Consider the following 57,027-nt stretch of genomic DNA (forward strand, 5'->3'; position numbering starts at 1 on the left):
GGGCGATCGGATCGTCGCACGCCGTGATGGTCGCCGTCATGGCACTGACCTCGGTCCACATGGAGGACCATGGCTCGGCCCTGTCGGTCATCGGCCTCACGATCAGCCTGCACATCGCCGGGATGTTCGCGCTGTCGCCCCTCATGGGCTGGCTCAGCGACAGCTGGGGCGCCGACCGGACGATCCTGCTCGGTCAGTCGATCCTGCTGGTCGCAGTCGCGATCGCCGGCACGTCAGGCCACTCGGACGTCCAGATCACGATCGGCCTCGTGCTGCTCGGCGTCGGCTGGTCCGCATCGGTCATCGCCGGCGCGGCCAAGCTCACGGCATCGCTCGCCGTCGAGCATCGCCCGGTCGTCCAGGGGTTCTCCGACCTGGTGATGAACCTGTCCGGAGCCCTCGGTGGACTGCTGGCGGGCATCGTGGTCGCGCTCAGCGGCTACGGCACGCTCAACGCGGCCGCGGCCGTCCTGACCCTGCCGGTCATCGCGCTGGTGCTCTCAGGGCGCAGAGTCGCCGCCACGACTGCCTAGTCGGCGCTGCTCGAGACCAGGCTCGGTTGCTTGGCTCGTCCCGGCAGCTTGTCGACCAGCGGGTCGGTGAGATCGAAGAACAGGTCGGCGACGGGTCGCAGCTTGTCGCGGATCCATCGGTCGAACAGGATGAACGTCGAGGTGCTCACGAAGATCGCATCGAAGGCGATCATCGACAGCGAGAACCACGGCAGTGCCATGAGGACCGCGATCGACAGGTGGAACATGATCGCGCAGAAGATCGCGACGCGTCGCGCGATCGGGTGCAACAGCGCGAAGCCGAACCCGATCTGCACGCACATGGCGACGTACGTCGACAGTCCGACCATCACGCCGACGTGGGTGAACGCGTCGGTGAGGAACGGGAATGGCTTGTACTCCTGCAGCTGCAGCGGGTAGTAGAGCGCCGTGCCGTGGTACCAGAGCGACCCCTGTGCCTTGAACCAGCCGGCCGAGAAGTAGATCATGATGAGCTGCCACCCCAGCGCGATGAGCACGACGTTGTGGAGACCGTTGGTGAACCACAGCGGAAGCACGCGGTGGCCGTTGTAGGCGTTCTTGACGGCAGCGACGAGACCGCCCGCTCCCCCGCCCATGGATTCGGGCTGGGTGCGCGCTCGTCTGCGAGCGTCGAGCGACCAGTGCTCACTGGTGTTCATGAACAGGATCAGGAAGATCCCGACGCGCAGGATGTTGTCGCCCTGGTCGCCGAGGACAGGGATCCGCTCGATGATCGAGACGTGCCCGATCAGCATGAGGATCCCGACGAGCCGGGTGTGCCAGCCGAGCACGAACAAGAACGCGACGAAGATGACCAACAGGTAGTAGAACAGGAACGTCGTGTTGCCCATGTGGCTGACGATGAGCCGCGGCGGCCAGTACATGTCGTTGCCGTCCTGCGTCGGCTTGCTCCACACCGAGCCCGGGCCGAACATCAGGTTGCGGACCCGGAAGTTGGTGATCAGGATGCCCATGACCGAGCAGCCCGCGAGGATACGCGCCAACGAGGCGCCGTAGATCGAGCGCTTGTCGGTCAGGAGCCACGACTCGAACTTGTCGTACCACTCATTGACGAGATCGAGGCCCCGCGAGGCGATGGACGGCTGTGACATGACTACTCACCGTCCTTCGAGGACTTCGAGGACTTGGTGGTCTTGGGCGCCTTGTGCACGTACCCGTCGAACGCAGCCTGCGCGTCGGAGTTGCCGGGCATCGCCTTGCGGATGCCGATGCGGTAGTACGTGAACGGCACGTCGAGGAAGCTCTCGGTGTTGCGCTTGGTGTAGTTGGGCACCGAGCGGTGGCCGACCTGGAACTCCACTGCCGTCACTCCGTGGCCCCAGCGGGCGTTGGCGTACATCGTCCCGTAACGGGTCAGCATGTCGTCGTTGTCGATGTACTGGTTGATGTTGGCGAGGCCCACGAGACCCTTGGTGTTGGCCTGCTTCAGCAGCTTGGCAAGCTTGCTGCGCGGCGATGTGATGAGGTTCCCGCCGACGAGCAGCCGCTGCTTCTCGTTGAACTGGCTCACGGTCGAGTTGACGTTGCCGCCGAGGCGCCGGGTCGCCGAGTGGAACCGTGAGGGGTTGACGAGGAACTTGATGCGCTTGTCCTCGTCGGCGGTGATGTCGAACCACTCGGTCACCCGGGTGCCCGACTCGCCCGGCGTGCCGTAGTAGGCACGGACCTTGACGTTCTCGCCGCCACGGCGAGGCGTCGGCGCGAAGACCGACCAGGACTGCTCGAACGGGAACACATCGTTGTTGATGTACGAGTACACGTTCTTCGGACCCACAGCATCACGGAACGGGTTGGGCGGCTGGATCCAGATCGTCACCAACGCGGTGTGCAGGGCGAACACCACGCCGATGACGACGATCACGGCGCGGCGTCCGAGCGAAGGGATGGGCGTCGCGTGACGCGATGGCTCCGGTGCTTCCACTATTACGTGTCCTTACGTGACAGACGCTGTCCACAACTACGCGGAAGCGTAGCCGTGGACAGCGTCTGATACAGAGTTGTCAGGCTCGTGTTGCTCGTCTAACTCAGGCCTGCTGGCGACGGCGTGCGCCGTAGATGACTGCGCCACCCGCAGCGACGAGGACTCCGCCGGCTGCAAGCAGACCGAGGTTCGAGCCACCGGTGTCCGGCAGTGCGTCGTCGTCGCAGTCGTCCGAGGCTGCCTTGAACTGCGTCGCGCTCAGCTGACCGGTGACGCTCGCGCCGGTGAGGCCCGTGGTGAGGAGTCCGTCGAGGGCTCCGGCCGTGGCCACCGCGTCGAGGTCGGTGTTGCCCGTGATCGCGTTGGTGCTGGCGACCGCGTCGAGGTCGAGGCTGGCAACCGCGCCGCCGTCGGTCTCGGTGCCCGTGGCCAGGAGACCGGCGACGCCGACCGAGTTGGGGCTGGCGACCGCGTCGATGTCCAGGTTGGACTCGATGAGCTCACCGTCGGTGGCCGAGGTGGTGGCACCCGCCGTGGAGGCGCCGCCTGTGACGGCTTCGAGTCCGGCGACACCCACAGAGTTGTTGGCGGCGAGCGCATCGATGTCGAGGCCTGCGGCAACTTCACCGTCAGTCTCGGTGCCGGTCGTGCTGGTCACGGCCTCGAGACCCGCGACGCCCACCGAGTTGACGGTGGCGACGGCGACACCGTCGAGGTCGGAGGTGACGAGCTCGCCCTGGGTCTGCGTGCCGGTGACGGCCTCGAGGCCGGTCGTGCCGTCGACGTCGGTGGCGATCGAGTTGGTCGCGGCGACGGCGTCGAGGTCGAGGCCGGCGGCGACTTCGCCGTCAGCGTCGGTGCCAGTGGTGCTGGTGGCGATGATGCCGTCCAGCGCGACGGAGTTGGTGGAGGCGACCGCGTCGATGTCGAGGTCGGTCTCGACGAGCTCGCCGTCGGTCTCGGTGCCGGTGGCGATCGTGCCGCTCTCGTTGGCGCCGACGTCGGTCGCGATCGAGTTGGTGGAGGCGACAGCGTCGATGTCGAGCGCGTCCGCGTCGGCGTCGTCACCGAGCACCAGACCACCCTGGGTGTTCTGGCTCGTTGCGAGGACACCGTCGGTGACCGTCGAGTTGGTGCTCGCCACGGCGTCGATGTCGAGGTTCTGGGTGACCAGGTTGCCGTCGGTCTCGGTGCCGGTCGTGAGCTGACCCGCGGTGGAGTTGATCGCGTTGGGGCTGGCGACCGCGACACCGTCGAGGTTGAGGACGAGGTTGCCGTCGACCTGCGTGTCGGCGTCGGTGTCCGTGTCGGTCGCCGTGGCGTCGACAGCATCGACGTCGGTCGAGTCGACGTCCGCGTTGGTGTCGGCGTCTACATCGGCGTCAGTGTCCGTGTCGGCGCTGGTGTCAGCGCTGTCGTCGACGCAGCTCGAGGCGGTCGCGAAGCTGGCCGGGGCAGCGCTCGCGCTGCCGGCGAAGCCGATCGACGTGCCGGAAGCCAGGACCAAGGTTCCGAGCGCCATGGTGGCTTTGCGGATCTTCATGCGATTCCTCGTCATTTCTGCGTGTTCACGGGAGTACAAAGGCTGCGTGCGTTGTCGTGCTTTGCGCCCTACGTCATTGGGCAACACGAGCGCTTGAAAATTACCACACCAAGCCCCCGTGCCGAGACATTTTGTCGCTTCGCGCCGACCGGAGTCGTCAAGAAGCTCGTCTCTCAAAGAACAACGATCGTCGCCGCACGGGGTTATTGGGTCGCGGAGACGATTTCGACCTGCTGGGCGACCTGCACCTGGATCCCCTTCTCGAGCGCGGCCAGGCGTTGGAAGAGCTCCACCGGACGGTCGCCGAGCTGGAAGAAGAATGCCTTCTGCTCGTCGATCTTCTTGGCGCCGTCCTTCGTCATCGAGATGATGTCGTTCGCGTAGGTCACGAGGTCGAGCTGCAGCAGCTCCGAGCCCTTGGGCGTGTCCAGTTTCTTCAGGCGCTTGCGCGCCTTCTCGTACGCCGGAAGCACACGCTCCCGCAACGGGTCTCCGGTGAGGACGGGATCGTCGCCCAGCAGGGTGCCGGGGCGTAGCCCGACGAGCTTCTTGCCGGCTGCGATGAACTTGGACGTGGGGATCGCCCTGCTCCGAAGGTAGGCCTCGAGGGTCGTGAGGGGCGCCAGCGCGGCCTCCCGGCGATCGTCTGCACCCTGGTAGTCGTCGCTGTGCTCCCGGCCGTACGAGGTGGTCCCGCCGGCCTGCAGCCGAGGCGCGTCGGCGATCCGGTCCTTCGCCAGCTTCAACAGCTGGGGGTAGCCGTCTTGATCCGCGTCGTGTTTGCTCTTGAGCTCCGCGGCTGCCTTCACGACGTACCGCTGGAGGGACGCATCGAAACGCTGAGCCACCCGGTCGGCCGCGTCGATCTCGTCGCGCTGCTCGGGCGACTTGGCGACGACGGCGCTCAGTCCGGTGAGGATGAGACCGATGACGAATGTCGCCAGCACGGCGAGTCGCAGACGAGACCTCATGACTCCAGTGTGCTGTGAGGCCGGGTCGCCGCGTCGCGGTGGTCCCGAACGCTGCACTCCACGTTCAGTGGGTGTCATCACACGTGACCGGTCCGGTTGGCTCCTCGTGGAACGCCAGGTAGCGGTCGACGACCCGGTCGATGCACGCGCTGCCAACGCCGTAGCCCGTGTGCCCGTCGCCCTTGCGGGTCACCAGGATCCCCGACGACAAGTCCTTGGCGAGCGTCTCCGCCCACCTGTAGGGCGTTGCGGGATCCCTCGTCGAGCCGATCACCACGATGGGGCCGGCTCCCTCGGCACGGACGGCGCGTTGGGGATGCTCCGACTTCGCCGGCCAGTTCTGGCACTCGGCCGCGGACCACGCCATGACGCCCCCGAACACGGGCGACACCTTGCGGTAGTCGGGCAGGAGCTTCGAGATCTGTCCGTCGCCGGGTGCCTTGGGAAAGTCCAGGCAGCGGATCGCGTAGAACGACTGCGCACCGTTGTCGCGATAGGTGCCGTCCTGGCGCCGTCCGTAGTACTGGTCACTCAACGTCAACAGAATGCTGCCGTCGCCGAACCCCGCCCTGACGAGTCCGGTCGTCAGGACCGTCCAGCTGTCGGGGTCGTACATGGCGTAGGCGATGCCGTAGATCGCCGCGCCCTCGGTCAGCTTGCGGTCGAACCGGGTCTTGATCGGCGTCTTCTCCAGGCTGGCGAGCAGCTCGACGATGTTGTCGTTCGCGTCCTTCTGGTCATCGCCGAGCGGGCAGTTGCCGTCCTCGAGGCATGACGCGATGTAGGCCTTCAGCTCACGCTGGAAGCTCTTGGCCTGGTCGAAGCCCTGGCGCTCCTTGCGACGCGAAGGATCGACAGCCCCGTCGAGGACCATCGCCCCGGCCCGCCGCGGGAACAGGTCGGCGTACGTCGCCCCGAGCTGCGTGCCGTACGAGGCGCCGTAGTAGTCGAGCTTCTTCTGCCCCATCAGGGCGCGCAGCACGTCGAGGTCCCGCGCCGCCTCGTCCGTGGAGACGTGTGACGCGAGGGCGCCGGAGTTCTTGACGCACGCCTTGCCGAGAGCGCGGAACCCGTTCCCGAGCTTGTCGACCAGCTTGAGCGTGTCGGGATCAGGATCCAGCGCGATGAGCTTGTCGAATGTCGCGTCCGACTCGCAGGTCACCGGGTCGCTCTGCCCGACGCCGCGCGGGTCGAAGCCGACGATGTCCCGGTCACGAAGCACCTCGTCGGAGGTCAGCGAGGCGAACGTGTTGACGAATCCGACCCCTGACCCGCCGGGGCCGCCCGGGTTGACGAAGATCCGTCCCTCGGCCTTGCCGGACGTCGCGGGACGCAGCTTGACCCGAAGGCGAATGGTCTCGCCGGCCGGCTTGTCGTAGTCGAGTGGCACCCGCACCCAGGTGCAGAGAGACCCGGCGCACGGCGTCCAGTCCAGCTTCTGGTCGTAGAAGCGTGTGAGCCCCGCTGGCGCCTTCTCGCCGGTGGCAACCGGGATGAGACTCGCGTCGTCCTCGCGACTGTTGACGTACGCCGCCACGATGAGCACCCCGACCATCATGGCGGCGATGCCGATGCTGATGCGGGCGAGCACGGGTGGCGGGACCTTCCTGGTACGACGTGGGGCGAGGACCAGCCTAGGGCGTGGGTGCACGCAACCGTTCGCGACGCTCGTGACGCCAGGCATTCAGAACGACGTAGGACCCGGAGCAAAGAGCACTCCGGGTCCTACGTCGTTTTGTGGAGCATAGGAGATTCGAACTCCTGACCTCTTCCATGCCATGGAAGCGCGCTACCAACTGCGCCAATGCCCCGCTGCAGCCCGTGTGTTGGGCCTCGCCAATGTTAGCCGCTGACCCCACGCATGCCCAAACCGGGTCACTCGTCGTCCGAGAGCACCGGCTCCGGCAGCGTCCCGGCGTTCCACTCCGTGAGGCGCCACTGGGACCAGTCCTTGTGGCTCGACTCCTCGAGCACCGACCACGCACAGTTGCCGAGGCCGCCGAACGTGCCCCAGTGCGCCTCGGGGATGTCGAGGAACGCGCATGCGCCCGTGCGCAGGACGGCTCCGTGCGCGACGACGACCATGACGCCTTCGGGCGGCACGTCGTCGAGCAGGTCGTGCAGGGCAGCGGCGAACCTGTCCCCCGCCTGCCGGTGCGTCTCGCTGCCGGGGATCTGGGTCTCGTCACCCTCGACCCACGCCTGCATGCCGTCGGGAAACTTCTTCCACGCCTCCCGCCACGTGAGCCCTTCGCGCTCGCCGAAGTTGAGCTCCCGCAGGCGTGGATCGAGCTCGACCTCGGTGCCGGTCAGGTCACCCAGCATCCGTGCCGTGTCGGCGGCGCGTACGAGATCCGAGCTGACGATGCGGTCCGGCCTGAGGGCGGCAAGCCGCGCTGCCGCAGCCCTGGCCTGCTCCTTGCCCACCTCGTCGAGCGGGATGTCGCTCTGGCCCTGGACGCGTCCCTCGACGTTCCACTGCGTGCGACCGTGGCGCCAGAGGATCACCTGGCGAGTCGTCATGACAGCGGAACCACCGGGCAGTCGCTCCACAGTCGCTCCAGCGCGTAGAACACCCGCTCGTCCTGGTGCTGGATGTGCACCACGATGTCGGCGAAGTCGAGCAGGACCCAGCGGCCCTCACGCTCGCCCTCACGGCGTACGGCCTTGGCGCCCAGCTCGATCATGCGCTCCTCGATGGCGTCCTGCACGGCCCTGACCTGGCGAGGGCTCGACGCGGAGCACAGCAGGAAGACGTCGGTGATGGCCAGGAGCTCGGACACGTCGAACGCGATGATGTCCTGGGCGAGCTTGTCCTCGGCAGCGGCAGCCGCTGCCTTCGTGAGCTCAACGGCACGTTCGGTCGCAGTCATGCCGAAGCCTTCCTGAAGAGCCAACGATACGACGGCGTCGGCATGACATTCTGATGGTTCCCTCGCTGGCGCTCGGTCATGCAGAGTCTTTCCGGTAGAGCTCGTGCTTGCCGATGTACTGCACGACGCCGTCGGGCACGAGGTACCACACCGGCTCACCGCGCTCGACGCGCTGACGGCAGTCCGTCGACGAGATGGTCAGGGCGGGGATCTCCACCAGGGTGATGCGGTCCTTCGGCAGGCCCTCGAGCGATGAATCGGTGAGCTCGTGGCCCGGCCGAGTACAGCCGACGAAGTGCGCCAGCTTGAACAGCTCCTCGTGGTCCTGCCACGTGAGGAGCGCCGCCATGGCGTCGGCGCCGGTGATGAAGTAGAGGTCGGCGTCAGGGTGCAACGCCGTGAGCTCACGCAGCGTGTCGATCGTGTAGGTCAGGCCGACGCGGTCGATGTCGACGCGGCTGACCTCGAAGCGCGGATTGGCGGCCGTCGCGATGACCGTCATGAGGTAGCGGTGCTCGGCCGGCGACACCTCGCGGTCGGCCTTCTGCCAAGGCTCGCCCGTCGGCACGAAGATGACCTCGTCGAGGTCGAACCACGACTGCACCTCACTCGCAGCGACGAGGTGGCCGTGGTGGATCGGGTCGAACGTGCCACCCATGATGCCGACGCGGCGGCGCTCCGTGCCCTCGCTGCGGGTCATGCCTTTCAGGAGTGCTCGCGACCCTTGCCGAACGACAGCAGACCCAGCACCAGGACGATCAGGATCGCGAGAGCGATGCCACCAACTGCCCAGGGGTCGATGCCGATGTCGCGAAGGGGCTCTTCGGCCGCCACGAGGTTCGAGAACATGCCGCCAATCTATCGCACGTGCCCGGAGCCGGTGACGACGTAGGTCGTCGTCGTCATCTCGGCCAGACCCATCGGACCCCGGGCGTGCAGCTTCTGGGTCGAGATGCCGATCTCGGCGCCGAAGCCGAACTCGCCGCCGTCGGTGAAGCGGGTCGACGCGTTGACCATCACGGCGGCGGAGTCGACACCGGTCGTGAACCGTGACGAGGCGGCCAGGGACGAGGTGACGATCGCCTCGGTGTGCCCCGAGGAGAACGTACGGATGTGCTCGATCGCGTCGTCGATCGAGTCGACGACCCGGGCCGAGATGTCGAGCGAGAGGTACTCGGCGGCGTAGTCGTCGTCGGTCGCCGGCACGATGTCGGCCTGGACGGCGCAGAACGACTCGTCGCCGTGGATCGTCACGCCCTCGGACTGCAATGCAGCGACGACTCGCGGCAGGAACGCATCGGCGACGGCCTTGTGCACCAGCAGCGACTCGGCCGCGTTGCAGACGCTCGTGCGATGGGTCTTGGAGTTGAGGACGATGTCCAGAGCCATGTCGAGGTCGGCGTCTGCATCGACGTACACGTGGCAGTTGCCCACGCCGGTCTCGATGACCGGGACGGTCGAGTCCTCCACGACAGCGCGGATCAGGCCGGCGCCACCGCGCGGGATGACGAGGTCGACGAGGCCGCGAGCCTGCATCAGGTACGTGGCCGAGGAGCGGTCGTCGGCGGGGATCATCTGGATCGCGTCCGCCGGCAGTCCCGCCTCGGCGAGAGCGCCTCGCATGATCTCGATGATCGCGGCGTTGGAGCGAGCCGCTGACGCCGAGCCGCGCAGCAGCACGGCGCTGCCGGCCTTGAGGCAGATCCCTGCGGCATCGGCAGTGACGTTGGGCCGGCCCTCGTAGATCATGCCGATGACACCCATCGGGACACGGATCTGCTGCATGCGCAGACCGTTGGGGAGGGTGGAGCCGCGTACGACCTCGCCGACCGGGTCCGGCAGCGCGGCGATGTCCCGGAGCCCGTCGGCGAACGCGGCGACGCGCGCCGGGTCGAGGCGCAGCCGGTCGATCACGTTCTCCTCCGTGCCGCCTGCACGAGCGGTCTCGACGTCGAGCTCGTTGGCCGCGACGATCGTGTCGGTGCCGGCGACGAGTGCCTCCGCCATCGCGCTGAGCGCGGAGTCCTTGCCCGATCTCGGCGTGAGTGCCAGCGTTGCGGCGGCGACACGGGCGCGGCGCGCTGCGGCGTGGACCTGCTCCTTCATGCGGCTCTCCTGCGGATTCATCGTCAGATCACCATCATGTCGTCCCGGTGGACGACCTCACGCTCGTACTCGGCCCCGAGCTCGGCGGCCAGTTCGTGCGTCGACCGCCCGAGCAGGCTGGGCAGCTCGGCGCTGTCGTAGTTGACGATGCCGCGTGCGATCACGACGTCGTCCGGTCCGATGAGGTCGACGGGGTCGCCGGCCACGAACGTGCCACTGACGCCCGTGATGCCGGCGGGCAGCAGCGAGGCCTTGCGGACCACCAGGGCCCGCACCGCTCCGGCGTCGAGGTGCACGCCGCCCTTGGTGTTGCTGGCGTGGGCGAGCCACAGGAGCCGGGTCGGCCGACGGCGTCCGGTGGGATGGAATGTCGTGCCGACCGACTGCCCCTCGAGTGCCGCGGCGGCTTGCGGCGCGGACGTCAGCACGACCGGTATGCCTGCCCCGGTCGCGATGCGGGCGGCCTCGATCTTGGTGACCATGCCACCGGTGCCGATCGCCGACGCGCTCGGACGGACGATGTCGAGCTCGGCGATGTCGGCCTCACCACGGACGTCCGTGACGATGCTGGCGCCGTCGCGCCGCGGATCACCGTCGTAGAGACCGTCGACGTCCGACAGCAGCACCAGCCGGTCGGCGTGGACGAGATGCGACACGAGCGCCGCGAGCCGGTCGTTGTCGCCGAACCGGATCTCGCTCGTCGCCACGGTGTCGTTCTCGTTGACGATCGGGACGACGCCGAGCTCCAGCAGCCGCGCGAACGTCTGGTAGGCGTTGCGGTAGTGGCTGCGGCGGGTGACGTCATCGGCCGTCAGCAGCACCTGGCCGACGACGAGCTCGTGCAGGGCGAACCGCTGGGCGTACCGGGCGATGAGAGCGCCCTGGCCGACGCTCGCCGCAGCCTGCTGGGTCGCCAGGTCGCGAGGGCGGCGCGGCAGCGACAGCGGCGCGAGACCCGCCGCGATCGCGCCCGAGCTGACCAGGACGATCTCGTCACCACGGGCCCGACCTGCTGCGAGCGCGTCGACCAACGCGTCGACGCGTTCCCCGTCGAGGCCGCCCTCAGCAGAGCTGAGCGAGGACGAGCCGACCTTGACGACGATCCGGCTCATCAGCGCGGATCCTCGTCGGCGAGCTCACCGTCCGGACCGTCTGCCAGGTCAGGATCGTCCTCGGGGAAGCTCCAGTCGGCGCCGCGACCCTCTTCACGCGCCTCACGCTTCTCCGCCTCGTACGCCCGACGGGCAGCGAGCTCCTCGCGCCTCTGCACGTTGGTGCGGCGATCGGACTGGTCGATGCGCAGGTCCTCGCCGCGGCGGCCGAGCACCTCGGCGCCAGCAGGAATCTGGGGATCGAAGTCGAACATGACGGCGTCGTTCTCGTCACCGATGATGACGTCGTCGCCGGCCTTGGCGCCGAGCTTGAGCAGCTCGTCCTCGACGCCCAGACGGTTGAGCCGGTCGGCGAGGAAGCCGACTGCCTCGTCGTTGCTGAAGTCGGTCTGGCGAACCCACCGCTTGGGCTTGTCGCCGCGGACGACCCACTGGCCGTCGCGCTGGGTGATCGTGAACTCGCGCCCGACGCCCGCCTCGGCCTTGGGCCGCAGCACGATCCGGGTGACCTCGGCGACCGGCGTCGCGGCGCGGCGGGACGCCACGATTTCGGCCATCGCAAAGGAGAGCTCGCGGAGCCCCGCGTGGCTTGCTGCCGACACGTCGAAGACGTCGAGCCCGCGTGCCTCGAGATCGGCGCGTACGAACTCGGCGATCTCCAGTGCGTCCGGGACGTCGGTCTTGTTGAGCGCGACGAGCCGGGGCCGGTCACTCAGGTCGCTGCCGGTCGTCTCGGCGTACTTGGTCAGCTCGGCCTCGATGACGTCGAGGTCGGTCAGCGGGTCGCGACCGGGGTCGACCGTCGCGCAGTCGATGACGTGCACAAGGGCCGCGCACCGCTCGACGTGGCGCAGGAAGTCGTGGCCTAGCCCCCGGCCCTCGCTGGCGCCTTCGATGAGGCCGGGCACGTCCGCGACGGTGAAGGTCGTGGAACCTGCCGTGACGACGCCGAGGTTGGGCACGAGCGTCGTGAACGGGTAGTCGGCGATCTTGGGCCGTGCGCGCGACAGGGCGGCGATGAGGCTGGACTTGCCGGCGCTCGGGAAGCCGACCAGGCCGATGTCGGCCACGACCTTGAGCTCGAGGGTGAACACGAGCTCGTCGCCGGGCTCGCCCTTGAGCGCGAAGCCGGGGGCCTTGCGCTTGGACGATGCCAGCGCGGCGTTGCCGAGCCCGCCGCGACCGCCGGCGGCGATGACGAGCTCCGTGCCGGGACCGACGAGGTCCGAGAGCACCTCGCCCTGCTCGTTGCGGACGACGGTGCCGTCGGGCACGCGGAGCACGAGGTCCTCGCCGTTGCTGCCGCTGCGGTTGCTGCCGGCCCCGGGTGCGCCGTTGGTCGCCTTGCGGTGGGGCTCGTGGTGATAGTCGACGAGGGTCGTCACATCGGCCGCGACGCGCAGGATGACGTCGCCGCCGTGCCCGCCGTTGCCGCCGTCGGGACCACCGAGCGGCTTGAACTTCTCGCGGTGGACCGAGGCCACACCGTCACCGCCGGACCCGGCCGTGACATGGAGCGTGACCTTGTCGACGAAGCTGGGGACAGCCACCGGCCGCTCCTTTCGTGTGGGCCCTGGGGGCCTGAAATGGGACGAAGGGGCAGCCCGCAGCTGCGGACTGCCCCTTCAAAGAGAGTGTTCGCTCGTGTTACTCCGCCGGGACGCCGGGGACGATGTTGACGACCTTGCGTCCACGACGACGGCCGAACTCGACCGAGCCTGCGGACAGCGCGAAGAGCGTGTCGTCGCCGCCACGGCCGACGTTGGTGCCGGGGTGGAAGTGCGTGCCACGCTGACGGACGATGATCTCGCCGGCGTTGACGAGCTGACCGCCGAAGCGCTTTACGCCGAGGCGCTGTGAGTTGGAATCGCGGCCGTTCTTGGTGGAGGCTGCGCCCTTTTTGTGTGCCATGTGCTCAGTCCCCTACTTCTTGATCCCGGTGATCTTCACCTGGGTGTACTTCTGACGGTGACCCTGACGCTTCTTGTAGCCGGTCTTGTTCTTGTACTTCTGGATCACGATCTTGGGACCCTTGGAAAGGCCCAGGACCTCGGCGGTCACCGTGATCTTGGCGAGCGAGTCCGCGTCGGCGGTGACGGTGTCGCCGTCGACGAACAGCACCGCGGGAAGGGACAGCGTCTCGCCCTCGGCCTGTGCGACCTTGTCGATCTGGATGACGTCGCCGACGGCTACCTTCTGCTGGTTGCCGCCACTGCGGACGATTGCGTACACCACGGGATTCCTCACTCGTTTCAACTCTGGGGGCACGACCGCTGGTGAGCGGGACGCGCGAGAACGGCACGCAGAGCGCACCGAAGGACTAGTTTACGGAGCCTGACCCTCGCTGGTCAAAACGGGGTCGTCCCCGCCCTGGCCAGAAGGCTCAGAAGTCGTGCTTTTGCCGGGCGCGGCAGCGTTCTCGACGGGCGGCGGAGGGCCGGCCGGCTTGGACGCGGAACCGCGCTTGCGCGGGGTCTTCTTGGCCGGGGCCTTGGCCTCGACGTCGGGCGTACGTTCGACCGTCGACGAGTCACCCGACGGGCTGGGGCTGTCGGCCGGCTTGTTGTCAGCCGGCTTGTCCTCGGACTTGACGTCGACTGGCTTGTCCTCGGACTTGCGGTCTGCCGGCTTGTTGTCGTCCGACTTGTCGGCCCGCTTGGGGTCGTGCGCGTGGTCGCCGCCGGACTCGTTGCGGCCCGAGTCGTTGCCGCCACGGCCCTGGTTGCCATTGCGGCCACCGCCGTTGCCGCCACCGCCGTTGCCGCCACCGCCGCCGTTTCCACCGCCGCGGCTGCCACGTCCGCCACGGCGCTGCTCGTCCTTCTTGGGCTCGACGGGCGCGTCCTGGATCATGACGCCACGACCGTTGCAGTGCTCGCACTCGTGGCTGAACGACTCGAGCAGGCCCGTGCCGATGCGCTTGCGAGTCATCTGCACGAGACCGAGCGACGTGACCTCGGCGACCTGGTGACGCGTACGGTCGCGGCCCAGGCACTCGACGAGCCGGCGGAGCACGAGGTCGCGGTTGCTCTCGAGGACCATGTCGATGAAGTCGACGACGATGATGCCGCCGATGTCGCGCAGCCGGAGCTGACGCACGACCTCTTCGGCCGCCTCGAGGTTGTTCTTGGTGACGGTCTCCTCGAGGTTGCCCCCGGAGCCGGTGTACTTGCCGGTGTTGACGTCAACGACCGTCATCGCCTCGGTGCGGTCGATCACGAGCGAGCCGCCCGACGGCAGGAAGACCTTGCGGTCGAGCGCCTTGTGGATCTGCTCGTCCAGCCGGTACGCCGTGAAGGCGTCCTTGCCGTCGGCGTTCTCCCAGCGCTTGACCCGCTCGGCGAGGTCGGGCGCCACGTGGTCGATGTAGCCCTTGATCATGTCCCAGGCGTCGTCACCCTCGACGACGAGACCGTGGAAGTCCTCGTTGAACAGGTCGCGGACGACCTTGATCATGAGGTCGGGCTCGGAGTAGAGCAGCTCGGGCGCCTTGCCGGCCGCCACCTTGCCCTCGATGACCTCCCACCGGGCCGACAGCGCGGTGACGTCGCGGGTCAGCTGCTCCTCGGTGGCACCTTCGGCGGCGGTGCGCACGATGACGCCGGTGTTGTCCGGGAGGACCTCCTTGAGGAGGGTCTTGAGCCGGGCCCGCTCGTTCTCGGGCAGCTTGCGGGAGATGCCGCTGGTCTGGCCGCCGGGGACCAGGACCAGGAAGCGGCCGGGCAGGCTGATCTGGCTCGTGAGCCGGGCGCCCTTCTGGCCGATCGGGTCCTTCGACACCTGCACGAGGATCGTCTGGCCGGGCTTGAGCGCATCCTCGATCTTGCGCTGCTTGCCGTTGCCGAGGGCGGTCCAGTCGACCTCACCGGCGTAGAGCACGGCGTTGCGGCCGGCGCCGATGTCGACGAAGGCGGCCTCCATGCTCGGCAGGACGTTCTGCACCTTGCCGAGGTAGACGTTGCCGATGATCGAGATCTGCGACTCGCGAGCGACGTAGTGCTCGACGAGGACGTTGTCCTCGATCACCGCGATCTGCGTGTAGTCATCGCGCTGGCGCACGACCATCTCGCGCTTGACCGACTCGCGGCGGGCCAGGAACTCGGCCTCGGAGACGATCGGGGCGCGGCGACGGCCCGCCTCGCGGCCCTCGCGACGGCGCTGCTTCTTGGCCTCCAGTCGCGTCGAGCCGGCAACACCCGTGATCTCGTCCTCGGCGGTCCGACCGTTGCGGACCCGCACGACGGTGTTCTCCGGATCGTCGGGCGAGGCGTCTGCACCTTCGCCCGCGCGAGCGCGGCGGCGACGACGGCGGGTGCCGCCGTTGCCGTCGTCCTCGGACTCGTCGTCCTCGGGGTTGTCGTTGTCGGTGGAGGCCTCGTCGCCCTCGTTGTCGCCCTTGCGGCGACGGCGGCCTCCACGACTCCGGCGGCGACGCTTGGGCGCATCGGGATCGTCGTCGTCCTCGTCGTCCGAGTCGTTGTCGGAGTCGGCCTGGACCGGCTTGGGGCGAGCGGGCGCAAGGCCGGGCTCGGGCGCCTTGAACATGGCTGCCGTGGCGGAGACCGGTGCGGACTCCTCGGCAGCCTCGCCGTCATCCTTTGCGGCCGCGGTCTTCTTGGCGGTGGACTTCTTGGCAGCCTTGGCGGGAGCCTTGTCCTCGTCGACCGACTCGTCCTTGGCTGTCGACTGATCCTTGACGGCCGCGCGCTTGGCGGGCGCCTTCTTGGCGGGCGCCTCGGCCGGAGCGTCGTTCTCAGGAGTCTCGACCTTGGCCTTGGCCTTGGGCGGCGCAACGGGAGCGGCGAAGCTGACTGCAGCGGGCGGCCCGGCTGGGCGGCCGGCGGCCCGGCGTCGTACAGGCTGGGAATCTGTGGTGGTTTCAGCGGGTGTTTCGTTGTCGTCGAGCATGTGCTCTCCTTCGCCCGAGGCCGATCGAGATCGGTCTGGGCACGTCTGCGGCCCGGCAAGCGGGCCTTAAGCCTTCGGTCAACCCCTGCGCCACGCGCCGGGGTGTTGACGGGTTCCGCGGCCTGTCACATCAGCTCCCACATTCACCGCCGCGGTCGGCACCCGTTCAGGATGCGTCGCGGTCGAAGGCAAATGGATCGCCCACCGTGCCGGTCTCTGTGTCCAGAGGGCCCTGGGCCAAGCGAGTCGCGATGGGCGTCTGCTCGACCGTGAGGCCGCCGCTGGATCGGAGTCCGGCGAGAACGTCGTCTGGTCGTATCGACGGTGTGTCGTGTCGTACAACCACAGCCAGTATCGCACATGGGCCGTCGCGGGTCTCGTCGGAACGCGCCGACAGAGCCAGCACCGCGTCGCGGCAGTCGAGCGTACGGAGGCCGCGCTTCATCATGCGTTCGATCAGAACCTCGTCGGTGGCGAGGAACGCGGCGACCGCTGACTGCGCGTGCTCGGGGCTGACGCCGGGCAGTGTGATCTCCCAGGAGCTGGCCTGCAGACGGTCGGCCAGCGCGCCCGGCTTCGCCTCGATGACGTCGACGATGTCGAGCCCGTCCGGCAGCGCCGAGTCGAGCGCGGCCCGCACCTCGGCGGGGTCACACGGTCTCGTCATGCCGATCTCGAGGTACTCCGCCTCGCTCGCGGCCCCGGTCGGCGACGCGTTGGCGTACGAGATCTTGGGATGCGGCGTGAACCCGGACGAGAAGCCGATCGGTATGCCCGCGCGGCGCACCGCTCGCTCGAACGCTCGCGCGAAGTCGCGGTGGCTCGTGAACCTCAGACGACCCCGCTTGGCGTAACGGATGCGCAGCTTCTGGACGATCGGCAGCTGCGGGTTGGGCGCTTCGGGGTTGGGCGTCCCCTCCAGGGTGGTCACCCGACGAGGCTACCCGCGCGACATCCGGCCGGAGACCCTCAGGGCAGGATGGGCAGAGTGACTCCTCTTGCGTCCCAGCCGACCACACGCGGGCGCCTGCTGGTCGGCGCGGCCATCGTGCTGCTGGCGCTCAACCTGCGAGTGGCGGTCGGCAGCCTCGGCGTCGTGCTGGGTCCGGTGCGCGACGACCTGGGCATCTCGACGGCCGTCGGCGGCATCCTCACGACGGTGCCGGTGATCTGCTTCGCGGTGTTCGGCGTCGGCGCCCACGGCGTGGTGACGCGCCTCGGCCTGCACCGTACGGCCGCTCTGGTGCTCGCGATGATCACGGTCGGCCTCGTTGCGCGGGCCGTCGTGGACACCACGGCGCTGTTCCTGGTGTGCACCGTCATCGCGCTGGCCGGCGCGGCGATGGGCAACATCATCCTGCCGCCGCTGGTCAAGGTGCACTTCCCGGACCGGCTCGCGCTGGTGAGCGCGCTCTACGGCGCCGCCCTGATGACCGGGGCGACACTCGGCTCGATCTCGACCGTGCCGCTGTCCGATGCGCTCGGGGGCTGGCGCGGAGGCCTGGGCATCTGGGCGGCTCTCTCGTTCATCGCCTTGATCCCGTGGCTCGCGTTCGTGCGCCACGACACACGTACCGACCCGACTGCGGCGGACCGGATGGCCATCCGGGACGTCGTACGTTCGCCGCTGGCCTGGGCCATGGTGCTGCTGTTCGGCTTCCAGTCGGCCGGCGCCTACGCCCAGTTCGGCTGGTTCCCCGAGATGTTGACCGACGCGGGCCTGAGTGACGCGAAGGCCGGGACGATGCTCGGCCTGCTGAGCGCGGTGGGCATCCCGCTGACGCTGGGACTGCCGTGGATCATGCGGTTGGTCGGCGACCGACCGGTCCTGCCGGTGGCGTTCGCCGCGTTGACGGCCGGCGGATGGCTCGGAGTCCTGCTGGCTCCGACAACCGTGACGTGGCTGTGGGCGATCATGATGGGCATCGGCGGCGGCGCCTTCACGTGGACGCTGACCATGATCGGCAAGCGAACCCGGACCGCGGCCGGAACGGCGACCCTGTCCGCGTTCACGCAGGGCACCGGATATCTCATCGCCGGCATCGGGCCGTTCGGGGCGGGGGTCCTGCACGATGCCACGGGCTCGTGGACCGCTCCGCTCATCGCCCTGATGGGACTGGCCGCCGTGATCGCGGTCGCCGGCTGGTTCGTGGCGCGACCCGTGACACTCGAGGACACCCTCGGTCACGGGTCGCGCGAGATCAGCAGCTGACGGGGCGAGCGGCGACGGCGCGAGTGGCGCGTGCCTGGCGAGCCAGGTGGGCGATCATGGCCAGACGATCGCCGTTGAAGCGCCGTGCGGCGACGCGCTCCGCGACGGCCCGGCGACGCTCGAGCTTCTCGACGAGCTCGGCCTCGTGCTGCTGGATGTCAACCTGTGCGACGAATTCGGTGATCATGATGGGCTCCCTTTCTGGAGTGCCTTTCGACATCACCTACATTCGTCGCTGAGGTGCCCCTCCCACATCGGACGGATGCCCTAACTTCCAGGGCCGTTCTGGCCCTAGGTATGTCTGAGGTACCTCAGACATACCTAGACCCGCCTAGACCGGGACGTTCGACCGCTCGGCGATCATGGCGGCCTCGGTGCGGCTCGAGGCGCCGAGCTTGCGCAGGATCGCCGAGACGTGCACGCTCGCGGTCTTGACGCTGATGAACAGGCGCTCGCCGATCTGCCGGTTGGTGAGCCCCTCGGCGATCAGTGCCAGCACCTGCTGCTCACGAGCGGTCAGCTCGACCGATCCGGCCTCGTGCCGGCTGGCAGCGCCGCCGAGCGGCAGTCCTGCGCGCTGGGCGAACGTGCGCGCCTCCGCCACCAGCAGCCCGGCACCCAGCGTGGTGGCGGCCTCGATGGCCTGCAGCAACGTGGTCGCCGACTCCGTGCGCTGGCCCGCCGCATGCTGAGCCATCGCGAGCCTGAGCACCAGATAGGGGCCGACCTGCGCCGGGAGCGAGTCCGCGCGCTCCAGCGCGCGCTGCCACTCCTCTGCCCCGTCGCCGGTGCGGGACGGCCCACCCAGCTCGGCGTCGACGACCGCTGTCCACTGACCGGCCGTCGGCCAGAACGAGTCGGCCTCGATCCTCTTGCGCAGGCGCTGCTCGGCGTCGTCCACGTCGACCTTGGTGTCACCTCCGGCGCGCATGAGCGCCAGTGCTCGGGCGGTCTGGGCGTAGATCGAGAGGACGTGGCCCGGCTGCGAGTGGAAGTCGTCCGCGATCACCTGGGCGAGATGGACCCAGGCCGTGGCGGCGTCGCCCTGTGCGAGTGCCAGCTCGCCGGCCAGGCGTACGTATTGCATGCGGGTCTGGATCTCCACCTCGGACAGCGCGATCATGTGCGGGCTCCAGTGCTTGAACATCCGCTCGGCTGCCTCGATCTCACCTCGCCAGAGCGTCGACCAGACCTTGGACTGCAGCAGGTAGACCCGGAACGTCAGTGGCGGGGACAACGCGATGACCCGGTCCAGCAAGCGCGTCGCGCGCTCCCACTCGCCCCGGGCGAACAGCGGGTCGATCATGTTGGATGCCAAGATGGCGCCCGACGTACGCTCGACGCCGAGCTCGCGCGAGCGGTCGAGACCCTCGTCGGCAACGGCCACCGACTCGTCGTAGCGGCCCAACAGGTTGAGCATGTCGGAGTAGTTGACCCGGAACCGCAGCAGCGCGTCGGCGTTGCCCTCAGCGAGGTCCTTGGCCCGCTCGAGGTCGGCGACACCTCCCTCGACGTCGCCGCCGTGGGCCCTGGCCACGCCGCGGATGTTGGACGCCATCGACGCGGCTTCGGGATCACCCAGCTCGAGCGCGAGGTCCAAGGCCTGCGTGGCGACCTCGACCGCGTCACGCTTGCCCACCTCGATCATGTAGCGGGCCGCGAGCCGGTAGAGGATCGTCGCCCTCAGGGTCTCGTCGGTGCCCGGCGGGACCAGCTCGAGGGCCTCCTTGAGCAGCGGGACCGCGCCGAGCTTGGCGATGTTGTGCAGGCACTGCGCCTTGAGCATCAGGTGCCGAGCGAGGTCGGGGCCCTGGGCCTCGCCGAGCGAGATGGCGAGGGTGATCGTGGCCAGGGCGCGTTCGGGCTCGCCCGCGGCATGGAGGTAGGCGGCGACCTTGCCCATGAGCACCGAGCGCGGCATGCCGGCGACGGTCTCGGCATCGTCGATCGCGTCCCAGATCTCGAGGGCGCTCTCCCCCATCTGGGCGGCGGTGGCGTAGGCGTAGGCCTGCGACGCACTGCGCATCGCCGCCATCTTGGCCGGGAACGCCTTGGCGTGGTTGTTGGCGGCGTGCCAGTGATAGGCGATCTCGGTGATGTCGCCGGGCTTCTCGCGGCCGGCCAGCGCCTGGGCGTAGCGCGCGTGGAAGCGGGTGCGCTCCCCCGGCAGCAGGTCGCTGTGCACGGCTTCGCGCACCAGCGCGTGCCGGAAGGTGTAGGCGCTGTCGTCGACGACCAGGACATTGGCGACGACCGCGGCACGTGCCGCGGCGTCGAGGTGGTCGGCGCCCTGGTCGAAGACCTCCTCGACCAAGGTGTGCTCGACCCGCTGGCCACCTGCGGAGACGACCCGGAGGAAGTACTGGGTCGCGTCGTCGAGCCGCTCGTAGCGGGCGAGCAGGACATCGCGCAGGGTCTCGGGCAGGACGGAGTCCTCGCTGGCGAGGAGCTCCTCGACGAAGAACGGCACGCCCTCGCTGCGCTCGAAGACGCTCTCGACCAGGTCGAAGTCGGGCGTACGGCCGAGGATCGAGTGGGCCTGCTTGCGCACCTGGGCGCGGGTCAGCCGGCGCAGCTCGAGCCGCTTGGCCCGGCGGCCGCGCTCGATCTCGGTCAGGAACACCCGCAGCGGGTGGCCGCGGTGCACGTCGTCGCTGCGGTAGGTCAGGACGATCATGATCGGTCCTGACGCCACGGCGCGCAGCAGGAACCGCAGCACCGTCAGGGTCGCGTCATCGGCCCAGTGCAGGTCCTCGATGACGAGGACGACGGGGCGCTCGCGGGCGAACTGCTCGAGGAGGATCGCCACTCCCTCGTGCAGCCGGTTCTCGCTGGCCCGGCCGGACGCCTGGTCGCCCAGCTCGGGCAGCAGGACGCCGATCGTGTCCCAGCCGGGACCGGCGGCCTCGAGCACCCGGTCGGTGCCGACCTGGGCGACGAGCTCGCGGAGGACATCGGTGATGGGCGCGTAGGGCGGCGCGACATCGCCGAGGTCGACGCACTGGCCGCGCAGGACCCGGGCCGAGGCGGCCGACCGATCGAGGAACTCCGCGAGCAGCCGGCTCTTGCCGATGCCCGCCTCGCCCGCGACCACCACGGCTCGGGGCTCACCCGCGACCACCTGGTCGTAGAGCGCATCGAGCTCACGAAGGTCGGCGGCGCGGCCGATCAGGGTCGCACTGGAGGGCGGGAGGTGCACGACCTCATCGTGCCACCTCCCGCCGACGAATCCAGCGCCTTCAGCGCTCCCCAACCCTTGGCTTTCAGCCACGTGCGGGTGCGTCGGAGAAGAGCTCCGTCAGCCGATGCCGCACGACGTACGGCAGGCCGCCCCGGGTCCGCGTCCTGCGGGCCTTGGCACGTACGCCCTGACGCTCCAGGACGACGCGGCGACGCTCGTTGCGCAGGGTCATCTCCTGCTCACGCTGGCTGTAGAGCGCGTACTCGACGTAGTCCGATGCAGTCATGGTGACCACTCCTTTGAATCTCGATGACTCCATCGTGATTTCTAAGGTGGGTCCGGAGCATCGGACACATGCCCTATCTTTGCGCTGACCTGCGGCTGAGCCGCCCTAAGGCGGTCAGACGACAGTCAACGGCAGCAGCGTCTTGCCGGTGGGGCCGATCTGGATCTCGAGGTCCATCTGAGGGCACACGCCGCAGTCGAAGCACGGAGTCCAGCGGCAGTCCTCGACCTCGAGCGCCCCGTCGGGGTTGAGCGAGTCCTGCCAGTCCTCCCACAACCAGTCGCGGTCGAGACCGGCGTCGAGGTGGTCCCACGGGAGCACCTCGGCGTACTCACGCTCACGGACCGTGTACCAGTCGAGGTCGACCGGCTCGTCGGCCAGCGCCTCGGCGGTCTGGTCGGCCCAGCGGTCGTACGAGAAGTGCTCGCTCCAGCCGTCGAAACGGCCACCGTCGCGCCACACCGCCTCGATGACGCGACCGACGCGGCGGTCGCCGCGCGACAGGAGTCCTTCGATGATGCCGGGCTTGCCGTCGTGATAGCGGAAGCCGATCGCCTTGCCGTACTTGCGGTCGGCGCGCACCTCGTCGCGCAGTTTCTTGAGCCGCTCGTCGGTCGTCTCGTGGTCGAGCTGCGACGCCCACTGGAACGGCGTGTGCGGCTTGGGCACGAAGCCGCCGATCGACACGGTGCAGCGGATGTCGTTGCGACCAGAGACCTCGCGGCCGGTCTGGATGACCCGCTTGGCGAGCTCGCCGATCTGCATGACGTCCTCGTCGGTCTCGGTCGGCAGCCCGCACATGAAGTAGAGCTTCACCTGGCGCCAGCCGTGCGAGTAGGCCGCGGCGACCGTACGGATGAGGTCCTCCTCGGTCACCATCTTGTTGATGACCTTGCGCAGGCGCTCGCTGCCGCCCTCAGGGGCGAACGTCAGGCCCGAGCGTCGGCCGTTGCGGCTGAACTCGTTGGCCAGGGTGATGTTGAAGGCGTCGACGCGGGTCGACGGCAGGGACAGCGACGTGTTGGTGCCCTCGTAGCGATCGCCGAGCTGCTTGGCGACCTCGCCGATCTCGGTGTGGTCGGCGCTCGAGAGGCTCAGCAGGCCGACCTCCTCGAAGCCGGTCTTGTCGAGCCCGTTCTGCACCATCGCGCCGATGCCCTCGATCGAGCGCTCGCGCACCGGGCGCGTGATCATGCCGGCCTGGCAGAACCGGCAGCCGCGCGTGCAGCCGCGGAAGATCTCGACGCTGAAGCGCTCGTGCACCGTCTCGGCGAGCGGGACCAGCGGGTTCTTGGGGTACGGCCACGAGTCGAGGTCCATCAGCGTGTGCTTCGCGACGCGCCACGGCACGCCCGGCCGGTTGGGCACGACACGCTGGATGCGGCCGTCGGGGAGGTAGGTGACGTCGTAGAACTTCGGGACGTACACGCCGCCGGATTTTGCGAGGCGCATCAGGACCTCGTCACGCCCGCCGGGCCGGCCTTCGTCCTTCCACTCCCGCACGACCTCGCTGATCGCCAGCACGATCTCCTCGCCGTCGCCGAGCACGGCGGCGTCGAGGAACGTGGCGATCGGTTCGGGGTTGAACGCCGAGTGGCCGCCGGCGATCACGATCGGATCGTCCTCGCCGCGGTCGACGGCGTGCAGCGGGATGCCCGCCAGGTCGAGTGCGGTCAGCATGTTGGTGTAGCCGAGCTCGGTGGAGAACGAGATGCCGAACAGGTCGAATGCCTTGACCGGCCGGTGCGCGTCGACCGTGAACTGCGGGATGTCGTTCTCGCGCATGACCTTCTCCATGTCGGAGAACACCGCGTACGTGCGCTCGGCCAGGATCCAGTCGCGCTCGTTGAGGACTTCGTAGAGGATCTGGACACCCTGGTTGGGCAGTCCGACCTCGTACGCGTCGGGGTACATCAACGTCCAGCGCACCTTGGCGGAGTCCCACTCCTTGCTGGTGGCGTTGAGCTCGCCCCCGACGTACTGAATGGGCTTGCTGACGGAGGGCAGCAACGGTTCCAGGCGCGGGAAGACGGACTCGACGGACATGCCTCTAGGTTAGGCGCTGCCCGCCACCGCGCGAAAACCGTGGGTGACCGATCTTCATGCGTTTGCGCTGCCCCGGCATCCCGAACGCAGGTCGGTCGCCGAGCCGGTCGACCGATCTCCATGCGTTTGCGTCGTGCGAGCAGCACGAACGCATGGAGATCCGTGGCAGTCCACAGCCGTGCTCGGACCTCGCACAGTCCACAGCTGGTACGCCGGAGGGCGCGCACACGCCGCGCCAACGGCGAGGGTTCGAGGCATGGGCAGCGTCCTGCGGGTCGCAGAGGCCAACGCTCTGCACGGCAAGGGCGTCGTCCGGCACCTCGTTGCTCGCGGCATGTGGCAACGGCCGTGTCGCGGCGTGATCGTCACGCACAATGGCCCGCTCACGGACGAACAGGCGTGGGAGGTCGCGCTCGCGTCTGCACCACCGCGATCGGCACTTGCCGGTCCGACCGCGCTCGCGGTGCACGGGATGGACGGATTCGAGGACGATCAGATTCACGTGGTGATCCCCGCTGGCGGTCGTGCGCCCTCATGGGAAGGGCTCGTCGTCCACGAGAGCGGCGAGCTCAGCACCGCTGACGTCCATCCGTTGGAACAACCGCGGCGCACCCGGGTCGCTCGCAGCGTCATCGACCTGGCCAGCTGGTGTACCAACGACCGGTACGCCCGCGCGGCGGTCATTGCAGCGCTGCAGCAGGGGCTCGCGAACACCGCCCGTATGCGAGATGCCCTCAGCAGGCGAGGTCCGTGCCGGCGACGCGGACTGATCATCGAGTCGATCCTCGATGCAGCGGGCGGCATCCAGTCGTTGCCCGAGCGCGATTTCGACGCCCTGTGGCGAGCCGCGGGCTTGCCTCGGCCCACGAGGCAGCGCCGCGTACGAAGCAAGGACGGTCGCTACTACCTCGACGCCACGTGGGAGTCGCTGGGGATGTCTGCGGAGATACACGGGATCCCCCACCACGCGGTCCGACAGTGGGACGCCGATCTCCGACGGGCGAACGAGATCGTCATCGGCGGCGACCGCCTGCTGATCTTCTCCTCGTACGCGATTCGCCACGAACAGGTCGCGGTCGCCGACCAGCTGTTCCGGATGGCCCGTTCCTGCGGATGGACCGGTCCCGACCCCGATGTCCATGCCTTGCGGGCGCTCCAGCACCCCAAACGCAGGAAGTTCCGTTCCCGTTGAGCCTGACCTCCCTGCGTTCGTGCCGTCCCGACAGCGCAAAGGCAGGTAGATCGGTCCCACTAGGCTCGGAGTGTGAGACGCAAATCCCGGCAGCAGCGCCCGTTCTCGCTCTCGTACGTGCCCGTTGCGGCCGACGGAGGGCCCGACCAGGTCCTGACGGTCGAGAACCACACCGAGGTCACGGTCCAGCCGACGTTGGCGTTCACCCCGCTCGACGTCTACGGCCGCGAGCTGCCCAACGTCGTGACGCAGACCGTGCACGGCTCCCACCGCGGCGGACCGTTGCTGCCCGCCGGCGGATCGCTGCGCGACATCCTGCGATTCGACGGGCCGGGGAGCCGCCAGGTCCGCGGCGTGCACGTCGAGCTGGCCGCCGTCGAGGAGCTCGACCATCCGGCGCTCGAGAAGGACACGCGCAGCGTCATGATCGACCTCGAGCAGAAGGCCACCGACATACCGAGCGAATTCTGGGGCATCGGCCTGGTCAACCCCAATCCGTTCGGCGTGACGGTCCGGGTCTCGCTGCTCGAGTTCGAGGAGCGGGAGCGCGACTACCCGCGGCAGGTCGTCGACGTCTTCACCTTGCAGGAGGACGTCGACCTGGCTTCGGTCTCCAACCACGTCATCTGGTTACCCGAGGACGTACGAGGCCAGTTCCACGAGGTCGAGCACCACTTGAGGCCGCCGACGTACGTGTAGTCAGCCGGAGTTGATGGCCCAGTTGAACCGCGGGGCACCCGAGCCCCGCGCGATCGTGACGCGCATCCACAGCGACATCGTCATCTCGACGGCCGCAGCCGTGTCGATGCCGCCGAGGTCAATGATCTGCGCCGGGCGCCAGCCGAGCGTGGCGAGGAGCTCGCGGGCCCGGTCCTTGGCGCCCGCGTCATCACCGCTGAGGAACACGACGTGGTCGCCCTCGACGATCGAGGGATCCACCATCACGGTGCAGTTCATGGTGTTGAGCGACTTCACGACGTGCAGGTCCGGGAACGCGGCCTGGATGCGCTGACCCAGCGAGTCGTCGGCCGATGCGAGTGGCTTGGGGAAGCCGCCCTCGACCGGTTGCAGCTCGTTGGAGACATCGATGAGGGTCTTGCCGGCGAGCGCCTCCACGCCGACGGTTTCGAGAGCGTCGATCGAGTGCAGCCCGTTCGTGGCGTTGACGATGACGTCGGCGTGGGCGACCGCGTCGGCGAATGATCCGGTCCGCACGCCGAGGGCGGCCAACGGCTCGAGGCTGGCCGAGTCGGCCGTACGCGCGCCGACCAGGACATCGACGCCGAGCTCAGCGAGCCGGGCCGCGAACGTACGTCCGACGATCCCGGTGCCCAGCACGCCGATCGAGGTCATGACAGCTCGGGGAACCAGAGTGCGATCTCGCGCTTGGCCGAGTCCTCGGAGTCCGACGCGTGCACGAGGTTCTCGCGGTTGGACAGCGACAGGTCACCGCGGATCGTGCCGGGCGCGGCCTGCCGCCCGTCGGTGACCCCGTTGAGCAGGCGCACGACAGCGATGGCCTCGTCGCCCTCGAGGACGAGTGCGACGAGCGGCCCGGAGACCGCGAACTCACGCAGCGGCGGGTACCACGGCTGGTCGACGTGTTCGGCGTAGTGGGCATCGGCCTGGGCGGCGTCGATCGTGCGCTGCTCCAGCGCGACGACCGTGAGTCCCTTGGACTCGAAACGGGAGAGGATCTCGCCGGTCAGGCCGCGGCGTACGGCATCGGGCTTGATCAGGACGAGGGTGCGTTGCGACATGGCCAAAACCTATCCTGCGCGGTCGTACGCCCGACGTGGACGCCCGTTCGGGACCCTGCGTACGTTTGGGTGCGGCGCCGGTCCGGTGCCCGGAGGGAGACGAACATGGCGAGCTCGGGCGAGCAGTGGTGGCGTGATGCCGTGATCTACCAGGTCTATCCGCGGTCGTGGGCCGACTCCAACGGCGATGGGATTGGCGACCTGCCCGGGATCACGGCCAGGCTCCCCCACCTCGCCGACCTCGGTGTCGACGCGATCTGGCTCTCGCCGTTCTACACCTCGCCCCAGCACGACGCCGGGTACGACGTCGCCGACTACCGCGACGTGGACCCGGTCTTCGGTGACCTCGCCGCCTTCGATCGACTCGCGGCGCGGGCGCACGAGCTCGGCCTGCGGGTCATCGTCGACATCGTCCCCAACCACTCGTCCGACGAGCACCCGTGGTTCGTCGAGGCACTCGCGTCACCGGCCGGCAGCCCCGAGCGAGCTCGCTACATCTTCCGCGACGGCCGGGACGGCGGCACCCAGGCTCCCAACAACTGGCAGAGCCTGTTCGGGGGGCCCGCGTGGACCCGTGTCAACGAGCCGGACGGGAAGCCCGGCCAGTGGTACCTCCACCTGTTCGACACGACTCAGCCCGACTTCGACTGGACCAACCCCGAAGTGCGTACTGAGCTCGAGGACGTCCTGCGATTCTGGCTCGATCGCGGGGTCGACGGGTTCCGGATCGACGTCGCACACGGCCTGGTCAAGGCCGACGGACTGCCCGACGCGGACCTCAGCCACGACCGGCACGCCGACGCGACCGCCCTGGCGCCCATGTGGGACCAGCCGGGCGTCCACGAGATCTACCGCAGCTGGCGCCGGCTCACCGACTCGTACGCGACCGAGGGCGAGGACGCCGACCGCATCCTGTGCGCCGAGGCGTGGGTCCTGCCGGCCGAGGCACTGGCGAAGTACGTACGGGAGGACGAGCTCCACCAGTCGTTCAACTTCGAGTACCTCATGACCCCGTGGCTGGCCGCGGACCAGCGGGCGACGATCACCCACTCGCTCGCCCAGGCGGAGGCCGTCGGTGCGCCGCAGACCTGGGTGCTGTCCAACCACGACGTCGTACGCCACGCCACCCGACTCGGCTACCCGCAAACGCCGGGCTTGCAGAAGATCGAGGGCATCGGCGCCGACGACCCCCAGCCGGACGCCGAGCTCGGGCTGCGACGCGCTCGCGCGGCGACCGCGGTGATGCTCGCGCTGCCCGGCTCGGCCTACCTGTTCCAGGGCGAGGAGCTCGGGCTCCCCGAGGCCACGCAGCTGCCCGACGAGGCACGCCAGGACCCCACCTTCGCGCGTACGAACGGCACCTCCGTGGGTCGTGACGGCTGCCGCGTGCCGATCCCGTGGGAGGGCGGCGTGCCGTCGTACGGATTCGGTCCCGGCGACGAGTCCTGGCTCCCCCAGCCGGTCGAGTACGGGCTGCTGGCCGCCGACCGGCAGCGTCACGAGCCGGACTCGACGCTCACGCTCTACCAGGACCTGCTGCGGCTGCGGCGCGAGCTCCGGCTGGGTCGCGGCGCCTTGACCTGGCTCGACGGATTCGGCGACGACGTCCTCGCGTTCAGGGTCGAGTCCGCCAAGGGTGCGGTGATCGTCCTGGCGAATCTCGGCTCCGGCGAGGTGCCGCTTCCTGACGGAAAGACCGTGCTTGCAGGCAGCCTGCCCCGGCATCATGGCGCGTTCGTCCGTACCGACGAGACGGTCTGGCTGCGGCCCTGAAAGATGCCCGGTTGCGCTCCTCTGGCCATGCGGTTACGTTCGATGCGTCCCTGTGACCCGCATCACGTGTGCGCCAGCTGAGGGGACGTGGTTGGGGGAGGAATGGCCGTACGTTCTGTTCGTCGAGTCGTCGCAGGCATCGCCGCGACGGCCTTGTCCGCGAGTGTGCTGGCCGCCTGTGGAAGTGGTAGCGGCGGCAAGGCATCGCTCAACTGGTACATCAACCCTGATGGCCAGGTCACGCTCAACAAGCTGGCCAAGGACTGCAGCACCGACGACTACAACATCAAGATCCAGCTGCTCCCTGCCAGCGCCACCGACCAGCGGACGCAGCTCGCCCGTCGCCTGGCCGCCAAGGACAGCTCGACGGACCTGATGAGCCTCGACCCGGTGTTCGTACCGGAGTTCGCCAACGCCAAGTGGCTCCTACCCTTCGAGGGGGAGGTTGCCGATCGGGTCCTCGACGGTGTGCTGGACGCGCCCGCCGACATCGTGCAGTGGGATGACAAGGTCGTCGCCGCACCGCAGTGGGCCAACACCCAGGTGCTCTGGTATCGCAAGTCGCTCGCCGAGAAGGCCGGGCTCGACATGACCCAGCCCGTCACGTGGGACCAGGTCATCAAGGCAGCTGCCGACAACGGCGGCACGGTCGGCGTCCAGGCCAACAAGTACGAGGCCTACGTCGTGTGGATCAACGCACTGATCCAAGGCGCCGGCGGCAACATCCTCGACCCCGCGACGGTCGAGAAGGGTCGCGACGCCAAGGTCACGATCAACTCCGCAGCCGGCAAGGACGCGGCAGCCGTCATCCGCGAGCTCGCCCGCTCCAAGGCGGCGCAGCCGGACTTCTCGACCTCCAACGAGGGCACGAGCCTCGGCTCGATGTTCCCCGCCAAGGGGCCCGGCGAGTTCATGACCAACTGGACGTTCGTCTACGGCAACTACAAGGGATTGATCGGCAAACCCGGCGGACCCAAGGACGAGGAGGGGTTCGGTGACCTCGGCTGGGCCCGTTACCCGCAGACAGTGGAGGGCGAGGAGTCAAAGCCTCCGATCGGCGGCATCGAGATCGGTGTCGGCGCCTACACGAAGCATCCGAAGTTCGCCCAGGAAGCGGCGCTGTGCGTCACCAGTGACGAAGCACAGTCCGCTCTCGCGGTTAACGAAAGCTTCGCGCCGACACGAGCGTCTGTCTACGACGCCCCCGCAGTCAAGAAGGTCTTCCCTGCAGACCTCCTCACGCTGTTCCGCGACAGCATCGACACCGGCGGCCCGCGCCCCAAGAGCGCGTACTACAGCCAGATCTCGAGCGCGATCCAGTCGAGATGGCACTCGCCCACCTCGGTCGGCCCGGGCACACCGAAGAAGTCCGCCTCGTTCCTGACGGCAATCCTCAAGGGGAAGGCACTCCTGTGACGACCTACGTGCAGACCGCGGCTGACGACCCCGACACCGCGCCCAGACCACCCGACTCCGATCGGACCCGGGCCGAGAACAACCTGGCGCGCAAGCTGGTGGCGCCCGCCCTCATCTTGATGCTGCTGGTGACGGCGTTCCCGATGCTGCGGGCGCTCTACCTGTCGATGTTCGACTACTCGCTGACGGCGCCCGACGACAAGGAGTTCGTGGGCTTCCAGAACTACGCCACCGCCTTGAGCGACTGGTTGTTCTGGCGCGACACCTTGACGACGGTCTTCATCATGATCGTCACCGTCGCGTTCGAGCTCGTCATCGGCTTCGCGTTCGCGATGGTCATGCACAAGGTGATCTTCGCCCGCGGCGTCATCCGCACGTCGATCCTCATCCCCTACGGCGTCATCACCGTCGTCTCGGGCTTCGCGTGGCAGTTCGCGTTCTCCTACCAGAACGGCTTCGTCAACAGCTGGCTCCCGTTCATCGACACTGACTTCAACTGGTTCGCCGAGCGGAACTCCTCGCTGATCGCGATCATGGCGTCGGAGATCTGGAAGACCACGCCGTTCATGTCGTTGCTCCTGCTGGCCGGACTCGCGCAGGTGTCCAATGACATGCTCGAGGCCGCCAAGGTCGACGGCGCGACGTGGTGGCAGCGGCTCTACAAGGTCATCCTGCCCAACATGCGGGCGGCGATCATGGTCGCTGTCCTGTTCCGCGCTCTCGACGCCTACCGCATCTTCGACAACATCTTCGTGATGACGGCCGGCGCCAACAAGACCGAGTCGATCTCGTTCCTGACCTACAGGCAGGTGATCGAGCAGTTCCAGCTGGGCATCGGCTCAGCGTTGTCGGTGCTGCTGTTCCTGTCGGTGCTGGTCGTCGCGTTCGTGATCGTCAAGCTCTTCAAGGTCGATCTCGCCGACGCACGGCAGGAGAACTGACATGCAGACCGACGTGAAGTCCAAGATCGGCACCTTTGTCGGCGTGGCCGTGATCCTGGCCTGGTGCCTGTTGCCCGTCGTGTGGATCATCTCCCTGTCGTTCAAGTCGCAGGAAGCGGTCACCAACGGCAGCCCGGGCTTCTTCCCGTCCGACGGCGGCGGAGCGGGCTGGCAGAACTACAAGGACGTCCTGGACAACGGCCAGTTCAGGCACGCCGTCTTCAACTCGATCGGCATCTCGCTGATCGCCACGCTCCTGTCGGTCGTCATCGCGACCCTCGCGGCGTACGCGATCGCCCGCCTGGATTTCAAGGGCAAGAAGTTCGTGCTGACCACGGCTCTGGTGATCGCGATGTTCCCGGTCGTCTCGCTGGTCGGCCCGCTGTTCGACATGTGGCGCACGTTCCACCTCTACGACACCTGGCCGGGCCTGATCATCCCTTACATGTCGTTCACGCTTCCCTTGGCGATCTGGACCCTGTCGGCGTTCTTCCGCGAGATCCCGTGGGAGATGGAGCAGGCCGCCCAGGTCGACGGCGCCACTGCCTGGCAGGCGTTCCGCAAGGTCATCGTGCCGCTCGCGGCGCCCGGCGTCTTCACCGCGGCGATCCTGACGTTCTTCTTCGCGTGGAACGACTTCGTGTTCGGCATCTCCCTCACGTCGACCGAGAAGGCGCGACCCATCCCGGCCGCTCTGTCGTTCTTCGTCGGCCAAGACCCGTTCAACCGGCCCGCTTCGCTGCTGGCCGCGGGCGCCGTGGTCGCCACGGTCCCGATCGTCGTCCTCGTCCTGTTCTTCCAGCGCAAGATCGTCGCCGGCCTGACCGCCGGCGCAGTGAAGGGTTGATCCATGGCTGCCATTGAGATGAAAAACATCGTCAAGAAGTACGGCGACGGCTTCCCCGCCGTCAACGACGTCAGCATCGACGTCGCCGACGGCGAGTTCATGATCCTGGTCGGCCCGTCGGGCTGCGGGAAGTCGACGCTGCTGCGGATGATCGTCGGGCTGGAGGACATCACGTCCGGCGACATGCTGATCGGCGGCGACCGGGTCAACGACCTGGCGCCCCGCGATCGCAACCTGTCGATGGTGTTCCAGAACTACGCGCTCTACCCGCACCTCACGGTCTACGAGAACATCGCGTTCCCGCTCCGGCTCGCCAAGATGAGCAACAAGGAGGTCGACGAGAAGGTGCGCGACGCCAGCAAGACGCTGGACCTCGACGAGCACCTGCAGCGCAAGCCCGGCAACCTGTCAGGCGGCCAGCGCCAGCGCGTCGCCATGGGCCGCGCCATCGTGCGCGAGGCCAAGGCGTTCTTGTTCGACGAGCCGCTGTCCAACCTCGACGCCAAGCTCCGCGGCCAGATGCGCACCGAGATCGCCCGCCTGCAGAAGCGGCTCGGCATCACGACGGTCTACGTCACGCACGACCAGACCGAGGCGATGACGCTGGGCGACCGGGTCGCCGTCATGAAGCGAGGCATCCTGCAGCAGCTCGCCACCCCACGCGAGCTCTACGAGCAGCCGGTCAACCTCTTCGTCGCGGGCTTCATCGGCTCGCCGCCGATGAACTTCCTGCCCGCCACTGTCGAGGGCGACCAGGTGACGCTGCCGTTCGGCACGTTCAGGATCCCCGCCGCGAAGGCCGAGAAGACCGCCGGCAAGGGACTGCTGATGGCCGGCATCCGCCCCGAGCACTTCGAGGACGTCTCGGTGATCCAGGGCGGCAACGTCGACACCGCCCAGACCTTCAAGGCGCACATCGACGTACGCGAGTGGCTGGGCGACCAGCAGTACGCGTACGTGCCCTACGAGGCCGAGGCCAAGGTGCAGGACCAGCTCAAGGAGCTGGCGCGCGAGGCCGACAGCGACTCGCTGCGCACGCAGCTCGTCGTCTCGCTCGACTCGGACAGCAAGGTCACCGAGGACGACGACGCCACGTTGTTCATCGACACCGACAAGATGCACCTGTTCGACCCGTCAACGGGCGACAACCTCACCGTCGGGCTCTAGACGTCATCCGTCGACGGGCTCAAGGACCGTGGGTCCTTGAGCCCGTCGAAGGGACTCAGCGCTTCCGTTTGCCGCCCTTGCTGGTGACGGCTTCCATGATCTCGGCGTTCCACTCGTGCTCGCGGATCAGCCGGTAGCGCTCGCACGCGACGCGCAGGTAGGCCTCTGCTGGGCGTTCATCCTTGCCGCGGACCCCGGCGTCCTCGATCATCTCGACGACGGGCTGGAACTCCTCGGCGTACCAGCGCGCGGCCATCGTCGGCTTGTCCATGTAGGCGCCCTCGGCATGCATCATGCGCGCACCCCATGCCTCGACGGTCTCGGCGATGACGCCATAGTCGAACGGGTTGTTGACCGCGACCGCTGCCCGCGCCTCCCCCGTGAACGGGACCCGCTCGAGCATCAGGCGTCGCCAGTACTTGAGCTCGAGGTCGGAGCGAGCGCCGATTCCGACAGGCCTCAGGAACGTCTCGATCGCCGTCACCTTGGCCTCGATCAGGTCGATGCCGAGGCTGCGCGCGACTGAGACGCGGTGATGGCCGTCGCGGACGAAGTAGTAGTCGCCGATCTGATAGACCTCGATCGGCGGGATGACCTCTCCGGTGCGGCTGGCACGGGCGAGTCGTTCCCAACGCTGCCTGCTGACCGCCGAGGTCGGCCGGAAGCGCCGGTCGAAGTCGCGCACCTTGTCGACCGATCCCACGATGGCGTCGAGCGGGATGACCTTGGTGCCGATGTAGTTCTCGGCCTTGCGCCCCAGCGCCTCGACGACGTCGTCGAACGACATCGACTGGACCACGTCGTCGGTGTCGTTGCGCAGCCGCGCCGCGAGCCCGGACAGCACCTGGTGGCGCCGCGCGCGCATGAAGTCGCTCTCGGCGTCGACCCGCGGCGATCCGGAGCTGCTGGCCATCTCAGGCCCCCCGTCCCGTGCCGGCAACCGCGTGGGTCGAGGCCGGCTCGATCTCGATGACCTGCCACGGGATCACGTTGCGGATCGTCGTGCGCCCGACCTCTCGATCCGGCTTGTGCATGCCGTACGGGTGGATGTGGCCGTGCAGGTGCCATGCGGGTTGCAGCGTCTCGAGGACGCCGTGCAGGGCGGAGACGCCGACGTGGCAGGGATCCGGCTCGTCGCCGAGACCGTACGGAGGCGCGTGGGTCAGGAGCACGTCGACCTGACACGCCTTGCCCGCGTCCTTGAGGAGTCGACGGGCCCGCTTGTCGTACTGGTCCTGGGTGTACTGGTGCGGACCCTCGTTGTAGCGGACACAGCCGCCCAGGCCGGCGACGCGCAGGCCGCCCACCGTGAACACGCGACCGTCGAGGTCGATCAGCCCGCGAGGGCTCTTGCCGCGTGCAGTGCTCGGATCGTGGTTGCCGGGCACGTACGCCGCCGGGGCGTCCACCAACGAGACGAGCGACTCGAGGTAACCCCAGGGCAGGTCGCCGGCCGCCAGCACGAGGTCGACGCGCAGGTCGCGCACCCGCGACTCCATCGCGGGGATCTCCTCGTCGGCGACTGCCAGGACACGCACCATGCCTTCGACACTAGCCCGGAGAGCCGTGCCGCACACCCCTCAGCTTTCGCGAGCCTCGCGAGCCCAACGCGCCTTGTCCTCCTCGATGCGCTTGCCGAGGAAGAACGCCCCGAACCAGAGCGCCGCGAACATCGCGCCGACGAAGAACATCGCGGTGATGAGGAACCCGAGAGCGATTGCGCCGAGCTGGATCGCGTGACCCACGAGGTACGCCTGGGGGCGGCGCAACGCTCCGGCCGTCAGGAGGCACAGCACCGCGAGCCCGAGTCCAGAGGTGAGCGCCAACGGGGTGCTGACGTCCTCGACGGAGATCATGACCGGGACCGCCAGCGCGAGGATGACGGCTTCGAGCAGCAGCATCGCGGCACACATGCCCCTCATGCGCACAGCCCGTTCACGACGGCGTGCCGCCGAACAGCACCCGGGCCTCACCGACGGTGATGACCGACCCGGTGATCAGCACGCCGCCGCTGCCGATCGCATCGTCGTTGCCCTCGGCCGAGTCGGCCATGCCGACTGCGCGTTCGATCGCATCATCGAGCCGTGGCACGAGGATGACGCGTTCGGCGCCGAAGATGTCCTCGGCCAGCTCGGCCAGCTCGGCGGCCGGCATCGATCGCGGCGTGCTGTTCTGCGTGCACACGATCTCGGCCATCACGGGCTCGAACCTGCGCAGCATCTCCTCGACGTCCTTGTCCGCCATGACCCCGACGACGCCGATCAGCGGGCTGAACGTGAACGCGTCCTGGATCGCCTCGACGGTCGCCTGCGCACCATGTGGGTTGTGCGCGGCATCGAGCAGGACGGTCGGGCTGCGGCGTACGACCTCGAGCCGGCCGGGCGAGGTGACCTGGGCGAACGCCTCGCGCACGAGGTCCGGGTCGAGCTCCTTGGTGCCGGTGAACGCCTCGACCGCCGCCAGCGCGTACGCCGCGTTGTGGGCCTGGTGGGCGCCGTGCAGCGGCAGGAAGATGTCGGAGTAGGCGGAGGCGACACCCTGCAGGTCGATCTGCTGGCCGCCGACGGCCGTGGTGCGGTGGTTGACGCCGAAGTCGACGCCCTCGCGCAGGGCGATCGCGCCGACGTCGACCGCACGGCGCATCAGGACGTCCATGACGGCGTCCTCCTGCTGCGCGACGACGACGTGTGAGCCGGGCTTGATGATGCCGGCCTTCTCGACCGCGATGATCTCCGGTCGGTCGCCGAGGTAGCGCTCGTGGTCGACCCCGATGGGCGTGATGACCGCAACCTGTCCGTCGGCGACGTTCGTGGCATCCCACGACCCACCCATGCCGACCTCGATGACGGCGGCGTCGACCGGAGCGTCGGCAAAGGCCGCGAAGGCCATCGCGGTGATCATCTCGAAGTACGACAGCGGGTGCTCCGACGAGTCGTCGACGATCTGGGCGTACGCCGCGACGTCGGCGAACGCGTCGACGAACAGCTCCTCGGTCAGCGGCACGCCGTCGAGGCAGATGCGCTCGGTCATCGACTGCAGATGCGGGCTGGTGAACCGTCCAGTCCGCAGGTCGAGGGCGCGCAGCAACGTGTCGACCATACGGCTGGTGGACGTCTTGCCGTTGGTGCCCGTGAGGTGGATGACCGGGTAGGCGCGTTGCGGGTCTCCGAGGAGCCGGCAGACGGCAGCGATCCGGTCGAGGGACGGCTCGAGACGTGTCTCGGGCCACCGGCCGAGAAGTGCGCGCTCGACCTCCGCGTAGGTGGGTGTCATCGCGATCCATTGTCGCAGGACATCAGGGGGAGAATCAGGGGCACCACCTATGTCACATTTGTCGGTCCATTACGTCATGATGTAGTCACCGTGTCTCGCGTCCCGATCGGACGCTCACCCGAGGAGAAATACATGAACCGCCAGATAGCGGGCTGGATCGCCCACCGCTGGGCAAAATGGGTCACCCTCGTTGCCTCCATCATCTTCATCGGCGCGATGGCGTCCCTGGGTGCGAAGCTCACGGGCATCCAGGAGAACGACATCGGGGCGTGGCTGCCCGGCGACGCCGAGTCAACCAAGGTCATCAACAAGTCCGAGGCCTTCTCCGATCCCAACAGCGCCCCCGCGGTCGTGCTCTATGTCCGCGACTCCGGCATCACACCGGCCGACCTGGCCAAGGCCAAGGCTGACGTGGCGGCATTCGCCGACGTCAAGCTCGTCGACAAGGACGTCGTCGGCCCGATTCCGTCCAAGGACGGCAAGGCGCTCCAGGTCATCCCGACCATCACGATGGACGAGGACGGCTGGGACAAGCTTCCCGATGCCGTCAAGGACATCCGCAAGGTCGCCGAGAAGGACGCCGGCGGGTTGAACGTCAAGATCGCCGGCCCTGCGGCGCTGGGCGCTGACCAGGCCAAGGCATTCGCCGGAATCGACGGCATCCTGCTCCTGTCGGCACTCGGTGTCGTCGTGATCCTCCTGCTGCTGACCTACCGCAGCCCCGTGCTGTGGCTGATCCCGCTGCTCTGCGGCGTCGCCAGCGTCCTGACCGCCCAAGGCTTCGTCTACCTGCTGGCCAAGGGCTTCGGGCTCACGGTCAACGGTCAGAGCGCGGCGATCCTCAGCATCCTGACATTGGGTGCCGGCATCGACTACGCGCTGCTGCTGGTGGCCCGCTATCGCGAGGAGCTGCGCCACTACGCCGATCGCCACGAGGCGATGGCCCACGCGCTGCACCGTGCCGGTCCGGCCATCATCGCCAGCGGCGCGACGGTCATCGTCGGCCTGCTGTGCCTGATGTTCGCCCAGATGAACTCCACCAGCAGCCTCGGTCCGGTGACCGCGGCGGGCATCGTCATGGCGCTCCTCATGATGATGGTGCTGCTGCCGGCCCTCCTCGTGATCTTCGGCCGCTGGGTGTTCTGGCCGTTCATCCCGCACTTCGGGGACCCGGAGCGCAACGAGTCCGGCATCTGGGGTCGCGTCGGCCGGGGCATCTCCAAGAAGCCCCGATTCGTCTGGATCGCCACCGCCGTGATCCTCGGCGCGTTCTCGCTGGGCATCTTCCAGCTCGACGCGACCGGCCTGAGCAACGAGGACAGCTTCACCAAGACCCAGCCGTCGATCACGGCTGACAAGGAGCTGGCCAAGCACTTCGACGGTGGGGCTGGGTCCCCCGTCGCGGTGGTTGCCAAGGCCGACCACGCGGACGCCGTGAAGTCGGCATTCGCATCGGTCGACGGCATCGACCCGGCGAGCGTCGAGGTCAAGGGCAGCGCCAAGGGCGTGGCCTACCTCGAGGGCACGCTGACCTCAGCGCCTGACTCCACGAAGGCATTCGACACGGTCGACCGGGTCCGCGACGCGGTCCACAAGGTCCCCGGCGCCGATGCGCTGGTGGGCGGCAACACCGCGGTCAACAAGGACGTCCAGTCGGCGTCCTCGGCCGACAACAGGCTGATCATCCCGATCGTGCTGGTTGCCGTGTTCATCATCCTGGCGCTCCTGCTGAGAGCGCTGGCGGCACCGTTGATCCTGTTGGGCACAGTGGTGCTGTCGTTCGGCGCCGCCCTGGGCATCGGCGCGCTCGTGTTCCGGCACGTGTTCGACTTCGCCGGCGCGGACTCCTCGTTCCCGTTGTTCGCCTTCGTGTTCCTGGTGGCGCTGGGCATCGACTACAACATCTTCCTCATGACGAGAGTCAGGGAGGAGTCGTTGCAGAAGGGCACCAGGCGTGGAGCGCTGATCGGTCTCGGCGCGACAGGAGGCGTCATCACCTCGGCGGGTCTCGTCCTGGCCGGCACGTTCGCCGCCCTGGCCTCCATCCCGATCGTGTTCCTGGCCGAGCTCGGATTCACGGTTGCCGTCGGCGTCCTGCTCGACACGATCATCGTGCGTTCGGTGCTCGTGACGGCGCTCAACCTGGACATCGGCCGGCACATCTGGTGGCCGAGTCAGCTGGCCAAGAAGGAGGACGTCCCGGTCAGCCCGGCCGGTGACGACGTGATCAAGTCGCCAGTCGGCGCCTAGCACCAACACATCGGCGTCGCGGGTCACTTCGGTGGCCCGCGACGCCGATGCTTTTGTGCCCACGACTCACCCATAGACTTGCCTGCTGTGAACACAGTCCCGGAGAAGCCCGTCCTCGAAGGCCTCGAGGCCACCTGGTCCGCCCGCTGGGCCGAGCTGGGCACCTACACGTTCGATCGCACCAAGACCCGTGAAGAGATCTTCTCGATCGACACTCCCCCGCCGACCGTCTCGGGCTCGCTCCACGTCGGCCACGTGTTCTCCTACACGCACACCGACCTCATCGCCAGGTTCCAGCGCATGCGCGGCCAAGAGGTCTTCTACCCGATGGGCTGGGACGACAACGGCCTGCCGACCGAGCGACGGGTCCAGAACTTCTACGGGGTGCGCTGCGACCCCTCGCTCCCATACGACGCCGACTTCACCGCACCTGAGAAGCCCGACGCGAAGCGGCAGATCCCGATCAGCCGCCGCAACTTCGTCGAGCTGTGCAACGAGCTCGTCGAGGAGGACGAGAAGGTCTTCGAGCAGCTCTGGCGCACGCTGGGCCTCAGCGTCGACTGGTCGCAGCAGTACACGACGATCGGCAACGCTTCACAGGTCGTGTCGCAGCGCGCATTCCTGCGCAACGTGGCCCGCGGCGAGGCGTACCAGCAGGACGCGCCGACCCTGTGGGACGTGACCTACCAGACCGCCGTCGCGCAGGCCGAGCTCGAGGCACGGGAGTATCCCGGCGCCTATCACCGCGTCGCGTTCCATGGCAGCGACTCCCCCGTCATCATCGAGACCACCCGCCCCGAGCTCATCGCAGCCTGCGTCGCGCTGATCGCGCACCCCGACGACGAGCGCTACCAGTCGCTGTTCGGCACCACCGTGACGTCGCCGCTCTACGGCGTCGAGGTCCCTGTCGTCTCGCACACGCTGGCCGATCCCGAGAAGGGGTCCGGCATCGTCATGTCCTGCACCTTCGGTGATCTCACGGACGTCCAGTGGTGGCGCGAGCTGCAGCTGCCCAACCGTACGATCATCGGCCGCGACGGCCGGGTGCTGCGGGAGACGCCGGACTGGATCAGCGCCGACGGGGTCGCCCGCTACGAAGAGATCGCCGGCAAGACGACGTTCTCGGCCCGCGAGGCGGTCGTCTCCGCCCTCAGGGAGACCGGTGACCTCGACGGTGAGCCCACGCCGACGCAGCGCATGGCCAACTTCTACGAGCGCGGCGACAAGCCGCTCGAGATCGTGTCGACCCGCCAGTGGTACATCACGAATGGTGGGCGCGACGCCGATCTGCGGCAGAAGCTCGTCGCCCGCGGCGACGAGATCGACTGGGTCCCCGCCTACATGCAGTCACGCCTGACCAACTGGATCGAGGGGCTCAACGGCGACTGGCTCGTCTCGCGCCAGCGCTTCTTCGGCATCCCGTTCCCGGTCTGGTACCGCCTCGACGCCGATGGCGAGCCCGACTACGACGACCCGATCTTCGCCGACGAGGCGAGCCTGCCGGTCGATCCGTCGTCGGAGGTCCCGCCCGGCTTCACCGAGTCGCAGCGCGGCGAGCCCGGCGGGTTCCTGGCCGACCCTGACGTCCTCGACACCTGGGCGACCTCGTCGCTGACGCCGCAGATCATCTGCGGGTGGGAGCGCGACCCGGATCTCTTCGAGCGGACGTTCCCGATGGACCTGCGGCCGCAGGGCCACGACATCATCCGCACCTGGCTGTTCTCGTCGATCGTCCGAGCGCACCTCGAGCACGGCGTCGCCCCGTGGACGCACGCGGCGCTGTCCGGCTTCGTGGTCGACCCCGACCGCAAGAAGATGAGCAAGTCCAAGGGCAATGTCGTCGTGCCCGACGAGATCCTCGACAAGTACGGGGCCGACGCGGTTCGCTGGCGCGCTGCCGGTGCCCGCCCGGGTGCCGACTCGCCGTTCGACGAGGCGCAGATGAAGGTCGGCCGTCGCCTCGCGATGAAGGTCCTCAACGCCAGCAAGTTCGTGCTCGCGTCCGAGGAGGCGTACGGACTGGGCGCGGGTGCGAGCGACCTCGATCCGTCTCGCGTCACCGAGCCGATCGACCTCGCGATGCTGAGCCGCCTGCGTGGTGTCGTCGACGACGCCACGGCTCGCTTCGAGGAGTACGACTACGCCACGGCCCTCGAGGTCGCCGAGAAGTTCTTCTGGGACTTCTGCGACGACTACCTCGAGCTCGTCAAGGAGCGCTCGCGCCGCGACGACGCAGCCGGCCGCTCGGCCAGGAGTGCGTTCGTGCTCGCGCTGTCGGTCCAGCTGCGCCTGCTGGCGCCGTTCCTGCCCTACGTGACCGAAGAGGTCTGGTCGTGGTGGCAGGAAGGCTCGATCCACCGCGCCGCGTGGCCGGTCAACGACATCGACCTCACAACGGACAGTCACGACCCGGCGCTGCTGGGCTCGGCCGCCTCGGTGCTGGCCGACATCCGTGGTGCCAAGTCGACCGCCAAGGTCAGCCAGAAGACCGAGATCAGCAGCCTGACGATTAGCGCCACCAAGGCGCGGCTCGATCTCGTCCGTCTGGCGATCACGGACGTGCTGGCAGCCGGCCGGGTCGTCGCCGAACCGACGTACGTCGCGGACGAGGCGGTCGACGGCTTCAAGGTCGACGCGACGCCGGCCCTCGTCGACTGATCAGGCCAGGAAGGCTGCAGCGGCCTCCCGCGCCGTGGCCGGGTCCTTGGCGTCGAGCGCGGCGCTCGCCGCTGCCTGGCAAGCGTCGAGTCCCTGTGAGGCCAACGTGGCGCCGACGAGTGGCGCCGCCGAAGCGGCCGCCGACAGCGAGCTGACGCCCAGGCCGACCAGAACACAGCCGAGGTGTGGATCCGCGGCCGCCTCACCGCAGACACCGACCGGTTTGCCCGCGTCGATGCCGGCCTGCGCGACGCGCTGGATCAGTGCGAGCAGGGCAGGCTGCCAAGGGTCGGTCAGGTGCGCCAGCGACGCTGCCATCCGATCGGCCGCGAACGCGTACTGGCTGAGGTCGTTGGTGCCGATCGACACGAAGTCCACGTGCCGCAGGATGCGATCCGCGAGCAGGGCCGCGCTCGGAACCTCGATCATGACGCCGGGCACCAGACCTCGCGCGCGCACCCTCGCGCCGAACCACTCCGCCTCGCCCTCGGTCGCGACCATCGGCGCCATGACCCATACAGGCCCCGCCGAGTCCTGGGCGGCAAGCGCGATGGCATCGAGCTGGCGATCCATGAGCCCCTCGTCGCGGAGGCCGAGCCGCATGCCGCGCACTCCCAGTGCCGGGTTGGGCTCGTCCTTGATCGTCGCGAAGCCGAGCGGCTTGTCCGAGCCGGCATCGAGCGTGCGGATGACCACCTTCCGCTCGCCCATCGCGCTGAAGACCTCTCGATAGATCTCAGCCTGCTCCTCGACCGTTGGCTCGACATCACGGTCGAGGAAGCACAGCTCGGTGCGGAACAGACCCACGCCCTGGACCTTGGTCTCGGCAGCCTTCCGCGCTCCCACACCGTCCTGCACGTTCGCGAGAATGTCGACCGCGTGCCCGTCAGACGTCGCGCCGGGTCCACGCCAGGACGCCGCGGCCTCACGAGCGTGGGCCGCCGCTTCCGTACGCTCTCGGGCCATGTCTGCGTCGGGGTCGATGACGACCTCGCCACTCAAACCGTCGACCAGCACCGACGTCCCCACCGCTACGTCGTCGAGTCCCTCGGCGCCGACCACGCACGGGATGCCAAGCTGGCGGGCGATGATCGTCGTGTGGCTCGTCGGACCGCCGAGTGACGTGGCGATCGCCACGATCGAGACGGGGTCAAGACCTGCGGTGTCCGCGGGCGCGAGGTCGTCGGCGCACAAGACCGACGGCACCTCGGGAGTCGGCAGGCCGGGCTCGGGCTGGCCGGTCAGCTCGGCGACGACCCGGTCTCGGATGTCGGCGAGGTCGGTCACCCGCTCCGCCATGACCCCGCCGGCGGCCGAGAACAAGTCGTTGAGCTCTTCGATCGCGCCCGCCGTCGACGCGCAGATGCCAGAACCGTCTGCGAGCCGCTTCTGCACGAGTGCGGCCAGCCCACGGTCGCGAGCGAGCGCCGACGTCGCCAGCAGGACCTCCGCGGCTGCCCCTGTCGCTCGACCGGCGCGCTCCGCGAGCCGGTCGGCCACGGCATTGGCCGCGTCGCCGAAACGCCTCGCGCCGTCCTCCGGGTCAATGCTCGGCTCGTCGGCCGGGACCACGGGGCGCGGCATGGGGCGGACCACCGGCCCGACACCGATCCCCGGCACGACGCCGTTGCCTCGAAGGACGGATGCAGGCATGAGCTCTCCAGTTCAGTGCGACACGACAGGTGATTTCGCCCGACTCTACTCGGGACCGGGCACAAAGCCATAGGATCAGCGAGCAAAGCCACACAAAACCACGTCCAGTTGATCCGGGAGCCCGTTGTGTATGCCGCAGAACGCCAGCAGCTTCTCGCCGAGCGCCTTCAGCATGACGGCCGCCTCGCGGTCATCGACCTCGCCGAGGAGCTGGAGGTCAGCAGCGAGACCATTCGGCGCGATCTGGCGGTGCTGGAGCGCGAGGGCGTCGCCCAGCGCGTGCACGGCGGTGCCGTTGCGACCCGTGCCCTGACGATCCTGGTGCCCAACCTGGCACAGCGTGAGGTCGTCCACGCCGAGCAGAAGCGCCGCCTGGCGCGCGAGGCGGCCCGCCTGCTGCCGGAGGCCGGCGGCAGCGTCGTCCTGGACGCCGGCACCACCTTGAGCGGCCTCATCGACGCCTTTCCTCTCGACCGCAGCCTGACCGTGATCACGCACGCGATCCCGGCGGCCGCCAAGCTCATCACGATGCCGTCCGTCTCGCTGCACGTGCTCGGCGGACAGGTCGACGGTGCCACCGCCGCCGCAATGGGTCCGGCCACGATCGACGCGCTCGCTGGTCTGCGGACCGACGTGTGCTTCCTCGCGACGAGCGCCGCGTCGACGGCGCACGGGCTCAGCACCCCTGACCCTGATGAAGCAGCCGTCAAGCGTGCCCTTGTCAGGTCAGCCCGCAAGGTCGTGGCGGTGTTCGACTCGTCGAAGTTCTCGCTCGATCACGTGTTCTCGTTCGCCTCCTACGACGACCTCGACGTCGTCGTCACCGACACGGATGCAAGCGACGAGGATGTCAGCGCTCTGCGTGCCCACGGAGTCGAGGTCGTGCGGGCCTAGCCCGCCGGCTCGTGCGACTCGGTCCAGCGCTCGCTCTGGGTCAACCAGAACAAGTAGGTCAGGGCCGGCACGACGATGACGCCGGCGAGGCCCACCACGACCAGGAGCCCGGCGAGGGTCGCGTCGGCGCCCGCAGCAGCCGAGATCTTGACCTCGTCGACCAGCATCCAGGGATATTGCGCGACGCCCCAGCCGATCACGACGGCCGCGACCGCCACGACCGCTGCCAGTCGCGCCTGGGAGAACCGTCGGACGTACAGGAGGATCAGAGTCGCGAGCCCGGCCAGGGCGGAGACCACGATGACCGGCGCGGCCGGTCCGAGCAGCCGGTCACTGAGGGTCGGCGAGTCGTGCTTGATCGGGACCAGCGCGGCGAACACGACGATCCCGGTGACGACGCCGACGCCGATCGTACGGATGCGCAGCGTCTCGCTCAGTGAGCCATGGCCCGAACGCGCGGCGTCTGCAGTCAGGAAGACTCCCGCGAGGAAGGCGCAGGTGCCGACCGCTATCAGCCCGCCGAACAGCGAGGTGGGGTGCATCCACGAGCTGAGCTGGTCGCCGTTGCCCTCGGCCGGCACCCGGCCCGACGCGACCGCGCCCGCGGCAGCACCGAGGAAGAACGGCGTGATGAGCGACGAACCGGCGAATACCGCGCCGAAGAGACGCGCCTGCGCCAAGGTCGCAGAGTACTTGCGGAACGCGAAGCTGGCCCCTCGCAGCACGATGCCGACCAGGGCCAGCGCGAGTGGCAACGTGAGCGTCGTGGTCGCCGCGGCGAAGGTCTCGGGGAAGCCGGTCCACCAGATCACCAGGATGTAGATCAGCCACACGTGGTTGGCCTCCCACACCGGGCCGATGCTGTGGTCGATCAGGACACGCAGCTCTCCGCCACGTTCAGAACCTCCGGCCGTCAGGTCGAAGAACCCCGAGCCGAAGTCGGCGCCGCCGAACAGGGCGTACAGGACGATGCCGGCGAACATGGCGATGGCGACGACGACCGCGAGACTCATCGGGCACCCGCCTCGTCGACCGTCGCGCTGCCGGGCCCGTACGGGCTCGGCAGGTCCTCGTCGCCGGCGCGCCATCGCCGCGCCATCGAGCGCAGGACGACGAACGCGCCGATCGTCATGCCGACATAGACCACGACCGCGGCGGCGTAGCTCCACCACAGCCCCGCGCTCTGGCTGGCGGCGTCCTCGGTGCGCAGGATGCCCCAGACGACCCACGGCTGGCGGCCGACCTCGGTCGCGATCCAGCCGGCCTCCATCGCGAGGATCGCCAGCGGACCGGCGACGACCGCACCGCGGAGGAACCAGCGCTTGGCCAGCGGATCATGGCCGCGCCAGCGGGCGAGCCAGAACAGCACCACGACAATCGCCAGCAGCGTGCCGATGCCGACCATCGACTGGAACGCCAGGTGGGTGATGTTGACCGGTGGCCGATCCGCCGACGGTACGGTGTCGAGCCCCGGCACGGGCTTGTCGAACGAGTTGCGGGCGATCAGGGACCCGATCTTGGGGATGTCGATCGCCCCGTGCACCTTGCCGTCGATCAGCACGCCGCCGAGGCGCAGCGGGGCCGGCTGCTCGGTCGCCGTCGCCAGCTCGAACGCCGCCAGCTTCGACGGCTGGGTCTCACCGACACGGAGGCCCAGGATGTGGCCGATGAACGGCTGCACGAGCGCCGCGACGGTCGCGAACACGAACGGCACCGTGAAGCCGAGGCGGTGATGGGCGTCGACTCGACCTCTGAGCATGCCGGCGGCATACACGCCTGCGACGACGAAGCCGACGACCATGAACGCGGCGAACCACATGTGCGCGAACTGCAGGTAGACACCGTCGTTGAACATCGCCCGCCACGGGTTGACGTCGGTGACCTCACCATCGACCAGCTTGAACCCTGTGGGGTTGTTCATCCACGCGTTGACCGAGATGACGCAGAACGTGCCGACCACGCCCGCGATGGCCATCGGGATCAGCATCATGAGGTGCCGGCGGGGCGGCATCCGGTCCCAGCCGTAGAGGTAGATGCCGAGGAAGATCGCCTCGACGAAGAACGACAGACCCTCGAAGGCGAAGGGCAGGCCGAGGACGTCGCCGAACTTGCCCATCAGCCCGGGCCACAGGATGCCCATCTCGAAGCTCAGCACCGTGCCGGAGACTGCCCCGATGGCGAACAGCACGGCCGACACCTTGGCCCACCGCTTGGCGAGGCCGAGGGCGACCGGGTCCTCGCGGACGATGCCCCGCCGGTGCACGACGTAGATCATCGTCGGGAAGGCCACCCCGAAGCACGCGAGGATGATGTGCCAGCCCAGCGAGAGTGCCATCTGCTCGCGGGCCGGGAGCAAGCCCGGAGGGGCATCGCTCGAGGTCAGGACGGTGGTGATGACTCCGGCGAAGTCCATGTCTTCACCCTACGTCTGGGCGCTCGGCAAACCCCGTCGCGTGGGTGTGAGAAGGTCCGCGCGACGAATATGTCACATCGCTTCGGCTCGCAAGAGCTCGCCTCACGGCGCTCCGCGCCTAGCGCGTGGATGGCCACTACGCGGCGGTGACGGTCCGGAACGTGATGCCGGCCTTCTGCAGACGCTCGATCAGCGCATCGCCCATGGCGACCGCCGTGGTGGTCTGACCGGCGACGTCGGGCAGGTCGTCGTACGCCAGGCAGAGGGCCGACTCGCTGAGCATCTTGGACGTCTCGGTGTAGCCGGGGTCGCCGCCGGTGACCTCGGCGCGAACCTTCTGGCCGCCGCCCTCGGCGAAGACCGTGAACGTGAACCAGGACTTCTCGCGCTTGTCCTCCGAGGGACCGGCGCCGGGATCCTTGAGCTTGAGCAGCAGTGCGCGGGTGGGCGGGAGTTGTGCCCCGGCGAACGCCACGCCGAGCCCGAGACCCGATGCGGCCAGCATGCGGCGGGTCTTGAAGTGCGCGAAGTGCGAATAGGTGAACTCCGGGCCGTACCGGTCGAGCGACCGGGCCGACCGCAACACGATCTGCGGGTCGATCGTCGGCATCGGGACGCCCCAGCCGCCCAGCTCCGGCGCCTTGCCGACCTTGCCGGACCCGCGGACCTTGCGGCCGTCGGGCCTCGGCTCGGCCTTGCGACGGGCAGCGGCGACCTTGCCGGACTCGCGCATGGACGAGAACTGATTGATCGCGGAGTGATAGGTGCCGCCGGAGAACTCCGCATTGGCCCGGATGTAGCCGCGCACCTGGATCGGGACATCCTTGGGCAGCTGCTCCACGGCGTACAGCACGCCCAGGTCGTACGGGATCGAGTCGAAGCCGCAGGCATGGATGATCCGTGCGCCGGTCTCCACGGCACGATCGTGGTACTTGAGCCACATGTCGTCGACGAACTGCGGTTCGCCGGTCAGGTCGACGTAGGCGATGCCGGCCTCGACGCTCGCCTTGACCGCCGCCTCGCCGTACTTGAGGTAGGGACCGACGGTCGTGACCAGGACGCGGGTGCTGCGGGCGAGCGCGGTCATCGAGTCGGGATTGCTGATGTCGGCCGAGATGATCTCCGGGCGCACTCCCCCGAGCCGTTCGATCCGGTCGGCGACGGCCTCGAGCTTGGCCTGGTTGCGGCCGGCGATCGCCCATGACCCGCCCGGCGGCAGGTGCTCACCCAGATAGTCGGCGGTGAGGCCACCGGTGAATCCCGTGGCTCCGAGCAGGGCGATGTCGACTGAGGTCATGCAGCCAACCTACCGACGGTATGGCTGGGGAGGCTAGGAGGCCTTCTTGGCGACTTCGTCGTGGGTCAGGATCGTCGGGCCCTCGGTGCCGGCCACGGTCGCGTCGGTCACGATGACCTTGGCGACGTCGTCACGGCTCGGGATCTCGTACATGACCGGCTCGAGGACCGCCTCGATGATCGAGCGCAGTCCGCGGGCACCCGTGCCCCGGGCCAGCGCGAGGTCGGCCATGGCCTCAGCCGCGTCGGTGCTGAACTCGAGCTCGACGCCGTCGATCTCGAACAGCCGGACGTACTGCTTGGTCAGGGCGTTGCGGGGCTCGGTGAGGATCGCGACGAGCGCTTCCTTGTCGAGGTTGTCGACCGCGGCGATGACCGGCAGACGGCCGATGAACTCGGGGATCAGCCCGAACTTGAGCAGGTCCTCGGGCAGCACCTTGGAGTAGAGCTTCTCGGGCGCGACGGCCTTGCCGATGTCGACCTGGCCGGTGTTGAAGCCGAGGCTGGTCTTGCCGCTGCGCTGCTCGATGATCTGGTCGAGACCGGCGAACGCGCCGCCGACGATGAACAGCACGTTGGTCGTGTCGATCTGGATGAACTCCTGGTGCGGGTGCTTGCGGCCGCCCTGCGGAGGAACCGATGCCGTGGTGCCCTCGAGGATCTTGAGCAGCGCCTGCTGCACGCCCTCGCCCGACACGTCACGCGTGATCGAGGGGTTCTCGCTCTTGCGCGAGATCTTGTCGACCTCGTCGATGTAGATGATGCCGGTCTCGGCCTTCTTGACGTCGTAGTCCGCGGCCTGGATGAGCTTGAGGAGGATGTTCTCGACGTCCTCGCCGACATAGCCGGCCTCGGTCAGGGCGGTCGCGTCGGCGATCGCGAACGGCACGTTGAGCATGCGGGCCAGGGTCTGCGCGAGATAGGTCTTGCCGCACCCGGTGGGACCGACGAGCAGGATGTTGGACTTGGCCAGCTCGACCTGGTCGTCCTTGCTACGGGAGCTGCCGACCTGCGCCTGGACCCGCTTGTAGTGGTTGTAGACCGCGACGGCCAGGGACTTCTTGGCGCCGTCCTGACCGATCACGTAGCCGTTGAGGAAGTCGTAGATCTCGTGCGGCTTGGGCAGCTCGCCAAGACTCAGCTCAGCACCTTCGGCGAGCTCTTCCTCGATGATCTCGTTGCAGAGGTCGATGCACTCGTCGCAGATGTAGACACCTGGTCCGGCGATGAGCTTCTTGACCTGCTTCTGGCTCTTTCCGCAGAAAGAACACTTCAGCAGATCGGCCGTTTCACCAATGCGTGCCACGTGGAGAGTCCCTTCTTGGTTCTGCGCGGTGTGAGCCGGAGCCGGCCCGTGACCGGGAGAGCAATATTTTCACCCTAGCGGCGAATGTGTGCTGCGTCTCGGTCACGGCGCCGGTTGTCATAGGCGTGTCGTCAGACTGCCGGGACCTTGAGGGTCTCGAGGACCTCGTCGATCAGGCCGTACTCCAGTGCCTGGGCGGCGGTGAGGATCTTGTCGCGGTCGACATCCTTGCTGACCTCCTCGACGGGCTTGCCCGACGCGTCGGAGATCATCTTCTCCATCAGCTCGCGCATGCGCAGGATCTCGTTGGCCTGGATCTCCAGGTCGGAGATCTGTCCGCCGGTGCCCTCGGTGTAGGGCTGGTGGATCAGGATGCGGCTGTTGGGCAGCGCCAGACGCTTGCCGGGCGTGCCTGCGGCGAGCAGCACGGCGGCGGCCGAGGCAGCCTGGCCGAGGCAGATCGTCTGCACGTCGGGCTTGAGGTAGCGCATCGTGTCGTAGATCGCCGTCAGCGCGGTGAACGAGCCGCCGGGGCTGTTGATGTAGATGCTGATGTCGCGATCGGGGTCCATCGCCTGGAGGCACAGCATCTGGGCCATGACGGCGTTGGCGACGTCGTCGCTGATCGGCGTGCCGAGGAAGATGATGCGGTCCTCGAACAGCTTGGCGTAGGGGTCGATGCGGCGGAAGCCGTAGGACGTGCGCTCTTCCCACTGGGGAATGTAGTAGCTCATGATGTGAGGTCTCCTGCGCTCGCGACGACGTGATCGATCAGTCCGTACTCCTTGGCCTGCTCCGGCGTGAACCACCGGTCGCGGTCGGAGTCGAGCTCGATCTGCTCGACAGTCTGACCGCTGTGCTGGGCCTGCAGCTCGTTGAGCTGCTTCTTGAGCAGCAGGCTCTGCTGCGCCTGGATCTTGATGTCCGACGCCGAGCCGCCGATGCCGCCCGAGGGCTGGTGCATCATGATGCGCGCGTGCGGCAGGGCGTAACGCTTGCCGGCCGTGCCCGCGGCGAGCAGGAACTGGCCCATCGAGGCAGCCAGGCCCATGCCGAACGTGGCGACATCGTTGGAGATGAACTGCATCGTGTCGTAGATCGCCATGCCGGAGTCGACCGAGCCGCCCGGCGAGTTGATGTAGAGGTAGATGTCGGCCTGCGGATCCTCTGCGTTGAGCAGCAGCATCTGGGCGCAGATCGCGTTGGAGTTGGAGTCGCGGACCTCGGAGCCCAGGAACACGATGCGTTCCTTGAGCAGCCGCTGGTAGATGTGGCCATCGAGATCCGAGGGGCCGGCCTCGCCGGCCATTCTCGGCGACATGGGGCTGTGGGTATCCGGTGTGTTCACGTCCCCAAACCTAGACGGCCCGGGGATCGAACACACGCGAAAACACGGCTGTTCGCTGACAGCGTGAACGCCGCGCCGGAGATCGACGGCGTCAGAGCGTGAACGCCTCGCGGAAGCGCTCGAGGGCGACGTGGGAGTCGCCGCTCGCGTACGCCTCCATCGCCACGACGCCGTCGTACCCGGCATCGGCGAGCGCGCGGGCGACGAACGGCCAGTTGACCTCGCCCGTGCCCGGCTCGCAGCGACCGGGTACGTCCGCCACCTGCACCTCGCCCAGGTGCGGTGCGGACCGACGGATGAGCTCGACGAGGTTCCCCTCGCCGATCTGCGCGTGGTAGAGGTCGAGGTTCATCTTGACGTGCGGGCTGTCGACCGCGGTCACCAGCGCCAGAGTGTCGGCGGCGCGCCCGAACGGGGTGCCGGGATGGTCGACCTCGGTGTTGAGGTTCTCCAGGACGAACGTGACGCCATGCCGCTCCCCCAGCTCCGCGACGCGCGAGAGCGTACGTTCGGCGGCCAGCCACATGTCGCCGGTCACCACCTCGACCGGGCGTACGGGAATGCCACCGTCACCGAGGCCGGTGCCGTGCAGGTTGAGGGTCGGGCAGTGGATCGCCTGCGCGAACGGGATCGACTGCTCGGCCGTGCGGAGCAGGTCGTCGGCTCCGTCAGGCGTGATCAGGTCGCCCGTGACGTAGCCGGTCATCGAGGTGAACGTCGCGCCCGTGGCCGCCAGCGCTGCGGCGTCCTTGTCGTTCCATCCCCATATCTCGGCGGCAAACCCCGCCGCATGGATCCGATCGATCCGCTCCAGCAACGGGAGCTCGGTGAACACCATCTCGGCGCAGACGGCCAGGGTGAACGTCACGCGGGGACCTGCGCCCGGGTGCCGGACTGGTGCGACTCGATGCATGCCTGCGCGATCGCGAAGGCGGCGCGGGCGTCCTCACCAGTCACCGACGGCGTACGCCCCTCGCGGATCGCGGTCGCGAACTCGGCGAACTCTCCCGTGTAGGCGTCGATCATGAGCTCGGTGTCGCCGTGTGCCGTCGCCGCAATCCGCCCCGTCGCGTCGTGCAGGCGCATCGACGTCGTGGCACCCTCGCCGGCGGTCACCATGCCGGCCGAACCGAGCACCTCGCCGCGTACGTCATACCCGTAGGCCGCCGCGAAGCTCGCCTCTGCCGTTGCGATGGCACCGTTGTCGTACCGGATCACGACCGTCGCGTGGTCCAGCAGCGTCGGGTGACCGGGCGCCGTGAGCGAGTCGGCTGTCGCGACGACGTCGACGGCTCGCGCGCCCGGGTTGAGCCAGTTGAGGGTGTCGAAGTCGTGGATCAACGTCTGGGTGAAGACGGTCCACGGCGGGACTGCATCGGGATCGGCCGGCCCGGCGCCCGGGTCGCGGGTCAGGGAGCGCAGCTGCCGGACCGTACCGATGCGGCCGGCGACGATCGCGTCGTGCGCGGCACGGAAGTCGGCGGCGAAGCGGCGGTTGAAGCCGACCTGGAACGCCACACCAGCCTGAGCCGTCGCCGCGATGCCGCGCTCGATCTCCTCGAGGCTCATCCCGGCGGGCTTCTCGGAGAACACATGCTTGCCGGCGCCGGCAGCGGCGACGATGAGCTCGGCGTGCGCGGTGGACGATGCCGCGATGACGACCGCATCGACGTCATCCGCCGCGAAGACCGCCTCGGGCGACGACTCGCCGCGAGCGTGCAGTGGTTCGGCGAGCGCTGCGGCGACACCGGGACGGGGGTCGGCCACGGCGACCAGCTGTGCCTCCGGGACGCGGCGGGCGATGACGGTGGCGTGGGACGCGCCGATGCGCCCCGCTCCGATGAGTCCGATCCGGACGGGTGTGAGAGTCATCGAGGTTCCTAGGCGTAGAGGTCGGGCCGCGGATCGAGGGAGACGTTCTGGCGTCCGCCAGCGGTGAGTGAGGCGACACCCGCCGCGGCGACGACGTTCGCGACGTACCCGTCCCAGGCGCTGGGACCGTGCACCACGCCGTTGAGCGCGTCCTCGGCCCAGGCGCCGAGCTCCAGCCGGTACGCGTCGGAGAACCGGCCGATGAAGTCGTCCCGCACGCGTACGCCGTCGAGTCCGGCCTTGCGCAGGCTCGAGGGCGTCGGCGGCACGAGCGACACGGTTCCCGAGGTGCCGACGAGCTCGCACCGGACGTCGTAGCCGTACGCGGCGTTGACGAACACCTCGACCGACACCAGGACGCCCGAGCGCATCTGGATGGTGGCCAGCTGGGGATCGCGCAGGCCCTCCGCGACCGGGGACTCGACCCGGATGCTCGCGACCTCGTCGTCGAGCAGCCACCGGACGATGTCGAGCTCGTGCACCATCGAGCCGGTGACGATGCCCTCGCTGGTGGAGCTGGTGTGCGAGGAGGCGTTGCGGTGGATGCAGTGCACCATGCGCGCGTCGCCGATGTCGCCGTTGCGCAAGGCGTCGCGCATCTCCCGGTAGCCGGGGTCGTAGCGCCGCATGAACCCGAGCTGGACGAGTTGACGACCGGCCGCGACCTCGGCCTCGACGACCGATAGCGAGTCCTCGGCGGTCACGGCGAGCGGCTTCTCGCACAGCACGTGCTTGCCGGCGGCGATGCAGGCCTTGGCGAGGTCGGCGTGCGTGTGGTCCGGCGAGCAGATGATGACCGCGTCGACGGCCGACGAGTCGATCAGCGCCTCGGCCGACCCGGCGACGCCGGCGTAGACCGGCTGCGCGACGGCGTAGGCCCGCTCGACGTCGAAGTCGTAGACCTCGGACACCCGCGCTGCCGGGATGGCCGTCGAGATCGTCCTGATGTGGTCGGCGCCCATGGCACCCACCCCGATGACGCCCACACGGAGACTCACAGTGCGACCCACTTTCGTTCGTCGGCCGACACGATCATCGCGTCGACGGTGCGCGCCGCGATGAGCGCGTCGTGGATGGTGGCCCCGTGCGGCTTGCCGTCGGCGATCGACTGCACGAGCCGGCGGGCCTCGATGACCTTGAGGTCGTCGAAGCCCATGGGGTTGTTGGCTCCGGGCTGGAAGGCCGCGAGCTCGCCGTCTCCCGGAGCGACGTAGCGCGTCGCGTAGAACGCGTCCTGGTAGTCCTGGTCGAGGCAGACCTGCAGCTCACCCATGCGCCGGAAGTCCCACTTCAAGGCGCCCGTGGTGCCGTGCACCTCGATCCCGTACGTGTTCTGCTCCCCCACCGCGGACCTGCTGGCCTCGAGGATGCCGCGCGAACCGCCGGCGAGGCGCAGGAGGGCGGAGACGTAGTCCTCGTTCTCGACCGGTCCCATCGCGCCCGAGCCGCGCTCGTAGTGCATCGCACCGGGCCGGGCCTCTGGACGCTCGGGGATGAACGTCGCCCGGTCGGCGATCAGCTCGTCGATGTCGGCCACGACGTAGCGGACGAGGTCGGCCGCGTGGCTGACGAGGTCGCCGAGCACGCCACTGCCGGCGAACTCGTTCTGGAACCGCCACGACAGGGCGCCGTCGGGGTGCGCGGCGTAGTCGGACACGAAGCGTACGGACGTGTGCTCGACGGTGCCGAGTCGTCCGGAAGCCACGAGCTCGCGCGCCAGCTCGACGGCCGGGGCGTTGCGGTAGTTGAACCCCGCCGCGCTCTGCACGCCGGCGGCCTCGACGGCCGCGACGATCTCGGCGGTCTCGTCGGCGTTGCGGCCCGCGGGCTTCTCGACCCACAGGTGCTTGCCGGCCTGCGCCGCGGCGACTGCGACGTCACGGTGGATGAAGTTGGGCCCGGTCACGCATACAAGATCGACATCGTCGCGGGTCACCAGCTCACGCCAGTCGGTGAGCTGGTGCTCGAACCCGAAGGCCTGCGCAGCGCGTTCCGTACGGTCGTCGTCGGCCGTGTCGGCCACCGCGACGAGCCGCGGCCGCAACGGGCTGTCGGTGTAGTGCTGCGTGAGCCGGCTCAGCGCCCGGGCGTGGACCTGGCCCATCCAGCCCAGGCCCACGATGCCGACGCGGAGCTCTGCCGTCACGTGATGTCTGCCTTCAGCTCCTGCGCGATCGCCGAGTCCGCACCCATCGTCTCCGCGAGCTCGTGGGCAAGCGACTCCAGCTCCTCGCCGCCGGCCATCATCGCCGTGAGGTCCTCGAGCGTCAGGTCGGCCTTGGGGAAGTCGCCCATGCTCTTGCCACGCCGCAGCAGCATGAACCGGTCGCCAACCGGATAGGCGTGGTGCGGGTTGTGCGTGATGAACACGACGCCGAGACCGCGCTCACGCGCCTTGGCGATGTACTTCAGCACGACACCGGACTGCTTGACCCCCAGAGCCGCGGTCGGCTCGTCGAGGATCAGCACGCGCGCGCCGAAGTAGACCGCACGGGCGATCGCGACGCACTGCCGCTCGCCGCCGGAGAGCGTGCCGATCGGCTGCTCCACGTCGCGCAGGTCGATGCCCATCGCCGACAGCTCGGACTTCGTGGTGCGCTTCATGAAGTCGATGTCGAGCTTCTTGAGCGGACCGACACCCTTGGTGATCTCGCTGCCGAGGAAGAAGTTCCGCCACACCGGCATCAGCGGAACCACAGCGAGGTCCTGGTAGACCGTCGCGATGCCCAGCTCGAGGGCGGCACGAGGGCTCGACAGCGTGTGGTCCTCGCCGTCGATCAGCAGCTGGCCGTCGGTGTGCTCGTGGGCACCCGCGAGGATCTTGATGAATGTCGACTTGCCCGCACCGTTGTCACCCAGCACGCAGGTCACCTCGCCGGCACGCACGGACGTCGAGACGTCGCTCAGCGCGATGATGTTGCCGTAGCGCTTGCCGATGTCACGCACCTCGATGATCGCGGTGCCGCGCGGTGGCGGGGCGTAGACGTTGGTGACCGGTGATGCTGCTTCGTTCTCGCTCATCGTGCTGTCTCCGCCCGTTTGCGAACCCATTCATTGAGGAGCACCGCTCCCAGCAGCATGACGCCGAGAAACGCCTTGAGCCAGTTGTTGTCCCAACCGGCGTAGACGATGCCCTGGCTGACCATGCCGTAGATCAGGGCGCCGAAGGCGGCGCCGATCGCCGAGCCGTAGCCGCCGGTCATGAGGCAGCCTCCGACCACGGCGCAGATGATGTAGATGAACTCCTGACCGACGCCGGTGTTGCTCTGCACCGTCGACGTCGTGAAGATCAGCAGCATGCCGACGAGCCAACCCGCGCCCGCCGTCGTCATGAACAGGCCGACCTTGGTCTTGAAGACCGGTACGCCGATCTGACGGGACGCCGTCTGAGCGCCGCCGACGGAGAAGATCCAGTTGCCGGTGCGCGTACGCAGCAGGATCCACGTCGCGAGTGCCGTGACGCCGACCCACCAGAACACCGACGCATTGATCGTCAGTGGACGCGACCAGTCGAAGTCGAGCCGCATGAAGCCCAGATTGAGGTTGAACCAGTGCGGCTGGACCTCGAGCGCCGAGCCGAAGACCCGCTTGGCCTGGTCGTAGAAGGGCACTTGTGTCATGCCCTGGATCGCGACCTGCCCCGTCAGGGCCTTGGTGCCGGCGAGGTCGATGCCCTGCAGGACGAAGAACGTACCGAGGGTCACGATGAAGCTCGGGAGCCCGGTCCGCATCACCAGGATGCCGTTGACCGCGCCGATCACGAGGGCCAGCAGGAGCGACACGAGGATCGCGGCCCAGATGTTGACGCCGTACTCGCGGGTCAGCACTCCGACGACGAGGCCGGTGAACCCGGTCATCGCGCCGGCGGAGAGGTCGAACTCCCCGCCGATCATGAGGAGTGAGACGGCGACGGCCATGATGCCGATCGTCGAGGCGCCACGGAGCCAGGTGCTCGACCCGCTCGGGGTGGCGAACGCGTCGGTCGTCAGGGCGAAGAACGCGAAGATCACGATGGCCGCGACGAGCGCCCCGATCTCCGGGCGTTTCAGCAGCTTGGTCAGGGTCGACGTACGCGCGATGCGCTCGTCGTCCACGGTGGCTGTGGTCATGGGTGGCTCCGTTCGTCGACGCCGCGAGGTGGTCGTCGAGCCTGCGTATGAGTGAGGGTGAGTGGCCGGGGCCCGGCTGGTGCCGGGCCCCGGCTCAGCTCAGCGTGTTCCGTTGGCCGCGTACTTCAGGACAGCAGCTGCGTTGTCCTTGGTGATGAACGCCGGTCCGGAGTTGATCGGCTGTCCGCCACCGATGTCGTTGCCGTTGATCGACTTCAGGTAGAGACCCGTGACACCCAGGAAGCCCTGGACGTACGGCTGCTGGTCGACCGCGAACAGGATCGTGCCGGCCTGGATGTCCTTGATGACGTCCTCGGAGAGGTCGAACGTCGCCACCTTGGCGCTGCTGCCGGAGTCCTTGACGGCGCCGACGGCGTCGATCGCGTACTGGCCACCGAGCGTCAGCACGGTGTCGATCGACTTGTCGGCCTGCAGCTTCGAGGTGATCGTGGACTGCACGGCGCTGTCGTCGGTGCCGTCGACCTGCAGGTTCTGGACCTTGCCGCCGAACGTCTTGGCGACCGCGGCGCAGCGCTCCTCGAGGCCGATGTTGCCGGCTTCCTGGATGACGCAGATCGCGTTCTTGAGGCCCTCACCCTTGAGCCGCTCGCCGACTGCCTCGCCGGCGATGGTCTCGGTCTGGCCGATGTGGGTGATCGCGCCGAACGCCTTGAACTTGTCGACGCCGGAGTTGATGGTGATGACCGGGATGCCCGCGGCGACGGCCTTCTTGACGCTGTCCTCGATGCCGTCGGGGTTGGCCATCGAGACGACGATGCCGTCGACCTTGTCGGCGACTGCTCCGTCGATGAGCTGTGACTGCTTGGCGGGGTCGCCGTCCGAGCTGTACTCGACCTTGACGCCGTAGTCCTTGCCGGCCTGCTCGGCACCTGACTTGACCCGGTCCCAGAAGGCGTCACCCGGCGAGCCGTGCGTCACGACCGCGTACGTGTAGTCCTTCTTTGCGGTCTTGTCCGTACCTTCGTCGCTGCCCGTGCCGCTGCATGCGGCGAGCAGGGCGCCGGCAGCAACGATCGCGCCGACAATCTTGATTCTCTTCATGTGGTGGTGTTCCTTCTCTTCTCGGGGCCCGGCGCCATTGTGCCGTCGGGAAGTTGGTGGGGGCGAGGCAGTCCTCGCTGAGGT

The 57,027-nt window shown here is 68.4% G+C and carries 52 protein-coding genes and 1 tRNA gene (1 of these 53 only partly in view); 13 read left to right on the forward strand and 40 right to left on the reverse strand.

Annotated elements, in window-relative coordinates; genetic code table 11:
* Positions 1–533 carry the 3' end of an MFS transporter gene (locus BOSE46_RS15315; RefSeq protein WP_159541059.1) on the forward strand. 682 nt of this gene lie to the left of the window's left edge, so only the last 533 of its 1,215 coding nucleotides appear in the window; the start codon falls outside the window, past its left edge; its stop codon occupies positions 531–533.
* Here the strand turns inward: BOSE46_RS15315 and BOSE46_RS15320 are convergent.
* The 3 genes from BOSE46_RS15320 to BOSE46_RS15330 all read right to left on the reverse strand — a co-directional run bounded on the left by BOSE46_RS15320 (position 530) and on the right by BOSE46_RS15330 (position 4,018).
* Positions 530–1,645, reverse strand: a complete 1,116-nt coding sequence (locus tag BOSE46_RS15320) for an HTTM domain-containing protein (RefSeq protein ID WP_159541060.1) — start codon at positions 1,643–1,645, stop codon at positions 530–532. The genes BOSE46_RS15315 and BOSE46_RS15320 overlap by 4 nt on opposite strands.
* 2 nt (positions 1,646–1,647) lie before the next feature.
* Positions 1,648–2,415: a DUF5819 family protein gene (locus tag BOSE46_RS15325; RefSeq protein WP_159541061.1), complete on the reverse strand. Its 768-nt coding sequence runs from the start codon at positions 2,413–2,415 to the stop codon at positions 1,648–1,650.
* 163 nt (positions 2,416–2,578) lie between these two features.
* A complete protein-coding gene (locus BOSE46_RS15330; RefSeq protein WP_159541062.1) occupies positions 2,579–4,018 on the reverse strand; it encodes an LPXTG cell wall anchor domain-containing protein in 1,440 nt (479 codons plus the stop codon).
* Positions 4,019–4,804: 786 nt separating this feature from the next.
* Here BOSE46_RS15330 and BOSE46_RS21740 point away from each other — a divergent pair.
* Positions 4,805–4,861 (forward strand): hypothetical protein, encoded by a 57-nt coding sequence (locus tag BOSE46_RS21740; RefSeq protein WP_371415525.1) that lies wholly within the window; start codon positions 4,805–4,807, stop codon positions 4,859–4,861.
* A 192-nt stretch (positions 4,862–5,053) separates the two neighbouring features.
* Here the strand turns inward: BOSE46_RS21740 and BOSE46_RS15340 are convergent, their stop codons facing one another.
* From BOSE46_RS15340 to BOSE46_RS15400, 13 genes are all read right to left on the reverse strand, one after another.
* Complete coding sequence (locus tag BOSE46_RS15340) at positions 5,054–6,580, reverse strand: alpha/beta hydrolase (protein WP_159541063.1); 1,527 nt, start codon at positions 6,578–6,580, stop codon at positions 5,054–5,056.
* 147 nt (positions 6,581–6,727) lie between these two features.
* Positions 6,728–6,800 (reverse strand) — tRNA-Ala (locus BOSE46_RS15345).
* Positions 6,801–6,864: 64 nt separating this feature from the next.
* Positions 6,865–7,512, reverse strand: coding sequence for a histidine phosphatase family protein (locus tag BOSE46_RS15350; protein ID WP_159541064.1), 648 nt, complete (start codon positions 7,510–7,512; stop codon positions 6,865–6,867).
* A complete protein-coding gene (rsfS, locus tag BOSE46_RS15355; protein WP_159541065.1) occupies positions 7,509–7,862 on the reverse strand; it encodes a ribosome silencing factor in 354 nt (117 codons plus the stop codon). Before rsfS ends, BOSE46_RS15350 begins: the two co-directional genes overlap by 4 nt.
* A gap of 76 nt (positions 7,863–7,938) precedes the next feature.
* A complete protein-coding gene (nadD, locus tag BOSE46_RS15360; RefSeq protein ID WP_236551852.1) occupies positions 7,939–8,520 on the reverse strand; it encodes a nicotinate-nucleotide adenylyltransferase in 582 nt (193 codons plus the stop codon).
* Positions 8,521–8,567: 47 nt separating this feature from the next.
* Positions 8,568–8,711, reverse strand: coding sequence for a hypothetical protein (locus tag BOSE46_RS15365; protein WP_201299647.1), 144 nt, complete (start codon positions 8,709–8,711; stop codon positions 8,568–8,570).
* A gap of 9 nt (positions 8,712–8,720) precedes the next feature.
* Positions 8,721–9,968 carry a glutamate-5-semialdehyde dehydrogenase gene (locus BOSE46_RS15370; protein ID WP_236551768.1) on the reverse strand — a complete coding sequence of 416 codons (1,248 nt, stop codon included), beginning with the start codon at positions 9,966–9,968 and terminating at the stop codon, positions 8,721–8,723.
* A 23-nt stretch (positions 9,969–9,991) separates the two neighbouring features.
* Entirely contained in the window at positions 9,992–11,080 is a 1,089-nt protein-coding gene (proB, locus tag BOSE46_RS15375; RefSeq protein WP_159541068.1) for a glutamate 5-kinase, read from the reverse strand.
* The gene (gene obgE, locus BOSE46_RS15380) at positions 11,080–12,630 is read right to left on the reverse strand and encodes a GTPase ObgE (RefSeq protein WP_159541069.1); all 1,551 of its coding nucleotides are present in this window, start codon (positions 12,628–12,630) and stop codon (positions 11,080–11,082) included. The genes proB and obgE overlap by 1 nt, the downstream gene beginning before the upstream one ends.
* A 97-nt stretch (positions 12,631–12,727) precedes the next feature.
* Positions 12,728–12,991, reverse strand: a complete 264-nt coding sequence (rpmA, locus tag BOSE46_RS15385) for a 50S ribosomal protein L27 (RefSeq protein WP_159541070.1) — start codon at positions 12,989–12,991, stop codon at positions 12,728–12,730.
* A 12-nt stretch (positions 12,992–13,003) separates the two neighbouring features.
* The gene (rplU, locus tag BOSE46_RS15390) at positions 13,004–13,312 is read right to left on the reverse strand and encodes a 50S ribosomal protein L21 (RefSeq protein WP_056215701.1); all 309 of its coding nucleotides are present in this window, start codon (positions 13,310–13,312) and stop codon (positions 13,004–13,006) included.
* A gap of 93 nt (positions 13,313–13,405) precedes the next feature.
* On the reverse strand, positions 13,406–15,988 hold the full coding sequence (locus BOSE46_RS15395) for an Rne/Rng family ribonuclease (RefSeq protein WP_159541071.1): 2,583 nt from the start codon (positions 15,986–15,988) through the stop codon (positions 13,406–13,408).
* Between the two features lie 166 nt (positions 15,989–16,154).
* On the reverse strand, positions 16,155–16,919 hold the full coding sequence (locus BOSE46_RS15400; RefSeq protein ID WP_159541072.1) for a TIGR03936 family radical SAM-associated protein: 765 nt from the start codon (positions 16,917–16,919) through the stop codon (positions 16,155–16,157).
* Positions 16,920–16,976: 57 nt separating this feature from the next.
* Here BOSE46_RS15400 and BOSE46_RS15405 point away from each other — a divergent pair, with 57 nt between their 5' ends.
* Positions 16,977–18,200, forward strand: coding sequence for an MFS transporter (locus BOSE46_RS15405; protein ID WP_159541073.1), 1,224 nt, complete (start codon positions 16,977–16,979; stop codon positions 18,198–18,200).
* Here the strand turns inward: BOSE46_RS15405 and BOSE46_RS15410 are convergent.
* The 4 genes from BOSE46_RS15410 to BOSE46_RS15425 all read right to left on the reverse strand — a co-directional run bounded on the left by BOSE46_RS15410 (position 18,190) and on the right by BOSE46_RS15425 (position 23,713).
* Positions 18,190–18,387: a hypothetical protein gene (locus BOSE46_RS15410; protein WP_159541074.1), complete on the reverse strand. Its 198-nt coding sequence runs from the start codon at positions 18,385–18,387 to the stop codon at positions 18,190–18,192. The genes BOSE46_RS15405 and BOSE46_RS15410 overlap by 11 nt on opposite strands.
* A gap of 144 nt (positions 18,388–18,531) precedes the next feature.
* Positions 18,532–21,399 carry a helix-turn-helix transcriptional regulator gene (locus BOSE46_RS15415; RefSeq protein WP_159541075.1) on the reverse strand — a complete coding sequence of 956 codons (2,868 nt, stop codon included), beginning with the start codon at positions 21,397–21,399 and terminating at the stop codon, positions 18,532–18,534.
* Between the two features lie 64 nt (positions 21,400–21,463).
* A complete protein-coding gene (locus BOSE46_RS15420; protein WP_159541076.1) occupies positions 21,464–21,667 on the reverse strand; it encodes a hypothetical protein in 204 nt (67 codons plus the stop codon).
* 114 nt (positions 21,668–21,781) lie between these two features.
* Positions 21,782–23,713, reverse strand: a complete 1,932-nt coding sequence (locus tag BOSE46_RS15425) for a TIGR03960 family B12-binding radical SAM protein (protein WP_159541077.1) — start codon at positions 23,711–23,713, stop codon at positions 21,782–21,784.
* A 256-nt stretch (positions 23,714–23,969) separates the two neighbouring features.
* Between BOSE46_RS15425 and BOSE46_RS15430 the strand changes: the two genes are divergently transcribed.
* A complete protein-coding gene (locus tag BOSE46_RS15430; RefSeq protein ID WP_159541078.1) occupies positions 23,970–24,905 on the forward strand; it encodes a hypothetical protein in 936 nt (311 codons plus the stop codon).
* 72 nt (positions 24,906–24,977) lie between these two features.
* Complete coding sequence (locus BOSE46_RS15435; RefSeq protein ID WP_159541079.1) at positions 24,978–25,604, forward strand: hypothetical protein; 627 nt, start codon at positions 24,978–24,980, stop codon at positions 25,602–25,604.
* Here BOSE46_RS15435 and BOSE46_RS15440 read toward each other — a convergent pair whose 3' ends face one another.
* Together BOSE46_RS15440 and ndk are read right to left on the reverse strand one after the other, a co-directional pair.
* On the reverse strand, positions 25,605–26,258 hold the full coding sequence (locus tag BOSE46_RS15440; protein ID WP_159541080.1) for an NADPH-dependent F420 reductase: 654 nt from the start codon (positions 26,256–26,258) through the stop codon (positions 25,605–25,607).
* A complete protein-coding gene (gene ndk, locus BOSE46_RS15445) occupies positions 26,255–26,665 on the reverse strand; it encodes a nucleoside-diphosphate kinase (RefSeq protein ID WP_159541081.1) in 411 nt (136 codons plus the stop codon). Before ndk ends, BOSE46_RS15440 begins: the two co-directional genes overlap by 4 nt.
* Positions 26,666–26,770: 105 nt before the next feature.
* On the opposite strand from ndk, the gene BOSE46_RS15450 reads away from it, so the two are divergent.
* The 5 genes from BOSE46_RS15450 (at position 26,771) to BOSE46_RS15470 (ending at position 32,809) form a co-directional block, all read left to right on the forward strand.
* Positions 26,771–28,438, forward strand: coding sequence for a glycoside hydrolase family 13 protein (locus BOSE46_RS15450; RefSeq protein WP_159541082.1), 1,668 nt, complete (start codon positions 26,771–26,773; stop codon positions 28,436–28,438).
* Between the two features lie 102 nt (positions 28,439–28,540).
* Positions 28,541–29,854, forward strand: a complete 1,314-nt coding sequence (locus BOSE46_RS15455; protein ID WP_159541083.1) for an extracellular solute-binding protein — start codon at positions 28,541–28,543, stop codon at positions 29,852–29,854.
* Positions 29,851–30,795, forward strand: a complete 945-nt coding sequence (locus tag BOSE46_RS15460; RefSeq protein ID WP_236551769.1) for a carbohydrate ABC transporter permease — start codon at positions 29,851–29,853, stop codon at positions 30,793–30,795. The genes BOSE46_RS15455 and BOSE46_RS15460 overlap by 4 nt, the downstream gene beginning before the upstream one ends.
* Before the next feature lies 1 nt (position 30,796).
* Positions 30,797–31,642 carry a carbohydrate ABC transporter permease gene (locus BOSE46_RS15465; RefSeq protein ID WP_159541085.1) on the forward strand — a complete coding sequence of 282 codons (846 nt, stop codon included), beginning with the start codon at positions 30,797–30,799 and terminating at the stop codon, positions 31,640–31,642.
* A 3-nt stretch (positions 31,643–31,645) separates the two neighbouring features.
* A complete protein-coding gene (locus BOSE46_RS15470; RefSeq protein ID WP_159541086.1) occupies positions 31,646–32,809 on the forward strand; it encodes an ABC transporter ATP-binding protein in 1,164 nt (387 codons plus the stop codon).
* Between the two features lie 55 nt (positions 32,810–32,864).
* On the opposite strand, the gene BOSE46_RS15475 is transcribed toward BOSE46_RS15470, so the two are convergent.
* Genes BOSE46_RS15475 through BOSE46_RS15490 form a run of 4 tightly spaced genes read right to left on the reverse strand, consistent with a single transcriptional unit; the run spans position 32,865 to position 36,082 of the window.
* Positions 32,865–33,722 (reverse strand): ParB N-terminal domain-containing protein, encoded by an 858-nt coding sequence (locus BOSE46_RS15475; protein ID WP_159541087.1) that lies wholly within the window; start codon positions 33,720–33,722, stop codon positions 32,865–32,867.
* A 1-nt stretch (position 33,723) separates the two neighbouring features.
* Positions 33,724–34,350, reverse strand: a complete 627-nt coding sequence (locus BOSE46_RS15480) for a metallophosphoesterase (RefSeq protein WP_159541088.1) — start codon at positions 34,348–34,350, stop codon at positions 33,724–33,726.
* 39 nt (positions 34,351–34,389) lie between these two features.
* Positions 34,390–34,731, reverse strand: coding sequence for a DUF4233 domain-containing protein (locus BOSE46_RS15485; RefSeq protein ID WP_236551770.1), 342 nt, complete (start codon positions 34,729–34,731; stop codon positions 34,390–34,392).
* 13 nt (positions 34,732–34,744) lie between these two features.
* Positions 34,745–36,082 carry a folylpolyglutamate synthase/dihydrofolate synthase family protein gene (locus BOSE46_RS15490; RefSeq protein ID WP_159541089.1) on the reverse strand — a complete coding sequence of 446 codons (1,338 nt, stop codon included), beginning with the start codon at positions 36,080–36,082 and terminating at the stop codon, positions 34,745–34,747.
* 132 nt (positions 36,083–36,214) lie between these two features.
* Here BOSE46_RS15490 and BOSE46_RS15495 point away from each other — a divergent pair, with 132 nt between their 5' ends.
* Positions 36,215–38,332: an MMPL family transporter gene (locus BOSE46_RS15495; RefSeq protein ID WP_159541090.1), complete on the forward strand. Its 2,118-nt coding sequence runs from the start codon at positions 36,215–36,217 to the stop codon at positions 38,330–38,332.
* Between the two features lie 78 nt (positions 38,333–38,410).
* Positions 38,411–40,990: a valine--tRNA ligase gene (gene valS / locus BOSE46_RS15500; RefSeq protein ID WP_159541091.1), complete on the forward strand. Its 2,580-nt coding sequence runs from the start codon at positions 38,411–38,413 to the stop codon at positions 40,988–40,990.
* Here the strand turns inward: valS and BOSE46_RS15505 are convergent, their stop codons facing one another.
* Positions 40,991–42,643 carry a phosphoenolpyruvate--protein phosphotransferase gene (locus BOSE46_RS15505; protein ID WP_159541092.1) on the reverse strand — a complete coding sequence of 551 codons (1,653 nt, stop codon included), beginning with the start codon at positions 42,641–42,643 and terminating at the stop codon, positions 40,991–40,993.
* 126 nt (positions 42,644–42,769) lie between these two features.
* Here BOSE46_RS15505 and BOSE46_RS15510 point away from each other — a divergent pair, with 126 nt between their 5' ends.
* Positions 42,770–43,537 (forward strand): DeoR/GlpR family DNA-binding transcription regulator, encoded by a 768-nt coding sequence (locus BOSE46_RS15510; protein ID WP_159541093.1) that lies wholly within the window; start codon positions 42,770–42,772, stop codon positions 43,535–43,537.
* On the opposite strand, the gene BOSE46_RS15515 is transcribed toward BOSE46_RS15510, so the two are convergent.
* The 13 genes from BOSE46_RS15515 to BOSE46_RS15575 form a co-directional block, all read right to left on the reverse strand.
* Entirely contained in the window at positions 43,534–44,550 is a 1,017-nt protein-coding gene (locus tag BOSE46_RS15515) for a cytochrome d ubiquinol oxidase subunit II (protein ID WP_159541094.1), read from the reverse strand. The genes BOSE46_RS15510 and BOSE46_RS15515 overlap by 4 nt on opposite strands.
* Positions 44,547–45,950 (reverse strand): cytochrome ubiquinol oxidase subunit I, encoded by a 1,404-nt coding sequence (locus tag BOSE46_RS15520; RefSeq protein WP_201299648.1) that lies wholly within the window; start codon positions 45,948–45,950, stop codon positions 44,547–44,549. Before BOSE46_RS15520 ends, BOSE46_RS15515 begins: the two co-directional genes overlap by 4 nt.
* Before the next feature lie 136 nt (positions 45,951–46,086).
* Complete coding sequence (locus BOSE46_RS15525; RefSeq protein ID WP_159541095.1) at positions 46,087–47,247, reverse strand: trans-acting enoyl reductase family protein; 1,161 nt, start codon at positions 47,245–47,247, stop codon at positions 46,087–46,089.
* 33 nt (positions 47,248–47,280) lie between these two features.
* Entirely contained in the window at positions 47,281–48,552 is a 1,272-nt protein-coding gene (clpX, locus tag BOSE46_RS15530) for an ATP-dependent Clp protease ATP-binding subunit ClpX (protein WP_159541096.1), read from the reverse strand.
* Between the two features lie 131 nt (positions 48,553–48,683).
* Positions 48,684–49,286 carry an ATP-dependent Clp protease proteolytic subunit gene (locus tag BOSE46_RS15535; protein WP_159541097.1) on the reverse strand — a complete coding sequence of 201 codons (603 nt, stop codon included), beginning with the start codon at positions 49,284–49,286 and terminating at the stop codon, positions 48,684–48,686.
* A complete protein-coding gene (locus BOSE46_RS15540; RefSeq protein WP_159542852.1) occupies positions 49,283–49,861 on the reverse strand; it encodes an ATP-dependent Clp protease proteolytic subunit in 579 nt (192 codons plus the stop codon). Before BOSE46_RS15540 ends, BOSE46_RS15535 begins: the two co-directional genes overlap by 4 nt.
* 130 nt (positions 49,862–49,991) lie before the next feature.
* The gene (locus BOSE46_RS15545) at positions 49,992–50,768 is read right to left on the reverse strand and encodes a TIM barrel protein (protein ID WP_236551771.1); all 777 of its coding nucleotides are present in this window, start codon (positions 50,766–50,768) and stop codon (positions 49,992–49,994) included.
* Complete coding sequence (locus tag BOSE46_RS15550; RefSeq protein ID WP_159541099.1) at positions 50,765–51,772, reverse strand: Gfo/Idh/MocA family oxidoreductase; 1,008 nt, start codon at positions 51,770–51,772, stop codon at positions 50,765–50,767. The genes BOSE46_RS15545 and BOSE46_RS15550 overlap by 4 nt, the downstream gene beginning before the upstream one ends.
* An 8-nt stretch (positions 51,773–51,780) precedes the next feature.
* The gene (locus tag BOSE46_RS15555; RefSeq protein ID WP_236551772.1) at positions 51,781–52,770 is read right to left on the reverse strand and encodes a Gfo/Idh/MocA family oxidoreductase; all 990 of its coding nucleotides are present in this window, start codon (positions 52,768–52,770) and stop codon (positions 51,781–51,783) included.
* Complete coding sequence (locus BOSE46_RS15560) at positions 52,767–53,918, reverse strand: Gfo/Idh/MocA family protein (protein WP_159541100.1); 1,152 nt, start codon at positions 53,916–53,918, stop codon at positions 52,767–52,769. The genes BOSE46_RS15555 and BOSE46_RS15560 overlap by 4 nt, the downstream gene beginning before the upstream one ends.
* A complete protein-coding gene (locus BOSE46_RS15565) occupies positions 53,915–54,793 on the reverse strand; it encodes an ATP-binding cassette domain-containing protein (RefSeq protein WP_201299649.1) in 879 nt (292 codons plus the stop codon). Before BOSE46_RS15565 ends, BOSE46_RS15560 begins: the two co-directional genes overlap by 4 nt.
* Positions 54,790–55,881, reverse strand: a complete 1,092-nt coding sequence (locus BOSE46_RS15570; RefSeq protein WP_159541102.1) for an ABC transporter permease — start codon at positions 55,879–55,881, stop codon at positions 54,790–54,792. The genes BOSE46_RS15565 and BOSE46_RS15570 overlap by 4 nt, the downstream gene beginning before the upstream one ends.
* Before the next feature lie 99 nt (positions 55,882–55,980).
* On the reverse strand, positions 55,981–56,943 hold the full coding sequence (locus BOSE46_RS15575) for a sugar ABC transporter substrate-binding protein (RefSeq protein WP_159541103.1): 963 nt from the start codon (positions 56,941–56,943) through the stop codon (positions 55,981–55,983).
* Between the last annotated feature and the right edge of the window lie 84 nt (positions 56,944–57,027).

The sequence above is a fragment of the Aeromicrobium sp. 9AM genome (assembly GCF_902506105.1).
In the GTDB taxonomy this organism is placed as follows: domain Bacteria; phylum Actinomycetota; class Actinomycetes; order Propionibacteriales; family Nocardioidaceae; genus Aeromicrobium.

Excerpts from the sequence above, each read along its gene's own strand:
- BOSE46_RS15450 (WP_159541082.1), top strand. The coding sequence starts at position 26,771 with ATGGCGAGCTCGGGCGAGCAGTGGTGGCGTGATGCCGTGATCTACCAG.
- BOSE46_RS15470 (WP_159541086.1), top strand. The coding sequence starts at position 31,646 with ATGGCTGCCATTGAGATGAAAAACATCGTCAAGAAGTACGGCGACGGC.
- BOSE46_RS15535 (WP_159541097.1), bottom strand. The coding sequence starts at position 49,286 with ATGAGCTACTACATTCCCCAGTGGGAAGAGCGCACGTCCTACGGCTTC.
- BOSE46_RS15465 (WP_159541085.1), top strand. The coding sequence starts at position 30,797 with ATGCAGACCGACGTGAAGTCCAAGATCGGCACCTTTGTCGGCGTGGCC.
- BOSE46_RS15455 (WP_159541083.1), top strand. The coding sequence starts at position 28,541 with ATGGCCGTACGTTCTGTTCGTCGAGTCGTCGCAGGCATCGCCGCGACG.
- BOSE46_RS15420 (WP_159541076.1), bottom strand. The coding sequence starts at position 21,667 with ATGACTGCATCGGACTACGTCGAGTACGCGCTCTACAGCCAGCGTGAG.
- BOSE46_RS15350 (WP_159541064.1), bottom strand. The coding sequence starts at position 7,512 with ATGACGACTCGCCAGGTGATCCTCTGGCGCCACGGTCGCACGCAGTGG.
- BOSE46_RS15540 (WP_159542852.1), bottom strand. The coding sequence starts at position 49,861 with ATGGCCGGCGAGGCCGGCCCCTCGGATCTCGATGGCCACATCTACCAG.
- BOSE46_RS15320 (WP_159541060.1), bottom strand. The coding sequence starts at position 1,645 with ATGTCACAGCCGTCCATCGCCTCGCGGGGCCTCGATCTCGTCAATGAG.
- BOSE46_RS15395 (WP_159541071.1), bottom strand. The coding sequence starts at position 15,988 with ATGCTCGACGACAACGAAACACCCGCTGAAACCACCACAGATTCCCAG.
- rpmA (WP_159541070.1), bottom strand. The coding sequence starts at position 12,991 with ATGGCACACAAAAAGGGCGCAGCCTCCACCAAGAACGGCCGCGATTCC.
- BOSE46_RS15485 (WP_236551770.1), bottom strand. The coding sequence starts at position 34,731 with ATGAGGGGCATGTGTGCCGCGATGCTGCTGCTCGAAGCCGTCATCCTC.
- BOSE46_RS15440 (WP_159541080.1), bottom strand. The coding sequence starts at position 26,258 with ATGACCTCGATCGGCGTGCTGGGCACCGGGATCGTCGGACGTACGTTC.
- BOSE46_RS15330 (WP_159541062.1), bottom strand. The coding sequence starts at position 4,018 with ATGAAGATCCGCAAAGCCACCATGGCGCTCGGAACCTTGGTCCTGGCT.
- BOSE46_RS15505 (WP_159541092.1), bottom strand. The coding sequence starts at position 42,643 with ATGCCTGCATCCGTCCTTCGAGGCAACGGCGTCGTGCCGGGGATCGGT.
- BOSE46_RS15515 (WP_159541094.1), bottom strand. The coding sequence starts at position 44,550 with ATGAGTCTCGCGGTCGTCGTCGCCATCGCCATGTTCGCCGGCATCGTC.
- BOSE46_RS15520 (WP_201299648.1), bottom strand. The coding sequence starts at position 45,950 with ATGGACTTCGCCGGAGTCATCACCACCGTCCTGACCTCGAGCGATGCC.
- BOSE46_RS15475 (WP_159541087.1), bottom strand. The coding sequence starts at position 33,722 with ATGGCCAGCAGCTCCGGATCGCCGCGGGTCGACGCCGAGAGCGACTTC.
- BOSE46_RS15490 (WP_159541089.1), bottom strand. The coding sequence starts at position 36,082 with ATGACACCCACCTACGCGGAGGTCGAGCGCGCACTTCTCGGCCGGTGG.
- BOSE46_RS15495 (WP_159541090.1), top strand. The coding sequence starts at position 36,215 with ATGAACCGCCAGATAGCGGGCTGGATCGCCCACCGCTGGGCAAAATGG.
- ndk (WP_159541081.1), bottom strand. The coding sequence starts at position 26,665 with ATGTCGCAACGCACCCTCGTCCTGATCAAGCCCGATGCCGTACGCCGC.
- BOSE46_RS15570 (WP_159541102.1), bottom strand. The coding sequence starts at position 55,881 with ATGACCACAGCCACCGTGGACGACGAGCGCATCGCGCGTACGTCGACC.
- BOSE46_RS15410 (WP_159541074.1), bottom strand. The coding sequence starts at position 18,387 with ATGATCACCGAATTCGTCGCACAGGTTGACATCCAGCAGCACGAGGCC.
- nadD (WP_236551852.1), bottom strand. The coding sequence starts at position 8,520 with ATGGGTGGCACGTTCGACCCGATCCACCACGGCCACCTCGTCGCTGCG.
- BOSE46_RS15370 (WP_236551768.1), bottom strand. The coding sequence starts at position 9,968 with ATGAAGGAGCAGGTCCACGCCGCAGCGCGCCGCGCCCGTGTCGCCGCC.
- BOSE46_RS15565 (WP_201299649.1), bottom strand. The coding sequence starts at position 54,793 with ATGAGCGAGAACGAAGCAGCATCACCGGTCACCAACGTCTACGCCCCG.
- BOSE46_RS15425 (WP_159541077.1), bottom strand. The coding sequence starts at position 23,713 with ATGTCCGTCGAGTCCGTCTTCCCGCGCCTGGAACCGTTGCTGCCCTCC.
- BOSE46_RS15525 (WP_159541095.1), bottom strand. The coding sequence starts at position 47,247 with ATGACCTCAGTCGACATCGCCCTGCTCGGAGCCACGGGATTCACCGGT.
- BOSE46_RS15430 (WP_159541078.1), top strand. The coding sequence starts at position 23,970 with ATGGGCAGCGTCCTGCGGGTCGCAGAGGCCAACGCTCTGCACGGCAAG.
- BOSE46_RS15365 (WP_201299647.1), bottom strand. The coding sequence starts at position 8,711 with ATGTTCTCGAACCTCGTGGCGGCCGAAGAGCCCCTTCGCGACATCGGC.
- proB (WP_159541068.1), bottom strand. The coding sequence starts at position 11,080 with ATGAGCCGGATCGTCGTCAAGGTCGGCTCGTCCTCGCTCAGCTCTGCT.
- BOSE46_RS15575 (WP_159541103.1), bottom strand. The coding sequence starts at position 56,943 with ATGAAGAGAATCAAGATTGTCGGCGCGATCGTTGCTGCCGGCGCCCTG.
- rsfS (WP_159541065.1), bottom strand. The coding sequence starts at position 7,862 with ATGACTGCGACCGAACGTGCCGTTGAGCTCACGAAGGCAGCGGCTGCC.
- BOSE46_RS15550 (WP_159541099.1), bottom strand. The coding sequence starts at position 51,772 with ATGACTCTCACACCCGTCCGGATCGGACTCATCGGAGCGGGGCGCATC.
- BOSE46_RS15480 (WP_159541088.1), bottom strand. The coding sequence starts at position 34,350 with ATGGTGCGTGTCCTGGCAGTCGCCGACGAGGAGATCCCCGCGATGGAG.